Source organism: Amaricoccus sp., assembly GCF_047602525.1.
Lineage (GTDB): Bacteria > Pseudomonadota > Alphaproteobacteria > Rhodobacterales > Rhodobacteraceae > Amaricoccus.
Map to the genome: position 1 here is coordinate 3,107,034 of NZ_JASGHB010000001.1, position 52,967 is coordinate 3,160,000.

General features: G+C 69.3%; 56 protein-coding genes and 5 pseudogenes (2 of these 61 cut by a window edge). 37 read left to right on the top strand and 24 right to left on the bottom strand.

The genetic code is table 11. The features are described from left to right. Positions 1 to 181, top strand: partial view of a LysR family transcriptional regulator gene (locus tag QM699_RS15875; RefSeq protein WP_415012033.1) — the 3' portion only. It extends 734 nt beyond the left edge of the window; only the last 181 of its 915 coding nucleotides appear in the window; the start codon falls outside the window, past its left edge; the stop codon is at positions 179 to 181. 31 nt (positions 182 to 212) lie between these two features. On the opposite strand, the gene QM699_RS15880 is transcribed toward QM699_RS15875, so the two are convergent. Genes QM699_RS15880 through rsmD form a run of 4 tightly spaced genes read right to left on the bottom strand, consistent with a single transcriptional unit; the run spans position 213 to position 3,493 of the window. Further along, a complete protein-coding gene (locus QM699_RS15880) occupies positions 213 to 533 on the bottom strand; it encodes a DUF86 domain-containing protein (protein ID WP_415012034.1) in 321 nt (106 codons plus the stop codon). Further along, positions 530 to 856 carry a nucleotidyltransferase family protein gene (locus QM699_RS15885; RefSeq protein ID WP_415012775.1) on the bottom strand — a complete coding sequence of 109 codons (327 nt, stop codon included), beginning with the start codon at positions 854 to 856 and terminating at the stop codon, positions 530 to 532. Before QM699_RS15885 ends, QM699_RS15880 begins: the two co-directional genes overlap by 4 nt. A gap of 16 nt (positions 857 to 872) precedes the next feature. Continuing rightward, complete coding sequence (gene recQ / locus QM699_RS15890) at positions 873 to 2,933, bottom strand: DNA helicase RecQ (protein WP_415012035.1); 2,061 nt, start codon at positions 2,931 to 2,933, stop codon at positions 873 to 875. Next, positions 2,930 to 3,493, bottom strand: a complete 564-nt coding sequence (gene rsmD / locus QM699_RS15895) for a 16S rRNA (guanine(966)-N(2))-methyltransferase RsmD (RefSeq protein WP_415012036.1) — start codon at positions 3,491 to 3,493, stop codon at positions 2,930 to 2,932. The genes recQ and rsmD overlap by 4 nt, the downstream gene beginning before the upstream one ends. A gap of 72 nt (positions 3,494 to 3,565) precedes the next feature. On the opposite strand from rsmD, the gene QM699_RS15900 reads away from it, so the two are divergent. The 3 genes and pseudogenes from QM699_RS15900 to QM699_RS15910 all read left to right on the top strand — a co-directional run bounded on the left by QM699_RS15900 (position 3,566) and on the right by QM699_RS15910 (position 5,422). Further along, complete coding sequence (locus tag QM699_RS15900) at positions 3,566 to 4,054, top strand: peroxiredoxin (RefSeq protein ID WP_415012037.1); 489 nt, start codon at positions 3,566 to 3,568, stop codon at positions 4,052 to 4,054. A gap of 4 nt (positions 4,055 to 4,058) precedes the next feature. Further along, a pseudogene (locus tag QM699_RS15905) lies at positions 4,059 to 4,383 on the top strand (YnfA family protein). A gap of 109 nt (positions 4,384 to 4,492) precedes the next feature. Next, complete coding sequence (locus tag QM699_RS15910; protein WP_415012038.1) at positions 4,493 to 5,422, top strand: DMT family transporter; 930 nt, start codon at positions 4,493 to 4,495, stop codon at positions 5,420 to 5,422. A 3-nt stretch (positions 5,423 to 5,425) separates the two neighbouring features. On the opposite strand, the gene map is transcribed toward QM699_RS15910, so the two are convergent. Further along, the gene (map, locus tag QM699_RS15915; RefSeq protein ID WP_415012776.1) at positions 5,426 to 6,241 is read right to left on the bottom strand and encodes a type I methionyl aminopeptidase; all 816 of its coding nucleotides are present in this window, start codon (positions 6,239 to 6,241) and stop codon (positions 5,426 to 5,428) included. Between the two features lie 77 nt (positions 6,242 to 6,318). Then, a complete protein-coding gene (gene sfsA / locus QM699_RS15920) occupies positions 6,319 to 7,023 on the bottom strand; it encodes a DNA/RNA nuclease SfsA (protein WP_415012039.1) in 705 nt (234 codons plus the stop codon). Positions 7,024 to 7,076: 53 nt separating this feature from the next. On the opposite strand from sfsA, the gene QM699_RS15925 reads away from it, so the two are divergent. From QM699_RS15925 to QM699_RS15950, 6 genes and pseudogenes are all read left to right on the top strand, one after another. Continuing rightward, positions 7,077 to 7,808, top strand: a complete 732-nt coding sequence (locus QM699_RS15925) for a competence/damage-inducible protein A (RefSeq protein ID WP_415012040.1) — start codon at positions 7,077 to 7,079, stop codon at positions 7,806 to 7,808. A gap of 118 nt (positions 7,809 to 7,926) precedes the next feature. After that, positions 7,927 to 8,898, top strand: a complete 972-nt coding sequence (locus tag QM699_RS15930; protein WP_415012041.1) for an ABC transporter substrate-binding protein — start codon at positions 7,927 to 7,929, stop codon at positions 8,896 to 8,898. Between the two features lie 9 nt (positions 8,899 to 8,907). Next, a complete protein-coding gene (locus QM699_RS15935; RefSeq protein ID WP_415012042.1) occupies positions 8,908 to 9,714 on the top strand; it encodes an ATP-binding cassette domain-containing protein in 807 nt (268 codons plus the stop codon). 160 nt (positions 9,715 to 9,874) lie between these two features. After that, positions 9,875 to 10,564, top strand: a pseudogene (locus tag QM699_RS15940) (ABC transporter permease); the annotation flags it as partial. 28 nt (positions 10,565 to 10,592) lie between these two features. Next, a complete protein-coding gene (locus tag QM699_RS15945) occupies positions 10,593 to 11,186 on the top strand; it encodes a Uma2 family endonuclease (protein ID WP_415012043.1) in 594 nt (197 codons plus the stop codon). Between the two features lie 11 nt (positions 11,187 to 11,197). Next, positions 11,198 to 11,749 (top strand): DUF1349 domain-containing protein, encoded by a 552-nt coding sequence (locus QM699_RS15950; protein WP_415012044.1) that lies wholly within the window; start codon positions 11,198 to 11,200, stop codon positions 11,747 to 11,749. 60 nt (positions 11,750 to 11,809) lie between these two features. Here the strand turns inward: QM699_RS15950 and minE are convergent, their stop codons facing one another. The 3 genes from minE to minC are packed head-to-tail and all read right to left on the bottom strand — an operon-like array spanning position 11,810 to position 13,715. Beyond that, positions 11,810 to 12,088, bottom strand: a complete 279-nt coding sequence (gene minE, locus QM699_RS15955; RefSeq protein ID WP_415012045.1) for a cell division topological specificity factor MinE — start codon at positions 12,086 to 12,088, stop codon at positions 11,810 to 11,812. Between the two features lie 8 nt (positions 12,089 to 12,096). Then, on the bottom strand, positions 12,097 to 12,909 hold the full coding sequence (gene minD / locus QM699_RS15960) for a septum site-determining protein MinD (protein WP_415012046.1): 813 nt from the start codon (positions 12,907 to 12,909) through the stop codon (positions 12,097 to 12,099). Positions 12,910 to 12,938: 29 nt separating this feature from the next. Then, the gene (minC, locus tag QM699_RS15965) at positions 12,939 to 13,715 is read right to left on the bottom strand and encodes a septum site-determining protein MinC (RefSeq protein WP_415012047.1); all 777 of its coding nucleotides are present in this window, start codon (positions 13,713 to 13,715) and stop codon (positions 12,939 to 12,941) included. 261 nt (positions 13,716 to 13,976) lie between these two features. On the opposite strand from minC, the gene rph reads away from it, so the two are divergent. The 4 genes from rph to hemW are packed head-to-tail and all read left to right on the top strand — an operon-like array spanning position 13,977 to position 16,885. Continuing rightward, positions 13,977 to 14,690 (top strand): ribonuclease PH, encoded by a 714-nt coding sequence (gene rph / locus QM699_RS15970; protein WP_415012048.1) that lies wholly within the window; start codon positions 13,977 to 13,979, stop codon positions 14,688 to 14,690. Beyond that, the gene (locus QM699_RS15975; protein WP_415012049.1) at positions 14,687 to 15,325 is read left to right on the top strand and encodes a non-canonical purine NTP pyrophosphatase; all 639 of its coding nucleotides are present in this window, start codon (positions 14,687 to 14,689) and stop codon (positions 15,323 to 15,325) included. The genes rph and QM699_RS15975 overlap by 4 nt, the downstream gene beginning before the upstream one ends. 13 nt (positions 15,326 to 15,338) lie before the next feature. Continuing rightward, the gene (locus QM699_RS15980) at positions 15,339 to 15,716 is read left to right on the top strand and encodes a RidA family protein (protein WP_415012050.1); all 378 of its coding nucleotides are present in this window, start codon (positions 15,339 to 15,341) and stop codon (positions 15,714 to 15,716) included. Then, complete coding sequence (gene hemW / locus QM699_RS15985; protein WP_415012051.1) at positions 15,713 to 16,885, top strand: radical SAM family heme chaperone HemW; 1,173 nt, start codon at positions 15,713 to 15,715, stop codon at positions 16,883 to 16,885. The genes QM699_RS15980 and hemW overlap by 4 nt, the downstream gene beginning before the upstream one ends. Positions 16,886 to 16,891: 6 nt before the next feature. Here the strand turns inward: hemW and QM699_RS15990 are convergent, their stop codons facing one another. The 7 genes and pseudogenes from QM699_RS15990 to hemJ form a co-directional block, all read right to left on the bottom strand. Beyond that, positions 16,892 to 17,779 (bottom strand): ParB/RepB/Spo0J family partition protein, encoded by an 888-nt coding sequence (locus tag QM699_RS15990; protein WP_415012052.1) that lies wholly within the window; start codon positions 17,777 to 17,779, stop codon positions 16,892 to 16,894. A gap of 14 nt (positions 17,780 to 17,793) precedes the next feature. Continuing rightward, complete coding sequence (locus QM699_RS15995) at positions 17,794 to 18,603, bottom strand: ParA family protein (RefSeq protein ID WP_415012053.1); 810 nt, start codon at positions 18,601 to 18,603, stop codon at positions 17,794 to 17,796. Continuing rightward, a complete protein-coding gene (rsmG, locus tag QM699_RS16000; protein ID WP_415012054.1) occupies positions 18,596 to 19,219 on the bottom strand; it encodes a 16S rRNA (guanine(527)-N(7))-methyltransferase RsmG in 624 nt (207 codons plus the stop codon). The genes QM699_RS15995 and rsmG overlap by 8 nt, the downstream gene beginning before the upstream one ends. Beyond that, positions 19,216 to 21,069 carry a tRNA uridine-5-carboxymethylaminomethyl(34) synthesis enzyme MnmG gene (gene mnmG, locus QM699_RS16005; protein ID WP_415012055.1) on the bottom strand — a complete coding sequence of 618 codons (1,854 nt, stop codon included), beginning with the start codon at positions 21,067 to 21,069 and terminating at the stop codon, positions 19,216 to 19,218. The genes rsmG and mnmG overlap by 4 nt, the downstream gene beginning before the upstream one ends. An 11-nt stretch (positions 21,070 to 21,080) precedes the next feature. Continuing rightward, a pseudogene (gene mnmE, locus QM699_RS16010) lies at positions 21,081 to 22,368 on the bottom strand (tRNA uridine-5-carboxymethylaminomethyl(34) synthesis GTPase MnmE). Positions 22,369 to 22,393: 25 nt separating this feature from the next. Beyond that, complete coding sequence (rho, locus tag QM699_RS16015) at positions 22,394 to 23,677, bottom strand: transcription termination factor Rho (RefSeq protein WP_415012056.1); 1,284 nt, start codon at positions 23,675 to 23,677, stop codon at positions 22,394 to 22,396. Between the two features lie 131 nt (positions 23,678 to 23,808). Further along, the gene (gene hemJ / locus QM699_RS16020) at positions 23,809 to 24,264 is read right to left on the bottom strand and encodes a protoporphyrinogen oxidase HemJ (protein WP_415012057.1); all 456 of its coding nucleotides are present in this window, start codon (positions 24,262 to 24,264) and stop codon (positions 23,809 to 23,811) included. A 559-nt stretch (positions 24,265 to 24,823) separates the two neighbouring features. Between hemJ and QM699_RS16025 the strand changes: the two genes are divergently transcribed. Genes QM699_RS16025 through dnaQ form a run of 4 tightly spaced genes read left to right on the top strand, consistent with a single transcriptional unit; the run spans position 24,824 to position 27,558 of the window. Beyond that, positions 24,824 to 25,450, top strand: coding sequence for a Maf family protein (locus tag QM699_RS16025; RefSeq protein WP_415012058.1), 627 nt, complete (start codon positions 24,824 to 24,826; stop codon positions 25,448 to 25,450). After that, positions 25,447 to 26,277, top strand: a complete 831-nt coding sequence (locus tag QM699_RS16030) for a shikimate dehydrogenase (protein ID WP_415012059.1) — start codon at positions 25,447 to 25,449, stop codon at positions 26,275 to 26,277. The genes QM699_RS16025 and QM699_RS16030 overlap by 4 nt, the downstream gene beginning before the upstream one ends. Further along, positions 26,274 to 26,879, top strand: coding sequence for a dephospho-CoA kinase (gene coaE, locus QM699_RS16035; RefSeq protein ID WP_415012060.1), 606 nt, complete (start codon positions 26,274 to 26,276; stop codon positions 26,877 to 26,879). The genes QM699_RS16030 and coaE overlap by 4 nt, the downstream gene beginning before the upstream one ends. After that, on the top strand, positions 26,872 to 27,558 hold the full coding sequence (dnaQ, locus tag QM699_RS16040) for a DNA polymerase III subunit epsilon (RefSeq protein ID WP_415012061.1): 687 nt from the start codon (positions 26,872 to 26,874) through the stop codon (positions 27,556 to 27,558). The genes coaE and dnaQ overlap by 8 nt, the downstream gene beginning before the upstream one ends. Before the next feature lies 1 nt (position 27,559). On the opposite strand, the gene secB is transcribed toward dnaQ, so the two are convergent. Next, complete coding sequence (secB, locus tag QM699_RS16045) at positions 27,560 to 28,042, bottom strand: protein-export chaperone SecB (protein ID WP_415012062.1); 483 nt, start codon at positions 28,040 to 28,042, stop codon at positions 27,560 to 27,562. Between the two features lie 66 nt (positions 28,043 to 28,108). Beyond that, positions 28,109 to 28,591: an FxsA family protein gene (locus tag QM699_RS16050; protein WP_415012063.1), complete on the bottom strand. Its 483-nt coding sequence runs from the start codon at positions 28,589 to 28,591 to the stop codon at positions 28,109 to 28,111. Positions 28,592 to 28,716: 125 nt separating this feature from the next. Between QM699_RS16050 and QM699_RS16055 the strand changes: the two genes are divergently transcribed. The 3 genes from QM699_RS16055 (at position 28,717) to QM699_RS16065 (ending at position 31,801) form a co-directional block, all read left to right on the top strand. Further along, complete coding sequence (locus QM699_RS16055) at positions 28,717 to 29,382, top strand: Tim44/TimA family putative adaptor protein (RefSeq protein WP_415012064.1); 666 nt, start codon at positions 28,717 to 28,719, stop codon at positions 29,380 to 29,382. A gap of 285 nt (positions 29,383 to 29,667) precedes the next feature. Further along, positions 29,668 to 30,006, top strand: a complete 339-nt coding sequence (locus tag QM699_RS16060) for a Smr/MutS family protein (RefSeq protein WP_415012065.1) — start codon at positions 29,668 to 29,670, stop codon at positions 30,004 to 30,006. 148 nt (positions 30,007 to 30,154) lie between these two features. Further along, complete coding sequence (locus QM699_RS16065; RefSeq protein WP_415012066.1) at positions 30,155 to 31,801, top strand: sensor histidine kinase; 1,647 nt, start codon at positions 30,155 to 30,157, stop codon at positions 31,799 to 31,801. A gap of 4 nt (positions 31,802 to 31,805) precedes the next feature. On the opposite strand, the gene QM699_RS16070 is transcribed toward QM699_RS16065, so the two are convergent. The 3 genes from QM699_RS16070 to QM699_RS16080 all read right to left on the bottom strand — a co-directional run bounded on the left by QM699_RS16070 (position 31,806) and on the right by QM699_RS16080 (position 33,092). Then, the gene (locus QM699_RS16070) at positions 31,806 to 32,105 is read right to left on the bottom strand and encodes a DUF2934 domain-containing protein (protein ID WP_415012067.1); all 300 of its coding nucleotides are present in this window, start codon (positions 32,103 to 32,105) and stop codon (positions 31,806 to 31,808) included. A 67-nt stretch (positions 32,106 to 32,172) separates the two neighbouring features. Next, positions 32,173 to 32,418 (bottom strand): hypothetical protein, encoded by a 246-nt coding sequence (locus QM699_RS16075; RefSeq protein ID WP_415012068.1) that lies wholly within the window; start codon positions 32,416 to 32,418, stop codon positions 32,173 to 32,175. An 80-nt stretch (positions 32,419 to 32,498) separates the two neighbouring features. Then, complete coding sequence (locus QM699_RS16080) at positions 32,499 to 33,092, bottom strand: UvrD-helicase domain-containing protein (RefSeq protein ID WP_415012069.1); 594 nt, start codon at positions 33,090 to 33,092, stop codon at positions 32,499 to 32,501. Between the two features lie 138 nt (positions 33,093 to 33,230). Between QM699_RS16080 and QM699_RS16085 the strand changes: the two genes are divergently transcribed. The 7 genes from QM699_RS16085 (at position 33,231) to QM699_RS16115 (ending at position 39,468) form a co-directional block, all read left to right on the top strand. Next, positions 33,231 to 34,103 carry a S1C family serine protease gene (locus QM699_RS16085; RefSeq protein WP_415012070.1) on the top strand — a complete coding sequence of 291 codons (873 nt, stop codon included), beginning with the start codon at positions 33,231 to 33,233 and terminating at the stop codon, positions 34,101 to 34,103. A gap of 18 nt (positions 34,104 to 34,121) precedes the next feature. After that, a complete protein-coding gene (locus tag QM699_RS16090; RefSeq protein WP_415012071.1) occupies positions 34,122 to 34,619 on the top strand; it encodes a helix-turn-helix domain-containing protein in 498 nt (165 codons plus the stop codon). A gap of 193 nt (positions 34,620 to 34,812) precedes the next feature. Further along, positions 34,813 to 35,919 (top strand): ABC transporter substrate-binding protein, encoded by a 1,107-nt coding sequence (locus QM699_RS16095; protein WP_415012072.1) that lies wholly within the window; start codon positions 34,813 to 34,815, stop codon positions 35,917 to 35,919. 18 nt (positions 35,920 to 35,937) lie between these two features. Beyond that, the gene (locus QM699_RS16100) at positions 35,938 to 36,801 is read left to right on the top strand and encodes an ABC transporter permease (protein WP_415012073.1); all 864 of its coding nucleotides are present in this window, start codon (positions 35,938 to 35,940) and stop codon (positions 36,799 to 36,801) included. Then, a complete protein-coding gene (locus tag QM699_RS16105; RefSeq protein ID WP_415012074.1) occupies positions 36,798 to 37,586 on the top strand; it encodes an ABC transporter permease in 789 nt (262 codons plus the stop codon). The genes QM699_RS16100 and QM699_RS16105 overlap by 4 nt, the downstream gene beginning before the upstream one ends. A 3-nt stretch (positions 37,587 to 37,589) precedes the next feature. Next, positions 37,590 to 38,648, top strand: coding sequence for an ABC transporter ATP-binding protein (locus QM699_RS16110; protein WP_415012075.1), 1,059 nt, complete (start codon positions 37,590 to 37,592; stop codon positions 38,646 to 38,648). Between the two features lie 31 nt (positions 38,649 to 38,679). Beyond that, positions 38,680 to 39,468: an HpcH/HpaI aldolase family protein gene (locus QM699_RS16115; RefSeq protein WP_415012076.1), complete on the top strand. Its 789-nt coding sequence runs from the start codon at positions 38,680 to 38,682 to the stop codon at positions 39,466 to 39,468. A 39-nt stretch (positions 39,469 to 39,507) separates the two neighbouring features. Here the strand turns inward: QM699_RS16115 and QM699_RS16120 are convergent, their stop codons facing one another. Next, complete coding sequence (locus QM699_RS16120) at positions 39,508 to 40,833, bottom strand: aspartate aminotransferase family protein (protein ID WP_415012077.1); 1,326 nt, start codon at positions 40,831 to 40,833, stop codon at positions 39,508 to 39,510. 105 nt (positions 40,834 to 40,938) lie between these two features. Here QM699_RS16120 and xsc point away from each other — a divergent pair, with 105 nt between their 5' ends. The 8 genes from xsc to QM699_RS16160 all read left to right on the top strand — a co-directional run bounded on the left by xsc (position 40,939) and on the right by QM699_RS16160 (position 48,058). Beyond that, positions 40,939 to 42,708, top strand: a complete 1,770-nt coding sequence (gene xsc / locus QM699_RS16125; protein WP_415012078.1) for a sulfoacetaldehyde acetyltransferase — start codon at positions 40,939 to 40,941, stop codon at positions 42,706 to 42,708. Then, the gene (locus QM699_RS16130) at positions 42,705 to 43,499 is read left to right on the top strand and encodes an SDR family oxidoreductase (RefSeq protein ID WP_415012079.1); all 795 of its coding nucleotides are present in this window, start codon (positions 42,705 to 42,707) and stop codon (positions 43,497 to 43,499) included. The genes xsc and QM699_RS16130 overlap by 4 nt, the downstream gene beginning before the upstream one ends. A gap of 305 nt (positions 43,500 to 43,804) precedes the next feature. Further along, positions 43,805 to 45,706, top strand: coding sequence for an excinuclease ABC subunit UvrC (gene uvrC / locus QM699_RS16135; RefSeq protein ID WP_415012080.1), 1,902 nt, complete (start codon positions 43,805 to 43,807; stop codon positions 45,704 to 45,706). 43 nt (positions 45,707 to 45,749) lie between these two features. Continuing rightward, positions 45,750 to 46,367: a CDP-diacylglycerol--glycerol-3-phosphate 3-phosphatidyltransferase gene (gene pgsA / locus QM699_RS16140; protein ID WP_415012081.1), complete on the top strand. Its 618-nt coding sequence runs from the start codon at positions 45,750 to 45,752 to the stop codon at positions 46,365 to 46,367. A gap of 5 nt (positions 46,368 to 46,372) precedes the next feature. Further along, positions 46,373 to 46,618 (top strand): molybdopterin converting factor subunit 1, encoded by a 246-nt coding sequence (moaD, locus tag QM699_RS16145; protein ID WP_415012777.1) that lies wholly within the window; start codon positions 46,373 to 46,375, stop codon positions 46,616 to 46,618. Next, the gene (locus tag QM699_RS16150; RefSeq protein ID WP_415012082.1) at positions 46,618 to 47,058 is read left to right on the top strand and encodes a molybdenum cofactor biosynthesis protein MoaE; all 441 of its coding nucleotides are present in this window, start codon (positions 46,618 to 46,620) and stop codon (positions 47,056 to 47,058) included. The genes moaD and QM699_RS16150 overlap by 1 nt, the downstream gene beginning before the upstream one ends. 18 nt (positions 47,059 to 47,076) lie before the next feature. Beyond that, positions 47,077 to 47,580, top strand: a complete 504-nt coding sequence (locus tag QM699_RS16155) for a hypothetical protein (RefSeq protein ID WP_415012083.1) — start codon at positions 47,077 to 47,079, stop codon at positions 47,578 to 47,580. Position 47,581: 1 nt separating this feature from the next. Continuing rightward, complete coding sequence (locus QM699_RS16160; RefSeq protein WP_415012778.1) at positions 47,582 to 48,058, top strand: SMP-30/gluconolactonase/LRE family protein; 477 nt, start codon at positions 47,582 to 47,584, stop codon at positions 48,056 to 48,058. Positions 48,059 to 48,173: 115 nt separating this feature from the next. On the opposite strand, the pseudogene topA reads toward QM699_RS16160, so the two are convergent. Beyond that, positions 48,174 to 50,814 (bottom strand): annotated as a pseudogene (gene topA, locus QM699_RS16165) (type I DNA topoisomerase). 94 nt (positions 50,815 to 50,908) lie between these two features. Beyond that, positions 50,909 to 52,085: pseudogene (gene dprA / locus QM699_RS16170) on the bottom strand (DNA-processing protein DprA). 116 nt (positions 52,086 to 52,201) lie between these two features. Here dprA and QM699_RS16175 point away from each other — a divergent pair. Further along, positions 52,202 to 52,967: the 5' portion of a M48 family metalloprotease gene (locus tag QM699_RS16175; RefSeq protein WP_415012084.1), read on the top strand. 29 nt of this gene lie beyond the right edge of the window; 766 of the gene's 795 nt are visible here — the first part of the coding sequence; its start codon is at positions 52,202 to 52,204; its stop codon lies beyond the right edge, outside the window.

The following is a 52,967-nucleotide window of genomic DNA, read 5'->3' on the forward strand; positions in this document are numbered from 1 at the left end:
CGTCCGGGCCGGCAGCGAGCGCGCCCTCGACGGCACGCCGCTCTGCCGCGTCCCGCTGGCCGGCCCCCACCGGGCGATGGCAATGGGCACCGCCACCATGCGCGCGGAGCACAAGACCCGGCTCGTCGCCGCCTTCGAGGCCCACTGCCGCGATCGCCTGCCGGCGATGGAGTGGGGTTAGAGCGATGCGAGCGCGCGTTCGGCCGCTCGCCTCACCATGGGGAGATCCGACCTGATCGTGCACCAGACGACAGCGAGATGATCGCGAAATAGGCGTGCGTGAGCACGTTGCGCATTTCCTTGGCCGACCGCAGCGGCAGATCCGGGTGGCGCATCGCAAACTCTCGATCCGCACGCTCGATGTTTCCGGCCGCCTCGCCGATGATTTCGAGATTGCGGATCACGGCATCCTGAATCAGTTCGCTCGCCACGAAACCCTCGAAAGCGAGAGCTGCCGTGTAGCGGTCGATCCGCATCACGGCGTCGATGATGTGGGTCAGCCAGTCCCCGATGCGGGAGCTTCGCTGCGTCACAGGGGTCTGGCTTGCTGAAGCACCGTGCCGCGGACCTGCTCGGGGAGAGCGTGGGGGGTGAGCACGTCGACCGGGAGGCCGAGCAGCTCCTCAAGCTCCGCCTTTATCGCTCCGGGATCGAAGAGCGTCGTCTCCGCCGTCGGATCGACGAGAAGGTCAAAGTCGCTTCCTTCCGAATCCTCGCCGCGCACCACCGAGCCGAAGACACGGGCGTTCCTTGCCCGGTGCGAGGCGACAATTCGCCGTATGGCATCGCGGTGGCGTCGGAGGATTTCATTGCCGCCCGCTCGCGTTTGCGTCGTCGGCGAAGTATCTGCGGCAATGCGCGCGCGTGCAACCTCACGCCGCCGGGTGGAGGATGGCGAGGAAGGCCGCGCCGAAGCGTTCGGCCTTCTGCGGCCCCATGCCGGAGATCTCCTCCAGCTCGGCCAGGGTGCGGGGGCGGCGCTCTGCGATCCTTGCCAGCGTCGCGGTCGCGCAGGTCAGCGGCTTGTCGAGGCCGCCGGCCCCGCGGGACAGCGCGACCTGCGCGGCGTGCAGCCGGTCGATGAGCGCACCCTCGGCCTGGCCCGCGACGCGGAGGCGGGCAGGATGCAGCGGGCGCGGCGCCGCGCCGGTCACGACCGCGAGGAAGTCCGCGCCGAAGCGTTCGAGCTTGACGGCGCCGACGCCGGTGATGCCGGCCATCTCGTCCAGCGTCTGCGGCCGGCGGGTCGCCATCTCGATCAGCGTCCGGTCGGGGAAGATCACGTAGGCCGGCACGCCCTGCTCGTCGGCGAGCGCCCGTCGCCGGGCCTTCAGCGCCGCAAGCAGCCCCTCGTCCTCCTCGGAGACCAGCGCCACCGGCTCCGGCCGGGCCGACTTGGCGGCGCGGGCGATGCTGTCGGCGCGCAGCTCCAGGCCCTGCTCGCCGCGCAGGATCGGTCGCGCGGCTTCGGTCAGCCGCAGGGCGCCGTGGCGCTCCGGGTCCGGCCGCACGAGGTCGAGGCCCATCAGCTGCCGGAAGATCGCCTGCCATTCGGATTTCGAGTGGTCCCGCCCGACACCGAAGGTGGGCAGGCGGTCGTGGCCGCGCTGGCGCACCTTGTCCGTCGCCTCGCCGCGCAGGATATCGACGAGGTGGCCGGCGCCGAAACTCTCGCCGGTCCGCAGGATCGCCGAGAACGCCTTGCGCGCGGCTTCGGTGCCGTCGAACAGCTTCGGCGGGGTGCGGCAGAGATCGCAGGTATCGCAGGGCGGGTCGTAGCGCTCGCCAAAATAGGCGAGCAGCGTCTGCCGGCGGCAGCGATGCGCCTCCGCCAGGCCGAGCAGCGCGTTCAGCCGGGCATGGTCGGCCTGCTTGCGCTCCATCGGCGCCGCGCTCTCGTCGATCTGGGTCCGGCGCAGGCGGATGTCGTCGGGGCCGTAGAGCGTCAGGGTGTCGGCCGGCGCGCCGTCACGCCCGGCACGGCCGATCTCCTGATAGTAGGCTTCGATCGACTTCGGCAGGTCGGCGTGGGCGACATAGCGGATGTCCGGCTTGTCGACGCCCATGCCGAAGGCGATCGTGGCGCAGACGATCAGCCCGTCCTCGCGCTGGAAGCGGGTCTCGGCGAGGCGCCGCGAGTCGGGATCGAGGCCGGCGTGGTAGGCGAGAGCGGTGTGGCCGGCGTCGTTCAGCGCGGCGGCGAGGGTTTCCGTGCGGGCGCGGCTGGCACAGTAGACGATGCCCGACTGGCCCTTGCGCGCGGCGACGTAGGCGAGGATCTGCCGGCGCGGCTCGTCCTTGGGCGCGAAGGCAAGCGCGAGGTTCGGGCGGTCGAAACCGCGCAGGAAGCTCGCGGGCGCCTCGCCGTCGAACAGGCGCCGGACGATCTCGGCGCGCGTCTCCTCGTCGGCGGTGGCGGTGAGCGCGACGGTCTGGATGCCACCGAGCGCCCGGCGCAGCTCGCCGATGCGCAGGTAGTCGGGGCGGAAGTCGTGGCCCCACTGGCTGACGCAGTGCGCCTCGTCGACGGCGAGGAGGGCGGGGCGGATCCGCCGGAGCAGCTGTCCGGTGCCGGCGGCGGCCAACCGCTCCGGCGCCATGTAGAGCAGCTTCAGCCGCCCGGCATCGAGCGCGGCGAAGGTCTCCTCCGCCTCCTCGGGCGTCGACTGCGAGGTGAGCGCCCCGGCGGCGACGCCGGCGGCGGTCAGCGCGCGCACCTGGTCGCGCATCAGCGCGATCAAGGGCGAGACCACGAGGGTGACGCCGGGGCGGGTGAGCGCCGGCAGCTGGTAGCAGAGCGACTTCCCGCCGCCGGTCGGCATGATCGCGAGTACGTTGCGGCCTGCCTCGACGGCCGCGACGATTTCCTCCTGACCGGGGCGGAAGTCGGGGAAACCGAAGACGGAGCCGAGGAGGCGGCGGGCCTCGGTCATGGGGCGGTAAGCTCGTAGAGGAAGACCATGCTGTCCCCATACTGGCGGTGGTCGCGCAGGGTCAAGCCGGGCAGAGCCGCGGGGTGAACCCCCTCCTCCCACGCGATCGTCGCCCCCGGCGCGATCCAGCCGCCGGCGAGCGCCGAAGCGATCGCCTGCTCTCCGAGGCCCCGGCCATAGGGTGGGTCGAGAAAGACCATCGTCGCGGGCGCGCCCGGATTCACCCCGAGCCGGGTGGCGTCGCGGGGCAGGACATGGGCCGCGTCACCGGCCTTCACCCGCGCGAGGTTCGCGCCGAGCAGCTTCAGCGCCGGGCGGCCCTGCTCGACGAACGTCGCCGAGGCCGCGCCGCGCGACAGCGCCTCGAGCCCGAGCGCGCCGGTACCGGCGAAGAGGTCCAGGACGCGGGCGCCGTCGATCGGAGCGTGGCCACCGTGGGCGAGCAGGTTGAACAGGCTCTCCCGCACCCGGTCGGTGGTCGGACGCAGGCGCGCGGCCTCGTCGCCGGCACCGACCGGTACGAGAGCGGTGCCGCGCCAGCGGCCGGAGATGATGCGCATCGGCTTTCCCGAGTTGATCGCTCCGTCTATATGTCGCGCCCAGGGATCCGGCAAACCGGGAAGGAAGGCGCGATGACGATTGCGGTTGGAGACAAGCTGCCCGAGGCGACACTGATCGAGAAGACCGACGCGGGGCTCGCGCCGGTGACGGTCGGCGCGCTGACCAAGGGGCGGAAGGTGGTGATCTTCGGCCTGCCCGGCGCCTATACCGGCACCTGCTCGACCCGGCACCTGCCGAGCTTCATCGGCGTCGCCGACAAGCTCCGGGCCAAGGGCGTGGACGAGATCGTCTGCGTGGCGGTGAACGATCCGTTCGTGATGGGCGCCTGGGGCGAGGGCGCCGGGGCCGGCAAGGCGGGGGTCCGCATGCTCTCCGACGCGGGCTCGGAGCTGACCGGCGCGCTCGGGCTGCGCTTTACCCGGGCCGAGGCGGGGCTCTACGACCGCTCGAAGCGGTACGCGATGTACGTGGAAGACGGCGTGGTGCGGGTGCTGAACCTCGAGGCGAACCCGGGCGAGTGCGACATCTCCGGCGGCGAGACGATGCTCGCCGCGATCTGAGCCGGTGCGGGCGCTGGCGATCTACGCCGCGGCGGCGCTGGCGGAGATCGCCGGTTGCTTCGCGGTGTGGATGTGGCTGCGGCAGGGGCGCTCGATGCTCTGGCTCGCCCCCGGCGCGGCCGCGCTCGTCGCCTTCGCGGCCCTGCTCGCGGCCAGCCCGGCGGAACAGGCCGGCCGGGCCTATGCGGCCTGCGGCGGGGTTCTACGTCGCCGCCTCGCTCGCCTGGTTCTGGGCGATCGAGGGCGCCCGGCCGGACCGATGGGATCTCACGGGCGGCGGGGTCGTGCTGCTCGGCGCGGCGGTGATCCTGTGGGGACCGCGGGCGTAAGATAGACGATAACTCCTTGATCTAAAAAGATCCGGGAAGACAAACTTCGCCGGGAGCCGCGCCGCGAGGCGGCGGGCGGCAGCCCGGCGGTCTGGAGGATCGCGGCATCATGGGCATCGGCGTGGCGGCAGAGGCTCCGCGCGCTCCGGCGCGGACGCTCGGCATCGGCGTCGCGCTGATGGCCGGCGGCTATTTCGTCTTCGCGATGAACGACGCGCTGGGGAAATACCTCGTGGCTTCCTTCGGCGTGGCGCAGCTGGTCGCGATCCGCTCGATCGGCAGCTTCCTGATCCTCGGCCCCATGCTGCTCCGCAAGGGCGAGAACCCGTTCCGCCGCGTCGAGCGCCCGGGGCTGCAGCTCGCCCGGGTGGCGATCACCACGCTCGACACCGGGCTGTTCTATGCCGCCTGCGTCTGGATGCCGCTGGCGGACGTGATGACGTTCTACATGGCCGGGCCGATCTACACGCTGCTCGCGGCGCGACTGCTGCTGGGCGAGCGGATCGGCTGGCGCCGGTGGGCGGCGATCGCCGCGGGCTTCGTCGGCGTGCTGGTCGCGCTCAATCCGTCCGTGGCGACGCTGACCGGACCGGCGCTGATCGCGCTCGTCGGCAGCGTCTGCTATTCGCTGGCGCTGGTGCTGAACCGGATGCTGGCGGGCACCAGCGGCACGGCGCTCGGCACCTTCCAGACCATCGGCACGCTGGTCGCCGCGGCGGCGTTTGCGGTCTTCGACTGGCGGCCGCTGACCGGCGCGGGGGTGTTCTGGATGATGTTGCTCGGCGTGGTCGCCATCACCGCCCACCTGATGATCATTCAGGCGCTGAAGCTCGCGCCCGTCTCCGTGCTCGCGCCGTTCCAGTATTCGCTGCTGCTCTGGGGCATCGTGATGGGCTGGGCGATCTTCGGCGACGTGCCGGAGTGGAACGTCCTCGTGGGCGCGGCGGTGATCGTCGCGGCCGGGCTGTTCATCTTCCGTCGCGAGCAGGCGGTGAAGCCGGAGGTGACGGCGGCGGAGCTGACGGCGAATTCGCCCTGAGGCTCAGCCGTCCGCGCGGTCCCAGGTCGGATGGAAGCGACCCGTGGGCGACAACGTGAAGATCTCGCAGCCGGTCTCGGTGACGCCGACGGCGTGCTCGAACTGCGCCGAGAGCGAGCGGTCCTTGGTGACGGCGGTCCAGTCGTCATCGAGGATCTTGGTCTCGGGACGGCCGAGATTGATCATCGGCTCGATCGTGAAGAACATCCCCGGCTCGAGAACCGGCCCGGTGCCCCAGCGGCCGTAGTGCAGCACGTTCGGCGCGGCATGGAACACCCGGCCGATGCCGTGACCGCAGAAGTCGCGCACCACGGAGCAGCGATGGCCCTCGGCAAAGCGCTGGATCGCCGCGCCGATGTCGCCGAAGGTGTTGCCCGGCGCGACCTGGGCAATGCCCTCCATCAGCGCCTCGTGGGTGATGTCGATCAGCCGCTCGGCCTTCCGCGGCGGCTGGCCCGCCACGTACATCCGGCTCGAATCGCCGAACCAGCCGCCGACGATCACGGTCACGTCGATATTGAGGATATCCCCGTCGCGCAGCCGCTTGTCCGACGGAATGCCGTGGCAAACGACGTGGTTGATCGAGATGCAGCTGGCGTGGCGGTAGCCCTTGTAGCCGACGGTGGCCGACGTGGCGCCAGCGGCGCGGATCATGTCGTGGATCTGCGTGTCGAGTTCGAGCGTACTGACACCGGGGACGACCGCCACGGCGATGCGGTCGAGGATGTCCGCCACCAGATGCCCGGCGACGCGCATTCCGGCAAAGTCCTCCGGACTGTGCAGGCGGATGCCATCCTTGTTCAGGCGGCCGGTCAACATCTGATCCAACGCGGGCTCTCCGGGCATGATCCCCGGATGTAGATCCGTGGTCGTCGATTTGCAAATGACAGTGCGGCTTAGGGTGCCACCGGCAAAGGGCCGCCGAGGATAATCCCCTGCCTGTCCATTCGGGTGGCATGGGCCAGCACTTCCACGCCTGCGGCCCTCGCCGCGGCGCAGGCGGCGGCATAGGCGGGGTCGAGATCGGCAGCGACGGCGAATCGGTCACAGTCGCTGCGCTGGACCACGTAGAGCAGGACGGCGCGGTGGCCGGCGGCGACCATCGCGGCGAGATCCGCGAGGTGGCGGGCGCCGCGGGCCGTCACGCTGTCGGGAAACTCGGCGAGCCGGCCGGTGCGGCGGAGGTGGACGTTCTTCACCTCGAGGTAGGTGTCCGGCCGCCCCGTCCCGGTGAGCAGGAAATCGACCCGGCTCTTCGCGGCGTAGCGGACCTCCGGCCGGACCCGCTCGTAGCCGGCGAGCGCGGGGATGCGCCCCTCGGCCAGCGCCTCGGCGACCACGCGGTTGGGCACGCTCGTGTCGATGCCGGCCAGCGCGCCGTCCGAAAGCTCCGCCAGCCGCCAGGAAAACGCCAGCGCGCGCCGCGGGTCGGCGACGGGCTCCAGCCAGACGGTGAGGCCCGGCTCCTTCAGGCCCAGCATGGCGCCGGGGTTGGCGCAATGCGCGGTGACGGCGCGGCCGTCGTCGAGGATGACGTCGGCGAGAAACCGTCTATACCGCTGGATCAGGCGGCCGCGGACGAGGGGCGTGGCGAAGCGCATGGCGCTTCCCTTGGCCGAAGGCGGGCCGAAGGACAAGCGCGAGGACCCCTGCGATGACAATCCCCACCGCCGCGATGCTGACGATCGGCGACGAGATCCTCTCCGGCCGCACCCGCGACGCCAACATGCCGCTGCTGGCGCTGGCCCTCGGCGAGAAGGGCATTTCGCTGCGCGAGGCCCGGGTGGTTCCCGACGTGGCGGAAGAGATCGTCGCGGCGGTGAACGCGCTCAGGGCGCGCTACGATCACGTCTTCACCTCGGGCGGCATCGGGCCGACCCACGACGACATCACCGCGGACTGCATCGCCGCGGCGTTCGGCGTCGGAATCGACGTGCGGGAGGACGCACGGGCCATCCTCGCGACCAACTACGCCAATCCGGCGGTGGACCTGAACGCGGCGCGGCTCCGGATGGCGCGCATTCCCGACGGCGCGACGCTGATCGACAACCCGGTGTCGAAGGCCCCGGGCTTCACCATCGGCAACGTGCACGTCATGGCCGGGGTGCCGGCGGTCTTCGAGGCCATGGTCGCGGGTCTCCTGCCGAAGCTGACGGGCGGGCAGCCGCTGCTGAGCGGCACGGTGCAGGTGCTGCGGGGAGAGGGGATCATCGCCGGCCCGCTGGGCGAGATCGCCCGGGAGCACCCGGAGGTGTCGATCGGCTGCTATCCGTTCAATCGCGGCGGGGTCTTCGGTGCCAACCTCGTGGCGAGAAGCGTGGATGCCGCGGCGCTCGCAGACGCCCTCGCCGCGCTCGAGAGCTTGAAAGTCAGCGTCGGGGGTTGACCGCGGGACGCAATGTCGGCGTTGCCGCGCGGCGGGAAAACCATTTGAATGGCCGCTTGCGCCGGTGGGTGGGACTGGCGGCGCGGCCGGCGACGGCCCCACAGCAGGAGAGCGACGAATGATCGGACGGACAGGGATTCTCGGCCTTCTCGCGGCCAGCGCCATCGCCGGTGCCGCGTCGGCGGCAGACAAGGTGACGGTCGCCTATTTCCTCGAGTGGCCGACGGCGAACCAGGTCGCCCAGGTCGACAAGACCTATGACAAGGAAATGGGCGTCGAGGTCGACTGGCGGGCCTTCGGCAACGGCAACGAGATGACCCAGGCGATGGTCTCGGGCGACGTCGATATCGCCTACAGCCAGGGCTTCGTGCCGTTCGTGGTCGGCGTGACCAACGGCGCGCCGCTGAAGCTCGTGGGGATCGCGGTGACGTATGCGGAGAACGATCTCTGCATCGTGCGCGACGACGCCGGGATCACCAAGGACAACGCCAAGGAGCTGGAAGGCAAGAAGGTGGCGACGCCGACCGGCAACGTCACGCACTACAAGCTGCTCCGCACGCTGACCCATCTCGGCGTCGATCCGGCGAAGGTCGACATCGTGCAGATGAACGGCGCGGATGCGGCGGTGGCGCTGGTGCGCGGCGATGTGGTGATGGCCTGCGCCTTCGGCGGGCCGCTCGACCGGATGCGCACGGTCGGCAAGCCGCTGATGACCGGGGCCGAGCAGGAGGCGATCGGGATCAACACCTTCGACGTGATCTCGGCGACCGACAGCTTCGCGGAGAAGCACCCGGACCTGCTGAAGAAGTTCCTCGCGGTCACGGACGCGGCGAATGCGGCCTACAAGAAGGATCCGGGCGCAGCCTACGAGATCGTTGCGGGCGCCGCGGGGATGGATCTCGACGCGACCAAGGCGATGATGGCCAACTTCGGCTTCCCGACCAACGAGGAACAGCTCGGGCCGAACTGGCTCGGCGGCGGGGTGCAGGAAGCGGCGAAGGGCGTCGCGGACGTGATGGCGTCGACCGGCAACCTCGACAAGCCGCTCGACGACTACGCGAAGTTCGTCGATCCGAGCTTCCTGAAGTAAGGCGGAGCGTTGTCCGGCATCCGCATCGACGACGTGTCCATGATCTACACGCTGCCGGACGGCGGCAGCGTGAAGGCGCTCGACCGGGTGGCGCTCGACATTCCCGAGGGCCAGATGGTGGCGATCCTCGGTCCCTCCGGCTGTGGCAAGACCACGCTGCTCAACATCGTCGCCGGGTTCCTGAAGCCGACGGCCGGCGCCGTGGTGGCGGGCGGCCGCACGGTGACGGGGCCGGACGCCGACCGCGGCATGGTGTTCCAGCAGGGTGCGCTCTTCGAGTGGATGTCGGTGGCCGAGAACGTCGGCTTCGGCCCACGCATGGCTGGGCGGCCGCGGCGGGAGATCGCGGCACTGGTTGCCGACCTGCTCGGCCGCGTGGGGCTCGCCGGATTTGCCGACACGCCGGTCTATCGCCTGTCGGGCGGGATGCAGCAGCGGGTGGCGCTCGCCCGCTGCCTCGCCAACGACCCGGGCGTGATCCTGATGGACGAGCCGCTCGGCGCGCTCGACGCGCTGACGCGCGAGAAGATGCAGGGGCTGGTGCTGCGGCTCTGGAAGGAGACGGGCAAGACCATCGTGCTCATCACGCATTCGGTCGAGGAGGCGCTGTTCCTCGGCGAGCGGCTGATCGTCATGGCACCGCGACCCGGGCGCGTGGTGCGCGACATGGCCCTGCCCTTTGCCGAGATGGCGCTGGTCGAGCAGGCGCGGTCGGTGAAGGCATCGGCAGAGTTCGTGCGGGTGCGCGAAGAGGTGCTGTCGATGATCTGGAGCATGGAGGAGGAGATCATGGGCGGGGCACACGATGGCGCGTGAGCCGGGGCGCCTCGCGATCTGGCTCGGGCTGGCCGACGGGCCGCTGACGCGGGCGAAGACGGTGCGTTTCGGCGACGCGAGCGCGATCCGCTCGGGGCGGATCTGGTCGATCGTCATCGTCGTGGCGCTGGTCGGCCTCTGGGCCGTCGCCTCCCGCTACGGCTGGATCCCGGCGTTCTACTGGCCGCCGATCGGCGCGACGTGGGACCGGCTGGTAAAGCTCGCGACCGAGGGTTTCCGCAACGTCCCGTTGTGGCAGCACATCGGCATCAGCGTGTTCCGCGTCCTCTCGGGCGTGTTCTTCGGCGCACTGGTCGGGATCCCGCTCGGCTTCGCCATGGGGCTGTCGTCGGTGGCGCGCGGCCTCTTCGACCCGTTGGTCGAGTTCATGCGGCCGATCCCGCCGCTGGCGCTGATCCCGCTCATCATCCTGTGGTTCGGCATCGGCGAGCTGGCGAAGATCGTGCTCCTGTTCCTCGCCGCGCTCTTCATCATGACGCTGGCGGCGCGGGCCGGCGTTTCGGGCGTGGCGATCACCAAGGTGCATGCCGCCTACTCTCTCGGTGCCTCGCGGACGCAGATCCTGCGCCACGTGATCCTGCCGAACGCGCTGCCGGAAATCTTCACCGGGCTGCGCACGTCGATGGGCGTCTGCTGGAGCACGGTGGTGGCCGCCGAGCTGGTGGCCGCCGACAAGGGGCTCGGCTCGATGATCATGATCGCGAAGAACTTCCTGCAGACCGACACGGTGGTGATCGGCATCGTCATCATCGGCCTGATCGGCTACGCGATCGAGCTGCTGATGCGCTGGGCCGAGCGGCGGCTCGTGCCGTGGAAGAGCGGCGCGTGATGCGCTATGCTCGCGGCCGGAGGAGCCGATGAACGAGCGACCGACGATCGTCCGCCAGCCTGCGACGTACCAGGACGTGCTGGATGCGCCGGAGAACATGGTGGCAGAGCTGATCGACGGGACGCTTTATCTGCAGCCGAGGCCGGCGTCGCCGCATGCCCGAATGGCGTCCGGGCTCGGCGGCGAGCTTTACGGTCCGTATGACCGTGGAAGCTCGGGGCCGGGAGGATGGTGGATCCTCGACGAGCCCGAGCTTCACTTCGGCGCCGACGTTCTCGTTCCCGATCTGGCCGGATGGCGCCGCGAGCGGATGCCGAGGATGCACTCCGTTGCCTCCTTCGATCTCGCGCCCGACTGGGTGTGCGAGGTTGCGAGTCCGTCCACCCGCAGGTTGGACCGGAGCAGAAAGCGGGACATCTATGCGGCAGCGGGTGTGCGATACCTCTGGTTGGTCGAGCCGGTCGCACGCACGCTCGAAGTCTTCGAGTTGCGCGATGGTCTCTGGTCCTTGCTCGCGACCATCGTCGACGAGGGCGAGCATCGGATTCCGCCGTTCGAGACGGTGCCCATCGACCTGACCGGCCTCTGGGCCGAGGACGATCAGGGCGAACCGGAAGCCTGAGGGAGAGCCGGTTGCATTGGTTGAACGAGCCGCCCGCGTGGCGGGAAGAGGCGGGCGTCCTGCATGTCGTGACCGGGGACAGGACGGATTTCTGGCGGCGCACGCACTATGGCTTCATCCGGGACGACGGGCACGCGCGTCTCTCGGCGGTCGAGGGCAATTTTGCCGCGGAGGTGGCGTTTCGCGGCGACTATGAAGCGCTCTACGATCAGGCGGGGCTGATGCTGCGGGCCGATCCGGCCAACTGGATCAAGGCGGGGATCGAATTCGTCGCCGGGCAGCGGATGCTGAGCGTCGTGGTCACGCGCGAAGTGTCGGACTGGTCGACGATGCCCTGCCCGACGGACGCCGAGTGGATCCGCCTGCGGCTGACCCGGATCGGATCTGCGCTGCATGTCCATTGGGCCGGGGATCGCGGCGCGTGGCGGATGCTGCGGCTCGCGTATTTCCCCGAAGGCGCGGCGGCGGTCGGGCCGATGTGCTGCTCGCCGCAGCGGGCGGGCTTCGAGGCGGCGTTTCGCGGTTTCACGATCGGCGCGCCGGAGACACCGGGCGAGGGGTGACGGATCCGGCGCCCGGCGGGGGATCCCGTCGGGCGCTGGGAGACGCGAGGGCCGCTCAGGTCAGGCCGCGCCGCGGGCGTGGTTGCGCTGGCCCGGCAGCTCGATGTTGATCTCGAGCGTCGACAGCTCGTCACCGCGCTCGAGCTTGATGTCGACACCCTCGTCACCGACACGCATGTAGCGCTGGATCACCTCGAGGATGTCGCGCTGGAGCATCGGCAGATACTCCGGGCTCGAACGGTCGGTGCGTTCGTGCGACAGCAGGATTTGCAGCCGCTCCTTGGCGGAATCGGCCGAGGTGACCTGGCGGGGGCGGCGGAAGAAGTTGAGCATGCTCATGCCCTCCCTCACGCCGTCCGCCGCAGCAGCCGCTGGAACAGGCCCTGCTTCTCCGGCTGGATCTTCATCTCCAGCTGCTCGCCGATCAGTCGCGACACCGCGTCCTCGTACGCCTTGCCGGCGTTCGACTTGGTGTCGAAGGTGACGGGCGTGCCGACGTTCGACGCCTTCAGCACCGCGGTGCTCTCGGGGATGATGCCGAGCAGCGGGATCGACAGGATCTCGAGGATGTCCTCGACCTTCATCATCTCGCCGCGGGTGACGCGCGCCGGGTCGTAGCGCGTGAGCAGCAGATGCGCCTTGACCCCGCCCTCGCCCTTTTCGGCGTGGTGGGTCTTCGACGACAGCAGCCCGAGCACGCGGTCGCTGTCCCGCACCGAGGAGACCTCGGGGTTGGTGACGACGATCGCCTCGTCGGCGTAGTACATCGCGAGGTGCGCGCCGCGCTCGATGCCCGCCGGGCTGTCGCAGATGATGTAGTCGAACTGGTCGCGCAGCTCGTTCAGCACCTTCTCGACGCCCTCCTTGGTCAGCGCATCCTTGTCGCGCGTCTGGGAGGTCGGCAGGATCGACAGGTTTTCCAGCCGGCGGTCGGTGATGAGCGCCTGCTTGATCTTGGCGTCACCCTGGATGACGTTGATGAAGTCGAACACCACCCGGCGCTCGCACCCCATGATCATGTCGAGGTTGCGCAGGCCGACGTCGAAGTCGATGACGACGGTCTTCTTGCCGCGCATCGCGAGGCCCGCGCCGATGGCGGCCGTGGAGGTCGTCTTGCCGACGCCGCCCTTGCCGGAGGTGACTACGATGATCTTGGCCAAGCGATGCTCCCTTGTTTCGATGCTGCGGTTTACTTGAGGGGTTCGACGCAGAGGGTGTCGTCCTTGAGAAACGCCTGCACGCGGCCACGGCGGACGGCGGGGCCGAGGTCGTCGCTGGTCCGATAGAGGCCGGCGATGGCGATCAGCTCGGCCTCGAGGCTCTGGCAGAAGATCCGCGCGCTCCGGTCGCCGTTGACGCCGGCCAGCGCCCGGCCACGCAGCGGGCCGTAGACGTGGACGTTGCCGTGGGCGATCAGCTCGGCACCGGAGCTGACGGGCGCCATCACGATCAGGTCGCCGCGGTCGGCGAAGATGCGCTGGCCCGAGCGGACGGGCTCGGTGATGAGCAGCGACGGGCCGGGCTCGGGCGCCGGCGGCGCGGCTTTCGCCTCCGCCCGTGTTGCGGTCTCGGCCTTGACCTCGGCGGGCGCGGAACGCGCGGCGCCGCGCTCCAGCGAGGCTTCCCTGCCGCCCTGCAACGTGATGAGGCCCGCGCCGAACGCGGCCACGCCCTGGTCGGGCGTCGCGCCCTGGATGCCGACGGCGAAGAGCTTGCGAGCACGAAGCTGGTGGACGAGCTTCACGAACTCGGCCTTTTCCGCGAGATCGGTGGCGTGCTCGACGTCGAGAACCAGCGGGGCGTTGACGAAGAAGTGCGGCGCCTGCCGCATCAGGGTGTCGAGCGCCGTGAAGAATCCGGCATCCGGCGCGCCCGCAAGACGCAGGACGACGGCCGTGAACGAGCGGCCGCGAACCTGCAGCGGAGTTGCCGCGACGCTAACTTGAGCCCCTGGCTTGGGATTCACGGATTGCACTGGCGCGCCTGCTTCACTGCTGCGACATCTCGGGGGGATGCTTCTTGAAACCCATCATATTGTGTTTCTGCCAGCCTGCAACCTCAAGATCGCAGTCTCTATAGATGATTCTCGGGGGTAGATTCAATCATTGGTTGAATTTTGATGAAACCTTGCGCTCTGACGTGGGACTCGGGCGGTGGCCGTCGGCTGGACGCCGGGCGCCCCACGCGATATGGACCCGGACCACGAAGGCCCGAAGGAGTTTTCCGCATGCGTCCATCCGGCCGCGCCACCGATGCGCTCCGCCCCGTCACGATCGAAACCGGGGTTGCCCGCCATGCCGAGGGATCCTGCCTGATCCGCATGGGCGATACGCATGTGCTCTGCACCGCCAGCGTCGAGGAATCCGTGCCGCCGTTCCTGCGCAAATCCGGACTCGGCTGGGTGACGGCGGAGTACGGCATGTTGCCGCGGGCGACCACCACCCGCGGCCGCCGTGAGGCGGCGGCGGGCAAGCAATCCGGGCGGACCCAGGAGATCCAGCGGCTGATCGGGCGGTCGCTGCGGGCGGCGGTCGACCGGCCGGCGCTGGGGGAACGGCAGATCACTGTCGACTGCGACGTGCTACAGGCCGATGGCGGCACGCGCTGCGCCTCGATCACCGGCGGCTGGGTGGCGCTGCGCCTCGCGGTCAACGGGCTTCTGAAGGCCGGCACGATCAAGAGCGACCCGCTGTCCGGCCACGTCGCCGCGGTCAGCTGCGGCATCTACGGTGGCCAGCCGGTGCTCGACCTCGACTATGCCGAGGACAGCGTGGCAGGCACGGATGCGAACTTCGTCATGACCGGCGCCGGTGGCCTGATCGAGGTGCAGGGCAGCGCAGAGGGCGCGACCTTCAGCCGGGCCGAGCTGAACGCGCTGATGGATCTGGCCGAGAAGGGCGTCGCCGAACTGGTCGCGGCGCAAGCAGCGGCCATCGGATGACGGGGCGACCGGTGGATCACCCGGGCGCGACCCGAAGGCTCCAGCCCGGGCGGCTGGTGGTTGCCACGCACAACCTCGGCAAGCTCGAAGAGTTTCGCAAGCTGCTCGCCGGCCATGACGTCGAGCTGGTCTCCGCCGGCGAGCTTGGGCTCGCCGAGCCGGCCGAGACCGAGACCAGCTTTCTCGGCAACGCCCGGATCAAGGCACACGCCGCGTCGAGCGCGAGCGGCCTGCCGGCACTGGCCGACGACTCGGGAATCGAGGTCGATGCGCTCGACGGAGCGCCGGGCGTCTATACCGCGGATTGGGCCGAAGGGCCGGGCGGTCGCGATTTCGCCCGGGCGATGACCCGGACCCACGACGCCCTGCTGGCGAGCGGCCGGCCGGAGCCCTGGACCGCGCGGTTTCGCTGCACGCTGGTGCTGGCGTGGCCGGACGGACACGACGAGGTGTTCGAGGGACGGATCGAGGGCCGCTGTGTCTGGCCGAGGCGCGGGGCCGAGGGCCATGGCTACGACCCGATGTTCCAGCCGGACGGCACCGCGGTCACGCTGGGTGAGATGACGCTGGCAGAGAAGAACCGGATCAGCCACCGCGCCGACGCCGTGCGCCGGTTCGCTGCCGCCTGCCTGTGAGGAGGGCTCCCGAGTGCGCACGCTGATTTCGAGCGGATCGCCCTACGAGGCGCGGCTCGGCTATTCCCGGGCCGTGGTGGCGGGCGACTGGTGCTTCGTGTCGGGCTGCACCGGGCTCGATCCGGCGACCGGCGAGATCCCGGCAGACGTCGGCGCGCAGGCGGCCATTGCGTTCCGCACGATCGAGACGGCCCTCGGCGAGGCCGGGTTCACGCTCGGCCAGGTGGTTCGCGTGCAGTACACCGTCACCGATCGCAGCCATGTCGCGGCGCTGGAGCCGGTACTCGGCAACGCCTTCGGCGCGATCCGACCGGCGGCCACCATGGTCTTCGCCGGCCTGATCCATCCCGACATGAAGGTCGAGATCGAGGTCACGGCACTCCGGGGATGAGCACTCCGGTCGCCGACTGGCAGAACGGCGGCTTCGGGATCTATGTCCACTGGCCGTTCTGTGCCGCCAAATGCCCGTACTGCGATTTCAACAGTCACGTCCGGATGAGCGTCGACACCGGCCGATGGACCCGGGCGCTGGTCGCCGAGATCGGACGCGCCGCCGCGGAGACGCCCGGGCGCCGGGTCGAGAGCGTGTTCTTCGGCGGCGGCACCCCGAGCCTGATGCCGCCCGATACGGTGGCCGCCGTGATCGCGGCCATTCGGCAGGGCTGGGATCTCGGCCCGGACGGCGCGGTGGAGATCACGCTGGAAGCGAACCCGACGTCCGTCGAGGCACATCGGTTCCGCGGTTATCGCGACGCGGGGGTCAACCGGCTGTCGATGGGCATCCAGTCGCTCGACGACAACGACCTGCGCGCGCTCGGCCGCCGGCACACGGTCGGCGAGGCGCTGGCCGCCTTCGACGTCGCCCGCTCGATCTTTGCCCGCGTGAGCTTTGACCTGATCTATGCGCGGCAGGGCCAGACGGTGGCCGCGTGGGAGCGTGAGCTTGCGACAGCGCTCGGCCTCGCCATCGACCACCTGTCGCTTTACCAGCTCACCATCGAACCCGGCACCCGCTTCGGGGATCTCGCGGCACGCGGTCGGCTCCGCGACCTGCCGACCGACGGGATCGCCGCGGAGATGTATGCGGTGACGCAGACGCTCTGCGATGCAGCGGGAATGCCGGCCTACGAGGTGTCGAACCACGCCCGTGCCGGCGCCGGCAGCCGGCACAATCTGGTGTACTGGCGCTACGGCGATTACGTCGGGGTCGGCCCGGGCGCGCATGGGCGCATCACCCGCGACGGCACCCGCTGGGCAAGCGAAACGATCCGTGCGCCGGAGGCCTGGATCGAGGCCGTCGAGCGCGAGGGCACCGGACAGTCGCTGCGCGAGCCGGTGGCGCCTGCGGATCAGGCGATCGAGATGCTGATGATGGGCCTGCGGCTGACCGAGGGGATAGACGCCGGCCGCTACGCGGCGCTCGCCGGCCGGCCGCTCGCCGCCGAACGCGTCGCCGAACTCGATGCGCTCGGCCTCCTGCGCGCAACCGGGGATCGTCTCGTCGCCACGGCGGACGGTCGGCGCGTGCTCGACGCCGTTCTCCGCCGCCTGCTCATCTGACGACCGTCAGCGCGAAAGCAGCTGGCAGAGGCCGTCGAGTTCTTCCAGGTTGCCATAGCGGATCCGCAGCTCGCCGGAACGGCCGCCGGCACGATGCTCGATCGTCACCTTGAGCCGGAGCGCTGCGGTCAGGTCTTCCTCGAGCGCCCGCGTATCCGCGTCTTTTGTGACGGTCGGGCGCTGGACCGGCGCCGGTCCAGCGGACGGCGGCGTCGCCACTGCGGCGCGGGCGAGCTGCTCCGCCTGCCGCACCGACAGCCCCTTTTCGACGATCTGCCGCGCCAGCGGCTCCGGCGACGGCACCGTCACGAGCGCGCGGGCGTGACCCGCCGTGAGCTTGCCCTCGCGCAGCAATTCAAGCACCGGCTCCGGCAGGGTCAGCAGGCGGAGCAGGTTGGCGATGTGGCTGCGGCTCTTGCCGAGTGCCTCGCCGAGACGCTCCTGGGTGTGGCCGAAGCGATCCATCAGCTGCCGATAACCCATCGCTTCCTCGAGCGCGTTGAGATCGGCACGCTGGATGTTTTCGATGATCGCCAGTTCCAGCACCTCGGTATCGTCGAGCGCGCGGATGACCGCCGGCAGGGCATGGATACCGGCACGCTGCGCCGCCCGCCAGCGCCGCTCGCCCGCGACGATTTCCCAGGTCTCCGGCTCCACCGGATGCGGCCGCAGGATCAGCGGCTGGATCACGCCCTTCTCGCGGATCGACGCCGCCAGCTCCTCAAGCTCGCGCTCGTCGAAGTCCCGGCGCGGCTGTCCGGGATTTGGCCGGATCCGGTCGATCGGGATGCTCGAGTCCGGCACCACCCGGCGCGGGGCCTCTTCAGTCGGTGCCGATGCCACGTCGGCAAGCAGGGCAGAAAGGCCGCGGCCGAGTCCCTTGCGCGGTTCCATGACGGTGGTGCTCCTCACACGACTTCGGCGACGGGGTTGCGGCCCATGCGGGCGAGCAGCTCTCCGGCGAGTTGCTGATAGGCGACGCTTCCCGCGCTGGTCCGGTCGTAGATCAGCGCCGGGACCGCGTGGGACGGCGCCTCGCTCAGCCGGACGTTGCGCGGGATGACGGTATCGTAGACCAGCGTCCCGAGATTGGCGCGAACGTCCGTCGCAACCTGCCCGGAGAGATTGTTGCGGCGATCGTACATCGTGAGCACGATGCCCTGAATCCGCAGCCGCGGATTGGACGACTGCCGCACCGACTGGACCGTGCGCATCAGCTGCGAGAGACCTTCGAGGGCAAAGAACTCGCATTGCAGGGGGACGAGCACGGAGTCGGCGGCAACAAGGGCGTTGATCGTCAGCAGGTTGAGCGACGGGGGGCAGTCGATCAGGATGTAGTCTTGGCCGAGAACAGTGTCGCTTTCGGTCGACAGGGCCCTCTGCATCTTGTGGAGGCGCGCCGGGTCCGTCACCATATCTACGTCTGCCGAACTCAGGTCCGGCGTCGCAGGGATGATGGTGAGGCCGGGAATCATCGTCGGATAGACTTGAATCCCGACGCTTTCGCTGAACAGCAAATCATAGGACGTGAAATCACGCTGCGCGGCAGGAATGCCGAATCCGGTGGACGCGTTGCCCTGTGCATCGAGGTCGATCACCAGAACCCGGTTGCCCAGGGCGGCCAGCGCCGTTCCGAGATTGATCGCCGTGGTTGTCTTTCCAACCCCGCCCTTCTGGTTGGCAATGGCGAGGATATGGGGCTCGCGCAACTCAGACACGGTCGAGAACTCCGATTTCAACGATGCCCGCGGTGGGGTCCGTCAGGCTCGGGTATACGCGAGGGTCGAAGCGCCAGAGGGTCCGGGCTTCCTCGATCTCCTTATGCACCGCCCGACCCTTGGGAAACAAGCCGATACCGCCGGGTCGACGGTGCTTTTGCACCATGCCGAGCAGAGCCGAGAGGGGTGCGAGAGCGCGGGCCGAAACGACGTCGGCAGATTGCGCCGGCAGGCGCTCGATGCGGGTGGTGACGATCTCTGCGGGAAGGCTTGCTTCCCGGATGACGGTATGCAGGAAGGCCGACTTGCGCTCGTCCGATTCCACCAGGCGGAAGGTCACCGACGGACTGTCCGCCGCGAGGGCCGCGGCAACAAGACCCGGGAAGCCCGCGCCCGATCCGAGGTCGAGCCAGTGCGATGCGTTGGCGGGGCGAAGGCGCCAGAGCTGCGCCGAGTCAGCGATGTGTCGGTGCCAGACGTCGCCCAGACTCTCTCGCGACACCAGATTGATTGTCGGTGACCATTTCTGGAGCAGGGCGACGTAGACGTCCAATCGCTCCATGGTTTCACGTGAAACATCAAACTGCTGCTGGAAGCTCTCACGCGTAAAGTTCATCTGCGGCCGGCTCTCAGGTGAAGCAGGATCTGATTGAGGGCAACGGGAGTCATCCCCTCGATCCGACCGGCCTGGCCCAGGCTGGTTGGTCGGACACGATCCAGCTTCGCACGCAGTTCGGAAGATAGCCCCCCGAGATCCGCATACGCCAGCTGCTCGGGAATGGCGACGGCCTCGTCGCGCTGTAGCCGCTCGGCGTCCGCCGCCTGCCGCGCCAGATACGGCGCATAGCGCGCTTCGATCGCGAGTTGGGCCAGAATCTCGTTCCCCTCTTGCTGAAGCCCCGCCAAAGCGAAAACCGTTGCCTGATCGACATCCGGCAGGGCGAGGATCTCCAGCAGCGATCGCCGGATTCCGTCCTGATTTACCCGGAAACCGTGTTCAGCAGCTTCGGGTGGCGTCAGCATCGTCGCAACCGCGCAGCCACGAGCGGCAGCAAGGCGCGCAGCCTTCCTCTCATAGCAAACCCGCCGGTCCTCGGTGACGCAACCAAGATCGATTCCCTTTGGCGTCAGCCGCTGATCCGCGTTGTCGGCTCGGAGATGCAGCCGGAATTCGGCTCGGGACGTGAACATGCGATAGGGTTCCGTTACCCCGCGCGTGACAAGATCGTCGATCATCACGCCCAAGTAGGAGTCACTCCGCGCGAACTGCGCCGACGCCAGATCGCTGGCATGGGCGGCCGCGTTCAATCCGGCAACCACGCCCTGACCTGCGGCCTCTTCATACCCAGTGGTTCCGTTGATCTGCCCCGCGAGGAACAGTCCGGACCAGTTACGGACCCCGAGCGTGTGCCTCAGCCCACGGGGATCCACGTAGTCGTACTCAATCGCGTACCCGGGTCGAAGAATCCGGCAGGTCTCCAAGCCCTCGATGCTTCGAACCATTGCCTCCTGCACATCCGCGGGCATGGAGGTCGAAATTCCATTCGGATACACGGTTGCGTCGTCCAGACCTTCCGGCTCGAGGAAGATCTGGTGCGCGGCCTTGTCCGCAAACCGCACCACCTTGTCCTCGATCGACGGACAGTATCGCGGCCCGACGCCGCTGATGTGTCCACCGAACAGCGCCGATCTGCTGAGATTGGCGCCGATCAGGTCGTGCGTCCGCGCATTTGTCGTGGTGACGCCGCAGGCGATCTGGCGGCAGGCGACCTGTGACGTGAGGAACGACAGAAACACCGGCTCGCTGTCTGCCGCCTGCGAGCCGATCCGATCCCAGGCAATGGTCCGTCCATCCAGTCTCGGAGGCGTGCCGGTCTTCAGTCGGCCAAACTCGACACCGCGATCCGTCAGCCGCTCCGCCAATCGTACGGAAGCCGGATCGCCGCTGCGGCCCGCGGGCGTCTGCTGGTCGCCCAAATGGATAATGCCACGCAGAAACGTACCCGTCGTCAGGACAACGGCCCCGGCAGCGATGGTGCTGCCATCCGCCAGGACGCAGCCCGCGACGTCACCGCGCTCTTCCAGAACGTCGATGGCCTCGCCTTCGATGACCCGAAGATTGCGCTGCGCTCCAATAGCCGCCTGAATCGCAGCGCGGTAGAGCTTCCGATCGGACTGTGCCCGCGGTCCTTGCACCGCCGGGCCTTTGCTCCGGTTGAGCAGCCGGTACTGAATCGCGGCGGCGTCCGCCGCCGTCCCCATCACGCCATCGAGCGCGTCGATCTCCCGGACAATGTGACCCTTTCCCAGGCCACCGATCGCCGGATTGCACGACATCTCGCCGAGACGATCGAAGCGATGCGTTACGAGGATTGTCGTTGCACCGCGTCGCGCCGCTGCCAGAGCCGCCTCAGTTCCGGCGTGCCCGCCACCGATGACGATGACATCGCAGTCCCGATGTTTCACGTGAAACAGCCCTACTTGCCGATGCAGAAGCTCGAAAAGATCACGTCGAGCACAGCCTCTACATCCACGCGTCCGACGAGAAAATCAAGCGATCGCACCGCCCCACGCAGCTCCTCCGCTGCGAACTCGACATCCGTTCCCGAGAGTTTGGCGCTCGCCCGGTCCAGCGCCCCGGCCGCCGCTTCGACCGCCGACCGCTGCCGAAAGTGCGAAATCGCCCCACGACCCGCGACACGCTGCGCCAGAACCCCTCGGATCTGATCCAGCAAGGCATCGACGCCGTTTCCGGTCAGACCCGATACGCCACGCTGACCCTCTCGGTCGGCCTTCGCCTGAACCACGATGTCATCCGATCCCCGACCAAGTTCCAGCCCCTCCAGATCTGCAACCGATTCCACCAGAAACACCCGCAGATCCGCAGCCGCCGCCCGCGCCCGCGCCCGCTCGACTCCGGCGGCCTCCACACCAACCGCAGCGCGCAGACCCGCCATGTCGAGCACCGTCACCGGCAGTCCGTCGAGGTCCAGTCGAACTTCAAGAATGTCCCGAGTTCGTGCCGGCCACCTCCGACACCAACGCCACATCGCGGTGCGCCAGCCGGTTCAGCAGCGTCGACTTCCCCGCATTCGGACGCCCGACCAGCGCGACCTCGAACCCTTCCCGAAGCCGCTCACCCGCCGACGCGTCATCCAGCTCTCGCTGCATCGCTGCCCGCAATCGACCGACATCCGACAGCACGCTGTCCGCCAGATCCGCCGGCAGTTCCTCGTCGGAAAAGTCGATTGTCGCCTCGACGAGCGCCAGCGCGCGCACAAGGCTACCGCGCCACTCGGCCACCAGCGCCGACAGACCGCCGTCCATCAGCTCGAGCGCTTGGCGTCGCTGCGCCGCCGTCTCTGCTGCGAGAAGATCGCCCAGCCCCTCGACCTGCGCCAGATCCAGACGATCGTTCAGCAGGGCCCGACGGGAGAACTCGCCAGGCGCTGCAACGCGCAGGCCACCGATTCGCTCCAGGGCTGAGAGAACGGCCGAGACGACCGCCGCGCTGCCGTGAGTCTGCAGCTCAACACAGTCCTCGCCGGTAAAGCTACCCGGTCCGGGAAAGGTCAGTATGACTGCCTGATCCAGTCGCTCGCCCGTCCCGGGATCACACACCCAGCGCACCGCCGCCCGTCGCGCAGGCAGCGGACCGCCGGTCAACCGTTCGGCAGCTGCGATCGCTTCCGGCCCGGAAATCCGCACGATCGCGACTGCCGATCGTCCAGCGACCGTTGCCGGCGCAAAGATGGTATCCGACATCGACCCACGAGACGGCAGTGCCGCCTCAGCTGTTCATCGAATCGAAGAACTCCGAGTTCGACTTGGTCTGCTTCAGCTTGCCGAGCAGGAACTCGATCGCATCCGTCGTGCCCATCGGATTGAGAATCCGCCGCAGGACGAACATCTTGGTGAGATCGGACTTCTCGACCAGCAGCTCTTCCTTCCGGGTGCCCGACTTGAGAATGTCGATGGCCGGGAAGACCCGCTTGTCGGCGATCTTGCGATCCAACACGATCTCGGAGTTGCCGGTGCCCTTGAACTCCTCGAAGATCACTTCGTCCATGCGGCTGCCGGTGTCGATCAGCGCGGTGGCGATGATGGTGAGCGATCCGCCCTCCTCGATGTTGCGGGCCGCACCGAAGAACCTCTTCGGCCGCTGCAGCGCGTTGGCATCGACACCGCCGGTCAGCACCTTGCCCGAACTCGGCACCACGGTGTTGTAGGCGCGGCCCAGTCGCGTAATCGAATCAAGCAGGATCACCACGTCCCGCTTGTGCTCGACCAGCCGCTTCGCCTTCTCGATGACCATCTCGGCCACCGCCACGTGCCGGGTCGCCGGTTCGTCGAACGTCGAGGAAATCACCTCACCCTTCACGGAACGCTGCATGTCCGTGACCTCTTCGGGCCGCTCGTCGACGAGCAGCACGATGAGATAGCATTCCGGATGGTTCTTCTCGATCGACGCGGCAATGTTCTGCAGGATCACCGTCTTGCCGGACCGCGGCGGCGCCACGATCAGGCCGCGCTGGCCCTTGCCGATCGGCGACACCAGGTCGATCACCCGCGTCGTCTTGTCCTTGATCGTCGGATCCTCGATCTCGAGCTTCAGCCGCTCGTCGGGATAGAGCGGCGTCAGATTGTCGAAGTGGACCTTGTGCCGGGCCTGCTCGGGGTCGGCGAAGTTGATCTTCGAGACCTTTACCAGCCCGAAATACCGCTCGCCTTCCTTCGGCGCCCGGATCACACCCTCCACCGTATCGCCGGTGCGAAGGGCAAACTTCCGGATCTGGTTCGGGCTCACATAGATGTCGTCGGGGCCAGCGAGATAGTTTGCCTCAGGAGAGCGCAGGAAGCCAAACCCGTCCTGCAGCACCTCGAGAACTCCGTCCCCGGAGATCTCGACGCCCTCTTCCGCCATGTCCTTCAGGATGGCGAACATCATGTCGCCCTTGCGCATCGTCGACGCGTTGTCGATCTCCAGCTCCTCGGCGAGCCGCAGCAGGTCTGCTGGGCTCTTGGCTTTCAGGTCAGCCAGCGAGAGCTGTTCAAAATCAGTCGATAAATCCATCGGGATACTCAATCCGCCTCAAGGTGGGGGATATTCGGGGGAGGGGAAGCTGCCGGATGCTGTTGGATCGGCGGGGGATGCGATTCCCTTGTCACAAGTGGGAACGCTTGTCAAATGGCGCAAGCCCTTCTTCAGAATGGCCGGACGATCACCATCACGAGAATGACCGCCAGCGCGACCGCCGGAATCTCGTTCAGCAGGCGCCATCGTCGTGCCGGGATCCGGTTCTCGCCGCGAAGAAAGTCCTTCCGTCGCCGGCCCAGCCAGTGGTGAAACCAGGTCAGCCCGCTGACCATCGCCAGCTTGACGTAAATCCAGCCGTCGCTCGTCCAGCTGACGAGGCCGGGTGTCAGCGCCAGCGTCACGCCGAACACCCAGGTTGCGGTCATGGCCGGATTCATGATTCCCCGGAAAAGCCGGCGTTCCATCGTGTCGAAGACCCGGGCCATCTCTGACCCCGCCGGCCCGCTCTCGGCGTGATAGACGAACAGGCGCGGCAGGTAGAGCAGGCCCGCCATCCAGCTCACCACGGAAAACACATGCAGGACCTTGGTCCAAGGATAGAGGCTGCTCAGGAAATCCCACACGTGTTTTGGTCCTTCGGGAACGCTCGTCCCGACCGTCGCTAGCACGCGACCAGCGTCCGCAAAAGCCGGCCCCTCTTATCTTATCTCGATAAGGAATCTTGGATCTTTGGTAGGAAAAGGCAGGGGTGGGAATCCTGGGGATTACCGTTCCCTCGGGATTGCCCACAAGGTTTTCCACAGATCATGGATTCTTCGGCCGGTTCGGCGAATTCAATCAAAGGTTGATCCGAGGAAAAATTAGCGAAGCTATTTCATAATCTTACATTTTGACGTTAGGGCAATCCACAGGTTCCAGCTCACCCGCACGGATCGATTTTCGGCCCTTAGTCACAAGTTATCCCGGACGCGGGATCTTCCGGGAGTATCGCGGGATCCCCTGTGGGTGGGATCCGGGCGAACGGGATCCCACGTGATCCGTCCTCGATATCCGACCCGTTCGCCGGGTGTGATACCGAGGTTATCCACGGATCCATCCAGAGGAATCTTCGCCCCGGAAGCGGCCCGCGGGATCCCGCCGGGCTTGCACCGGGTCAGCCGCCACGGCAAAAGTTGGCCGGCCATGCCCATAGACGTCGTCCCAGACATCTCGTCCGCTCCACTGATTCTCGCCTCTCGCTCCGAGGCGCGGGCGCGCGTGCTGCGGGAGGCGGGGGTTGCCGTGGAAGTGATGCCCGCCGCGATCGACGAGGATGCGGTCAAGGCCAGCCTGCGCGCCGAGGGGGCGCCGCCGCGGGACATCGCCGACCTGCTGGCCGACCTGAAGGCCCAGCGCGTAGCCGGGCGCCGGCCCGATCGGCTGGTGCTCGGCGCCGATCAGGTTCTGGTCCTCGATGGCGAGATCTTCGACAAGCCGCCCGACCGTGCCGCGGCGCGGGCGCAACTCCAGGCGCTGCGGGGGCGTCGGCACGAGTTGCTGTCGGCCGCAGTGGTGTTCGAGGCAGGTGCCCCCGTCTGGCGGCACATCGGGCGGGCCCAGCTGACGATGCGGCCCTTCAGCGACGCCTTTATCGAGAGCTATCTCGATGCGGAGGGCGCCGCTGTCCTGGATTGCGTCGGCGCCTATCGCATCGAGGGCCGCGGTGCGCAGCTGTTCGCGCGGGTCGATGGCGACATCTTCAGCATCATGGGGCTGCCCCTGCTCGAATGCCTGGGCTTTCTCCGAACCCGGGGGATCTGCATCGAATGACCGACGAGCCTCGCCTCGCTGCCGTGACCGGCTGGCCCGTCGCGCACTCCCGCTCGCCGCTGGTGCATGGGCACTGGCTGCGGCGCTACGGTATCCGCGGCTACTATGTCCCGATTGCGCTGTCGCCCGATGCCTTTGCCGAGGGCTTTCTCGCCCTGCCGAAGCTCGGGTTTCGTGGCACGAACGTGACGATCCCCTACAAGGAGATGGCGCTCGCGCTCGCGACCGACGTGTCGGACGCGGCGCGGGCAATCGGTGCGGCGAATACCATCACGTTCGGCACCGACGGCTCGATCCACGCCGACAATACCGACGGTTACGGCTTCCTCGCCAACCTGCGTGATGCCGCGCCGGCATGGGACGCGGGATCGGGCCCCGCCCTTGTGCTTGGCGCCGGTGGCGCGTCGCGTGCGATCGTTCATGCGCTGCGCAGCGCCGGCGCGCCGGAAGTCTGGATCGCCAACCGTACCGCCGCACGGGCCGAGGCCGTTGCCGGGCACTTCGGCAGCGGCGTGCGCGTCCTCGACTGGGCCGAGGCCGAGGCCGCCGCCAGCGCCGCGGCGACCATCGTCAACACCACCTCCCTCGGCATGAAGCCCGGCGAGCCGATGCCGGTGGCGCTCGAGCGGCTGTCGCCGGCCGCGCTCGTCACCGACGTGGTTTATGGCGCGGAGCCAACGGCCTTCGTCGCCGCGGCGCGCCGGCGCGGATTGATGGCGGTCGACGGGCTCGGGATGCTGCTGCATCAGGCCGTCCCGGGTTTCGAGCGCTGGTTCGGGGTGCGGCCACAGGTCGATGCCGAGTTGCGGGCCGCCGCGCTGGCATGACACGACCGTGGCGCCTTGGCCTCACCGGCTCGATCGGCATGGGAAAATCCACCACCGCCGGCCTGTTCCGCGAGCAGGGTGTGCCGGTCTGGGACGCCGACGCGTCGGTCCATGCGCTCTATGCCCGTGGGGGCGCCGCCGTCCCGGCGATCGCAGCCCTGGTGCCCGCCGCGATCGAGGACGGAGCGGTTCGGCGTGACCGGCTGCGGGCGGCGATCGTCGCCGATCCCGGCCTGCTCGGCCGCATCGAAGCCGTGGTTCATCCGCTCGTCGCCGCCGACCGGGCGGCCTTTCTTGCAGCGCATCGGGATGCGGCGCTCGTCCTGCTCGACATTCCGTTGTTGTTCGAGACGGGCGGGGCCGGGCTCGTCGACGAGATCCTCGTGGTCAGCGCGCCGGCCGAGGTTCAGCGCGCGCGGGTGCTCGAGCGGCCGGGGATGGATGCGGCCGCCCTCGAGCACATTCTCGCGCGTCAGCTTTCCGACGCGGACAAGCGGGCGCGGGCGCACCACGTCCTCGACACCAGCCGCGGCATGGCCGTCGCCCGGGCCGACGTGGCGGCGCTGCTCGCCCGGATCAGGCAGGAGAGACACGATGCGTGAGGTCGTCCTCGACACGGAAACCACCGGGCTCGACCCGTTCTCCGGCGACCGCATCGTCGAGCTCGGCGCCGTCGAGCTGCTGAACCACATGCCGACCGGCCGCACCTTCCACGCCTACCTGAACCCGCAGCGCGAGGTTCCGGCCGAGGCCGTGGCAGTCCATGGGCTCACCGCGCAGTTCCTCGCGGACAAGCCGCTCTTCGGGGCGGTGGCGGCGGACTTCATGGCATTCCTCGGCGAGGCGCGGCTGGTGATCCACAACGCCGCCTTCGACATGAAATTCCTGAACGCAGAGTTCGGCTGGGCCGGCCAGCCGACGCTGCCGGCCGCCCGCGCGCTCGATACGCTCGATCTGGCGCGGCGGCGCTTCCCGGGCGCGAACAACACCCTCGACGCCCTGTGCCGGCGCTTCGGCATCGACAATTCCAGCCGCGAGAAGCACGGCGCGCTGCTCGACTCCGAGCTGCTCGCCGAGGTCTATCTCGAGCTGATGGGCGGGCGGCAGCCCGATTTCGCGCTCAGCGTCGTGGCGACCGGCGGCGCCGGGACCGTGGCCGCAACCTGGGCTCCTCCGGCCCGGCCACGCCCGCTCGCTCCGCGCGTGACGGCGGCAGAGGCCGAGGCCCACGCCGCTTTCGTCGCGGAGCTCGGCGCCGCCGCGCTCTGGAACCTGCCGTAGCTCAGGCCTGCGCCGTGGCCGGCGCCGCCTCGGCCTGCCGGCGCATCGCCTCGGCGCGGTAGAGCGCGAGAAAATCCACCTGGTCGAGGTTCATCGGCGGGTAGCCGCCATCCCGGGTGACGTCGCTGACGATCCGGCGGACGAACGGGAACATCAGCCGCGGGCACTCGATCATCAGCAGCGGATGGATCTGCTCCTGCGGCACGTTCTGCACCTGGAAGATGCCGCCATAGTCCAGCTCGAGGATGAAGATCGGCGTCTTGGCCAGCTCGGACTCGACCTTGACCTTCAGCGACACCTCGTAGTGCTCGGCGGCCTTCTGCTGCGCGTCGATGCCGAACTGCACCTTGATGTCGGGCTTGCCCTCGGACGCGACAAATCCCTTCTGGGCCGCGATGTTCTCGAACGAGAGATCGCGCACGTACTGCGTCAGGTTCTGCATCCGGGGCGTGGCGGCGGCTGCGCCGGTCTGTTCGTCGGCCATGGTTCAAAATCCTCTCCGGTCGGGCCGCGGTCTAGCACGCTGCCGACGGTCCGACAACGACGCCGCTCAGTGCGGCCGGGTCCACCCGGACGGCGGCTGATGGCGGTGGACCAGCCCTTCGTCGTCGAGGATCTCGTACTCCGCGTCGATCGGCTCCGCCCAGGCCTGCTGCGGCCGGCGCCGCATCACTCCTGTTGCCCGCACCGTCACCTTCGACGCGCCCCAGCGGATGAGGAGCGCGCGGATCGGCGGCACCAGCAGCAGCAGCGCGAGCGCGTCGGTGAAGAACCCCGGGATGATGAGCAGGATGCCCGCCACCACCTTCAGCGCGCTGTGCGCCAGCCGGTCGCCGTCACCGCGTCCGTTCTCGATGTCGCGGCTCAGCTGGTCGAGGGTGTTGAGGCCCTGCTGGCGGATCAGTGCGAGTCCGGCAACGAGGGCCAGCATCACGAGCGCAAGGGTCGGAAACACGCCGATCCATCCGCCCACCTGGATGAACACTGCGATCTCTATGATCGGCAGCAGGAGAAAAATCAGGACGAGCCACATCTTCCAGCGTTCCGCTTGCCAGCTTTCCGGGGTCGGAACATGGACTCCGACCCCCCCAGTCCCTACATAGGTGAGGCACCCATCGGACGCCATCTCCGGGGTCGGAAAAGTGGGAAGGTCGGTCGATGGGCTCGCAGATGATCCAGATCATAATCCTCGCTGCCATTGCGCTCTTCCTGATCCTGCGCCTGCGGAGCGTCCTGGGCACGCGCGAGGGCTTCGAGAAACCGCAGGAAACCGCCGCGCCGCTGCCGCAGCGGCGGGCCGAGCGGCCGTTCGAGGTGATCGAGGGCGGCTCGGTCGATCCCGACATCGCCGATGTGGTCGATCCCGCCAGCCCGACCGGCCAGGCGCTGGCCGAGATGAAGCGCGTCGACCGCTCGTTCTCGGTGTCGGATTTCTCGCACGGCGCCCGTGCCGCCTATGAAATGATCGTGATGGCGTATGAGAATGGCGATCTCGACACGCTCCGCCGGTTCCTGTCTCCCGAGGTCTACCAGCCGTTCGAGGCGGCGATCGCGGCGCGCAATGCCAAGGGCTACTCCGTCGAGGCGAGCTTTGCCGGCGTGCGCGAGGTCAAGCTCATCGAGGCTCGGTATGACGCGGCGAGCCACGAGGGCGACGTGACCATGCGCTTCACCGGCGAGCTGTCGTCCGTGGTCCGCGACCCGGAGGGCCGCATCGTCGAGGGGGCGCCGGGCGAGCTGAAGCAGCAGCGCGACGTCTGGACGTTCTCCCGGGACATGACGTCGGACAATCCGAACTGGCAACTGAGCGGGACCGGCGGCTGACCGTTTCCGGCCGGCTCCCCGGTGGCACGGCGTCGGCGCCTGTCGAGCGAAGACCGCGCGCTCTGGGAGCGGGTCGCGGCCTCGGCCGTGCCGCTGCATCCCGATCGCTCTCCCACGGCGGCAGCCGAGGTGGAGCCGGCGCCGCCTGAATTCGTTGCCGGCCTCGCGCCGATGCCTGAGCCACGGGCAATTGCGCCGTTGGTGCGGCGGCCAGCGCCAGAGCCCGCCATCCGGCTCGATCTCGCACCCGACCCGCGGATCGCACTCGGTGCCGGGGCGCCGCGCATGGATCGGCGGCGGTTCGACAAGCTGCGCCGCGGCCGGCTGGAGCCCGAGGAGCGCCTCGATCTTCACGGCATGACGCTGGAGCGGGCGCACTCGGCGCTGACCGGCTTCGTGCTCGGGGCGCATGTGCGCGATCTGCGTCTGGTCCTCGTCATCACCGGCAAGGGCCGCGGTGACGAGTCCGGCATGACGCCGCATCGCCACGGCATCCTGCGCCACAGCGTGCCGCACTGGCTGTCGGCCCCGCCGCTCGTCGGTTGCGTGCTCGACGTCGTGCCGGCGCACCAGCGGCACGGCGGCGGCGGGGCCTACTATGTCTACCTGCGCCGGCGCCGCTGAACCCCTCAGCCGATGTGTTCGGGACTGGCACGCCGCCCGCCCCGGTTGTAAGCGGATATAACACGGCGCGTGAGGAGCCCGACGGACACCGATGTTGGGATTCAGGCCTAATCTTTCCCTGACTCAACGGCTTCTTGCGCTGGTGGCGGTGGCGGCCATTCCCGCCCTCGCCGGCCTCGTCTATTTCATCGTCACGATCCATCAGGAGCGCGAGCGCGAGGTCCGCGGCCAGGCGCTGCGCGCCAGCCAGATCACCAGTCTCGAGGTTGAGCGGATCGTCACCGGCACGCAGGGCATCCTGCAGGCGGCGGCGCTGGCTTCGGACGTGACCGGAGAGAGTCCGGCGGCCTGCTCGGCCTATCTCGACGCGCTCGCCGCCCGTCTCCGGCAGTTCCGCGGCTTCGACGTGATCGGGCCGGACGGACTGGTGATCTGCGGCAGCTCCGGACTGCCGCTGATCCGCGATCAGGTCCTGCGATCGTCGTGGTATCGCGATGCGCGGGCGACGGGCGCCTTCTCCGTCGGCGTCTATTCCGGGGCGCAGCCCGGCGAAGTCGGCTATCTGCCTCTCGCCTTGCCGGTGGCGGGCGACGGCCGGCAGACCCTCATCCTGCTCGCCGGCATTGATCTGGGCTGGCTCGCTGCGCGGCTGAACGAGCGCCAGACCTCCGACGGCGGGGCCGTGGCGATCGCCGACCGCAACGGCGTGATTCTCGCCCGCCAGCCCGACCACGAGCAATATGTCGGTCGCCCGATGGAGGAGCCGTTTCCGAGTCTGCTCCACCTCGGCAGCCCCGGCGTCGTCGAGACGACGGGCGTCGACGGAGTGCGACGCATCGTCGGCTTCCAGCCTCCGGCGGCTACCGCGACCGGGCTCTACGTCGGCACCGGCATCTCGACGAAGGCGGTATTCGGCCCGATCTATGCCTCGACCTGGCGCAGCATCGCCATCGCCGGCATAGGCGTGCTCGCGGCGGCCGGCATCGTCTGGTCGCTCGGCAACCGGCTGCTCCGCACCCCGCTGCTGCGCATCCTCGCCACCGTCGACAGCTGGCGGGCCGGAGACGAGGCGGCGCGCACGGGGATCAGCCGGGACGGCAGCGAGATCTCGTTTCTCGCGGCCGCGACCGACGAATACATGGATGCCGTCCTCGCCGACCGGGCGGCGCGCCGGGTGGCCGAAGAACATCGCTCGCTGCTGCTGCGCGAGATGAGCCACCGCATCAAGAATGTGCTCGCGACCGTTCAGGCAATCGCGAACCAGACATTCCGGGCCGGCGCCGGCCCGGACAGCCTGCGGACCTTCAGCCAGCGCCTGAGCGCCATGGCCGCGACGCACGATCTGCTCGTCTCATCGCATTGGCAGAGCACCGACCTGCGCGCCACGGTCGACGCCGCCGTCCGCCCGTTCGGCAACGAGACCGGGGACGCCCGCTTCGAGATCGTGGGGCCGCAACTCGAGATCACGGCGCGGGGCGCGTTCTCGCTGTCGATGGCGCTGCACGAACTCTGCACCAATGCCGCGAAGTACGGTGCCTTGTCCGCGCCGGGCGGCATCGTCCGGATCACATGGGGCCTCCACAACACCGACGCCGGGCGGCGACTGTTGCTGACGTGGGAAGAGCGCGGCGGGCCGCCGTGCGTCGAGCCGACGCGAAGGGGGTTCGGCACGCGCCTCGTCCGCGCGGCATTCACCTCGGAATTCGATGCTCACACGTCGCTCGAATTCCCATCGTCCGGTCTCCGTTTCGAGCTTGATGCCGACGCCCGCCAGATCGTCGCCGCCGGTTCCTGACGGATCAGGCCTCCGGCGCGGCGACCTTGCGGCGACGCGTCGCCTTGGGCTTCTCCGCTGCCGCCGGGTCCGCTCCTTCGGCCGGTTTCGCCGCGCGTGCGCGGGTCGTCCGCCGCTTGGGCGCGGTCTCGACCGGCGCTTCCGCCGCGGGGGCGTCGGGAACAGGGTCGATCACCGGCTCCGCGACGTCGCGCTCGGCCTGATGCCAGTGGGCGACGTCGCGCCCTTCCGGACGCCCCTCCGCTTCCCACAGCTCATAGGCCTTCCGCGCGATGTCCGGCTCGGTCGGTGTCTTCGGGTTCATCGTGGCCTCACCAGAATGTGCTCGTCCCCCACGTTCGCGCAAAACCGCGTCAGAGCCAAGCGCGGCGTCACGCGCGTAGCTCCTCCGCCGTCGCACCCACCGACCACTCGACCCGCCCGTCCGCGCCGGTTCCCTCGGAGACGATCACAAAGCTGCCGAGTGAATTGAACGCTGCCGCCTGGTCGGCCGGATCGGGCCGCCGCGGCTGCCACAGCACGGCGAGAATGCGGGCGCCCTCCGCGCTCAGTTCGTCCAGGCGCACGCGCAGGGCTTCGTGGTCGTCCGGGCACGTCTCGATCGAATGGCGCAGCATGAAGTCCTCCGTCCTGCCGGTTCGGAGTGTAGAACGCCGCCAGCGCCGCTCCAGTTGCGTCCGTCGCCGGCGCGGGGCCGTCACCCGCCGACCTGGACCTTTCTGCCGGCTTGAGCGTTGGAAACGCGTCGCGCAGCACCCCGTCGAGCGGCGCGCGCGTTCACCGCGCGGGAATAGATCGCGAGGCAGGTGGCTTTCGCCGGAAAGCGCCGCGGCCCGTCGGCCACCCCGAGCCGGTGCCGCGCCAGCGCCATCAGGTCGGCCGAGTCCTCCCGGTCGTGGATGGTGAAGCCCGGATCGAGGCCGATCGCCGGCGCATACTCGCGCAGCAGCCGCGCGCCGATGGCGTGAAACGTCCCGGCCCAGGTCAGGCCTTGCGCCAGAACCTCGCCCTGCCGCCCCATGTCGCTTGCGGCCAACCGCTCGGCCCGGCGCACCATCTCTGCGGCCGCGCGTCGCGAGAAGGTCATCAGCAGCACCCGTCGCGGATCGGCGCCGCGGCGCACCAGATGCGCAAGGCGATGCACCAGCGTGTGCGTCTTTCCGGTGCCCGCCCCGGCGATGACGAGCAGCGGCCCCGCGACCGCGCCGTCGCCATGCAGCACCGCCGCCCGTTGCGCCGGATTGAGCCGGGTGAGGGGGTCGGGAGCGGTGCGGAGCGCGGCGGCGGTCATGGCGGCATCAAGCCCCGTTTGCGATTCGTTCGCAAGCCCCGACAGATGCGGCGCGCGCCGGCCCCTGCCCGTGCGGCCAGCTTTTGCCGCGCGGCCGGCGCTGCGACACTGGCCGCCAGCAACCCTGTGAGGCGCCCCATGCCCGAGTCCAGCCTGTTCGCCGATCTCTCCCGCGCCACCACCGCGGCGGTGGCCGCCGCCGCCGCCCGCGTCGTCGCCGTCCGCGACGGCCAGGGCCGCCGGCTGAGCGGCATCGTCTGGGGTGGCGATCGCGTCGTCACCGCCGAGGAATGCCTCTCGGGAGACGATGGCGTGACGGTGGTCCTGCCCGATGGCCGGTCGGTGCCCGCCGGGGTTGCGGGCCGCGATCCGACCACCGACGTGGTGGTCCTGAAGGTCGAGACCGGCGAGGTGCCGCCCGTGACTTTCGCGGCTTCGGCCGACGTCGGCGCGCTGGCGCTCGTCGCCGGTCGTGGAGAGGAGGGCCCGCTCGCGGCACTCGCCATGGTGGCTGCGAGCGGTCCGGCGTGGACCTCGGCGGCGGGCGGGCGGATCGACGCGATGCTCCGCCTCGGGCTCCTGCTGCCGCACGCGCTGGAGGGCGGCGCGGTGGTGGATGCCGAGGGCCGTCTGCTCGGCCTCGCGGTCGCCGATCCCCGGCGCCGGGCGCTGGTGATTCCCGCCGCCACCGTGGCGCGGTCGGTCGAGGCGATCGCCACGCGGGGGCACGTCGGCCGTGGCTACCTCGGTCTCGGGCTGCGTCCGCTGGGCGGCACACCGGGCCTGATGGTGATCGAGGTGACGCCGGCCGGGCCGGCCGCCGACGCCAGCCTTCTTCTCGGCGATATCGTCACCACATGGGAGGGCGAGCCGGTCGGCAGCATGCGGGCGGTCTCGCGCCGGCTCGGGCCCGAGTCCGTCGGCCGCGAGGTGCGCCTCGGGGTGATCCGGGCCGGCGAGGCGCGCGAGATCCGGCTGTCGATCGGCGAGCGGCGGCACGACCGCGGATGACGGCGAGGGGGAGCGGCGATGTGGGGCGGATCGGCGGTCAGGCGCTATGCGGTACGGCTCGATCTGGCCGACGCCGATCTTGCGGATGCGCTGGCAGAGGGGCTGGCGGTGTCGCCCGTGCTCACTGCCGTGGCGTCCGATGACCGCCCCGATGTGACCGTGACCGATCGCCGCGCGGCCGGAGCGGCGCCGCCGGTGCTGCGCCTCGTCGACGGCCCGTTGCCCGAGGATGCGCCGGTGGAGCTGGTGCTCGCCGCCGCGCACCTGATGGCGGCTGGCCTGCGGGTGGAGGCCGGGCAGCCGCGCGACGCGCCGCCGCCGCACCTCAGTCCGCGCGAGCGCGAGGTGCTGGCGCTGCTCTCCGACGGCGCGTCGAACAAGACGATCGCCCGCGCCCTCGGCATCACCGAGCGCACCGCGAAGTTCCATGTCGCCGCCGTGCTGGCGCGGCTCGGGGCACGGAATCGATCCGAAGCGGTCAGCCTCGGCCTGCGCGAGGGGCTGGTCGCGCTCTGACGTAGCGTCACCTCGCCGCGGGCGCGAGCGGCCGTGTCGGCAAACCCGTGCCGGCTGCACCTGAAGCGGGTTTCATCCCGGCCCTGCGCTATTTTGTTGCTCTACTGACAAGAAATCCCTGTAACATCCGCCCGGACGCCGGGCCGCCGCCCTTGGAACGGGTGGCCGGCGACGACGCCAACAGGGGGTAAGAATGTTGAATCCGACACCCGCATCCGTGCTGGCCGTGCTGGCGCTCGCCACCACCGCCGTGGTGCTGCCCGCCCGGGCCGAGATCCCGCAGTCGCTGATCGACGCCGCGAAGAAGGAAGGCACGCTGACCACGATCGCCCTGCCGCACGACTGGTGCAACTACGGCGGCGTCATCGAGGGCTTCAAGGCGAAGTACGGCTTGGCCGTCAACGAACTGAACCCGGATGCCGGCTCCGCCGACGAGCTGGAGGCGATCCGCGCCAACAAGGACAACAAGGGCCCGCAGGCGCCCGACGTGATCGACGTCGGCTTCTCCTTCGGTCCGGCGGCGGTCAAGGACGGCCTGCTGCAGCCCTACAAGGTCTCGACGTGGGACGAGATCCCGGACAACGTCAAGGATCCGGAGGGCATGTGGTACGGCGACTACTACGGCGTGCTCTCCTTCGCCGTGAACACCGACATCATCACCGACCCGCCGAAGGACTGGGCCGACCTGCAGAAGCCGGAGTTCGCCAACTCCGTCGCGCTCGCCGGTGATCCGCGCGCCTCCAACCAAGCGATCCTCGGCGTCTATGCCGCCGGCCTCGCCGCTGGCGGCGCCGCGGGCAAGGAAGGCGGCGAGAAGGGGCTCGAGTTCTTCTCCGAGCTGAACAAGGCCGGCAACTTCGTACCCGTGATCGGCAAGTCCGGCACGCTCGCGCAGGGCGCCACGCCCGTCGTCGTGTGGTGGGACTACAACGCCCTCTCGGGCCGCGACGCCCTCAAGGGCAACCCGCCGGTCGAGGTCGTCGTGCCGGCCTCCGGCGTCGTTGCCGGCGTCTACGCGCAGGGCATCTCGGCCTTCGCGCCGCACCCGAACGCCGCGAAGCTCTGGATGGAATACCTCTACTCCGACGAGGGCCAGCTGAAGTGGCTCGAGGGCTACTGCCACCCGATCCGCTTTGGCGCGATGGTGAAGGCCGGCTCCGTCCCGCAGGCGCTGCTCGACAAGCTGCCGCCCGCCGCCGCCTATGAGAAGGCCGTGTTCCCGACGCTGGAGGAGCAGGAGGCGATGAAAGCCGCGATCACCTCCGGCTGGGACAAGGTCGTCGGCGCGAACGTCCAGTAACCGCGCCGGTTGACAGCCATGGCAGCACCCGCCCCCACCCCGCGCTCCTGGGCCTGGCTCGGGATGCTGCCCTTCACGCTCTTTGCGCTGATGTTCCTGCTCGTGCCGACCGCGTTCGTCGTGGTCGGCGCCTTCCGCGCCGAGGGCGGCGGCTTCACCCTCGACCACATCGCCAACCTCTTCACCCCGTCGATCCTCGCCGCCTTCTCGATCTCGATCCGTATCAGCCTCGCCTCGGCGCTGCTCGGCTGTCTCGTCGGCTTCGCCGTCGCCTGCGCGCTGACCGTCGGCGACCTGCCCCGCTGGATCCGCGGGCCGATGCTCACCTTTTCCGGCGTCGCCTCGAATTTCGCCGGCGTGCCCCTCGCCTTCGCCTTCCTCGCCACGCTCGGCCGCCTCGGCCTGGTGACGGTATTCCTGCGCGAATGGTTCGGCATCAACATCTATGCGCTCGGCTTCAACCTGCTCTCGTTCTGGGGCCTGACGCTCACCTACCTGTTCTTCCAGATCCCGCTGATGATCCTCATCGTCACTCCCGCGCTCGATGGACTGCGCCGCGAGTGGCGCGAGGCGGCGGAGGTTCTCGGCGCCACCCGGGCGCAGTACTGGCGGATGGTGGCCTTCCCGATCCTCTGGCCCACGCTGCTCGGCACGCTGGCGCTGCTCTTCGCCAACGCCTTCGGCGCCGTCGCCACCGCCTATGCGCTGACCGGCTCGTCGCTCTCGATCGTGCCGATCGTGCTCTTCGCCCAGATCCGTGGCGACGTGCTGCAGGATCCGCACATCGGCTACGCCCTCGCGTTCGGCATGATCGTCGTCACCGGGATCGGCAATGCCTTCTACATCTGGATGCGCGGGCGCGCGGAAAGGTGGATCAAGTGAAGACCAACCGCTTCTGGGCGTGGCTCGCGCTGGCCGTCGGCGTGCTCTACTTCGCCCTGCCGCTGATCGGCACCATCGAGTTCTCGCTCCGAATGCGGCGCGGCGTCTACAGCTTCGACGCGTACCGCGCCGTGCTCGGCGACCCGCAGTTCCGCGCCACCTTCTCGTTCTCCGTCCTCATGGCGCTGATGACCATCGTCCTCGGCATCCTCGTCGTTGCCCCGACTGCCTACTGGGTGCGCCTGAAGCTGCCGCGGTGGCGCCCGGTGGTCGAGTTCGTCACGCTGCTGCCGCTGGTGGTGCCGCCGATCGTGCTCGTCTTCGGCTACATCCGCCTCTACAACACTTCGTCCTGGCTGCCACTCACCGGCACCGCGGGCGGCACGAACGTGCTGCTCCTCGCCGGCTATACCGTCCTCGCCTTGCCCTACATGTACCGCGCCGTCGACACCGGCCTGCGCGCCATCGACGTCGCGACGCTCACCGAGGCCGCCCAGAGCCTCGGCGCCGGCTGGATCACCATCATGGCGCGCGTGATCCTGCCAAACATCATGGTGGCGATCCTTTCCGGCGCATTCCTGACCTTCGCCATCGTCATCGGCGAGTTCGTCCTCGCGGCGCTGCTGAACCGCCCGGCCTTCGGCCCGTACCTGCAGGTGCTGGGCGCCAATCGCGCCTACGAGCCCGCGGCGCTCGCCGTCATCACCTTCGCGATCACCTGGGCGTGCATGGGGCTGATCCAGCTCGTGACCCGCCTGCAGAAGCACACACAGGTCCCCCGGTAGCCCATGGCGTTCCTCGACATCGCGAACCTCGAAAAGTTCTACGGCACCACCCACGTGGTGAAGGACTTCAATCTCGCCGTGGAAAAGGGCGAGTTCATCTCGTTCCTCGGCCCCTCCGGCTGCGGCAAGACGACCACGCTCCGAATGGTCGCGGGCTTCGAGACGCCCACCTCCGGCTCGATCCGCATCGCCGGCAAGGACGTGGTGAACCTCCGGCCGAACCAGCGCAACATCGGCATGGTCTTCCAGGCCTACGCCCTGTTCCCGAACCTGACCGTGGCGCAGAACATCGGCTTCGGCCTCAAGGTCGCCGGCCGCCCGCGCGCCGAGATCGACGAGCGGGTCCGGGAGATGCTCGGCATCATCCACCTGCCCGAGCTCGGCGGCCGCTATCCGTTCCAGCTCTCCGGCGGCCAGCAGCAGCGCGTGGCGCTCGCCCGCGCGCTCGCGGTCCGGCCGCAGCTCCTGCTTCTCGATGAGCCGCTGTCGGCGCTCGACGCGAAGATCCGCATCTCGCTGCGGCAGGAAATCCGCGCGATCCAGCAGAAGCTCGGGATCACCACGATCTACGTCACGCACGATCAGGAAGAAGCCCTGTCAATGTCCGACCGTATCGTGGTGATGAACGCCGGCATCGCCGAGCAGATCGGCGATCCCTTCACCATCTACAACCGCCCGGCGACCCGCTTCGTCGCCGGCTTCGTCGGCACGCTCAACGCGCTGGAGGCGGTCGTCACCGACACGGCCACCGGCGCTCTCACCCTCGACGGCCAGCCGCTCGTGCTGAACCGGCCGATCGCCGCGGCCGCCGGCGCCACGGTTGGCGTCGCCCTGCGGCCGGAAACCCTCTCGCTGGGCCCGCGTCCGGAAACCGACGGCACGCTGCGCGGCACCGTGCGCGCCGTGCAGTTCCTCGGGTCGGTGCTGCGCGTCCGGGTCGCGCTCGCCGATCAGGTGATCGCGCTCGACTCGTTCAACACCGCCGCGCTCCGCCCGCCGGCGGTGGGCGATACCGTCGAGGTCAGTTTCGCCATGGCTGACGTGCTCGTCTCGGACAGCTAAGGTCGCTCCCGAACAGGGAGGAGGCCCGGGGATGATCGGGAACAGGCTCAGGACGCTCTGGGCTGCGGGGCGGCCGACGGTGAACGGCTGGCTCTCCATCGGCAACGGCTTTTCCGCCGAGATCATGGCGGCACAGGGCTACGACAGCCTGACCATCGACATGCAGCATGGCGCGCTCGACTATGCCGACGTGCTGCCGATGCTGCAGGCGATCCGGGCTTCAGGCGTCGTGCCGCTGGTGCGGGTGCCGTGGCTCGACCCGGCCGCGACGATGAAGGCGCTCGACGCCGGGGCCTATGGCATCATCTGCCCGATGGTGAACACCGCCGACGAGGCGGCGGCACTGGTGAGCTACGTCCGCTATCCGCCGCTTGGCCAGCGCAGCTATGGGCCGACGCGGGCGGTCTATGCCGCCGGCGGCGACTACGCGGCCGAGGCGAACGGTCAGATCCTCGCCTTCGCCATGGTCGAGACCGCCGAGGCGCTGGCGAACGTCGAGGCCATCGCCGCGACGCCGGGCCTCGATGGCATCTACGTCGGCCCGTCGGACCTGTCGTTCAGCATGTCGGCCGGCCGGCTGCTGCCCGCGTTCGACCGCGAGGAGCCGGAGGTGATCGGCGCCTTCCACCGCATCGTCGCCGCGTGCCGTCGCGCGGGCATCCGCGCCGGCCTGCACTGCATGACCGCGGACTACGCCGCCCGCGCCGTCGGCTGGGGCTTCGACATGACCACGATCTCGGGCGACACGCGCCTGCTCGCCCTCGCCGCGGCCGAGAGCGTCACGGCCTTCCGCGCCCTCACCGCCCCCGGTCTCTCCTGATCCGCGCGACTTCCGCGGCGCCTGTGACGTCCGCCGACGTCACAGGCTTTCCAGCGTCTCGCGCAGGCGCCCGACGATCTCGTCCACGTCTGCCCGTGTCGCGACGAACGCCGGCGCCACGATTGCCGTGTCCCCGGTCCACTTCACGTGGCAGCCGTTCCAGAACAGCCGCTTCTGCAACTCGTTGCCGCGCAGCCCCGGCTTGCCCGGCTCCGGGTGGATCTCCACGCCCGCCATCAGTCCGAAGCCGCGCAGATCCCGGACCACCTCCAGATCCTTTAGCGACCAGATCGCATCGAGGAAATACGGCGACAGCTCCGCCGCCTTCTCGAACAGCGCCTCCCGCTCATAGATTTCCAGCGTCGCGAGCCCCGCCGCGCAGGCCGCCGGGTGGCCGGAGTAGGTGTAGCCGTGGAAGAACTCGATGGCGTTCTCCGGCGCCGCCCCCGTCACGGTCTCGTAGATCGAGTCCCGCACGGCGACCGCTCCCATCGGGATCGCGCCGTTGGTGATCGCCTTCGCCATGGTGAGGATGTCCGGCGTCACGCCGAAGGTCTGCGCCGCGAACGGCTTGCCCGTCCGCCCGAACCCGGTGATGACCTCGTCGAACACCAGCAGGATCCCGTGCCGGTCGCAGATCGCGCGGAGCCGCTCGAGATAGCCTTTCGGCGGCACCAGCACGCCGGTGGAGCCGGCGATCGGCTCGACGAACACCGCCGCGATGGTCGAGGCTCCATAGGTTTCGCAGAACCGCTGCAGGTCGTCGGCAAGCTCCGCCCCCCGCTCCGGCTGGCCGCGGGTGAACGCCTGCGCCTCGTCCCAGGTGTGCCGCATCATCACCACGTTCGGCATCACCACCGGAAACGTCTCGCGGTTCCGCACCATGCCGGCGAGCGAGGTGCCGCCCATGTTGACCCCGTGATACGCCCGCTCCCGGCTGACGAAGCGCAGCCGCTGGCTCTCGCCCCGCGCGCGGTGGTAGGCCATCGCCACCTTGAGCGCGGTGTCGATCGCCTCGGACCCGGAATTCACGAAGAAGACGTGGTTCATCGGCTCCGGCAGCAGCTCCGCCACCTTGTCGGCCAGCGCGAACGCGCCCGGGTGCCCCATCTGGAACGGGGGCGTATAGTCGTTCTCCAGCATCTGGGCGTGGACCGCCTCGGCGATCTCCTTGCGCCCGTGGCCCGCCGCGACATTGAAGAGGCCCGAAGAGCCGTCGATCAGCTCGCCACCATTCTGGTCCCAGAGCCTGACGCCCTCGGACCTCTGGATCAGCCGAGGCGATGCCTTGAACTCCCGGTTGGCCGAGAACGGCATCCACTGCGCCTCGTATGCCTGGTTGGAAAGCGGCTTCACCACGTTCATCGCGTTGTCCTCCGGGAATCGGTCTGCACCTTAGCGCAATGGGCGGCAGGTTGAAGGGGGCTGGGCCGGGCGCTAGGCTCCGCGCAGAACGCCGGGAGCCCGACCATGCGCATGACGACCGAGGAAGCTTTTGTGAAGGTGCTGCAGAGGCATGGCATCGCCCATGCCTTCGGGATCATCGGCTCGGCGATGATGCCGATCTCCGACCTGTTTCCCGCCGGGGGCATCACCTTCTGGGACTGTGCCCACGAGGGCAGCGCCGGCATGATGGCCGATGGCTTCACCCGCGCCTCCGGGCGGATGTGCATGGCCGTCGCGCAGAACGGCCCCGGCATCACCAATTTCGTCACGGCGATGAAGACCGCCTACTGGAACCACACCCCGCTGCTGCTGGTCACGCCGCAGGCGGCGAACCGCACCATCGGTCAGGGCGGGTTTCAGGAAGTGGAGCAGATGGCGCTGTTCCGCGACATGGTGGCCTATCAGGAGGAAGTGCGCGACCCGGTGCGCATCGCGGAGGTGCTGAACCGGGTCATCGAGCAGGCCCGCCGCCGCTCGGGTCCGGCGCAGATCAACGTGCCCCGCGACTTCTGGACCCGCGAGATCGACATCGAGCTGCCCGAGACGATCCGGATCGAGCGGCCCCGCGGCGGTTCGGAGGCGATCGCGCAGGCGGCCCGCCTGCTGAGCGAGGCGAGGTTTCCGGTGATCCTGAACGGTGCCGGCGTGGTGCTGGCCGGGGCGATCCCGGCCACCGTCGCCCTGGCCGAGGCGCTGGGCGCCCCGGTCTGCTGTGGCTACCAGCATAACGACGCCTTCCCGGGCAGCCATCCGCTGTCCGTCGGCCCGCTCGGCTACAACGGGTCGAAGGCGGCGATGGAGCTGATCGCGAGGGCCGACGTGGTGCTGGCGCTCGGGACGCGGCTCAATCCGTTCTCCACCCTGCCCGGCTACGGCATCGACTACTGGCCGACGGCGGCGAAGGTGGTCCAGGTCGACATCAATGCCGACCGCATCGGTCTGACGAAAGCCGTCAGCGTCGCGATCCAGGGCGATGCGCGGCTGGTGGCCGAGCAGCTTCTCGGGCTCGTCGGCCCGGGCAGCGGCCGCGCCGAGCGCGCGGCATTGGTGGCGCAGACCAAATCCGCCTGGCTGCAGCAGCTTTCGTCGATGGATCACGAGGACGACGACCCGGGCACCAGCTGGAACGAGCGGGCCCGCGCCGCCCACCCGGAGCGCATGAGCCCGCGCATGGCCTGGCGGGCGATCCAGTCGGCGTTGCCGAGAGACGCGATCATCTCGTCGGACATCGGCAACAACTGCGCGATCGGCAACGCCTATCCGACGTTCGAGACCGGGCGGAAGTACCTCGCGCCCGGCCTGTTCGGCCCCTGCGGCTACGGCCTGCCGGCGATCGTCGGGGCGAAGATCGCCTGTCCCGACGTGCCGGTGGTGGGCTTTGCCGGCGACGGGGCGTTCGGCATCGCGGTGAACGAGCTGACCGCCATCGGTCGCAGCGAGTGGCCGGCGATCACGATGATCGTCTTCCGCAACTATCAGTGGGGCGCCGAGAAGCGGAACTCGACGCTCTGGTTCGACGACAATTTCGTCGGCACCGAGCTTGATCTCGACGTCACCTATGCCGGCATCGCGCGTGCCTGTGGCCTGCGGGGCGTGCAAGCCACCAGCATGGGCGAGCTGACCGCGCTGCTCACCGAGGCGGTCGAGGCGCAGATGCGGCGCGGCGAGACAACCCTGATCGAGGTGATCCTGAACCAGGAGCTTGGCGAGCCGTTCCGGCGCGACGCGATGAAAAAGCCCGTCTATGTCGCCGGCATCCGGGCGGAGGACATGCGCGCGCAGGAAACCGCATGACAACGACGGAGCCCGGTGCAGCCCTCGTCACCGGCGGTGCGCAGCGGATCGGCGCGGCGCTCTGTCGCAAGCTGGCGGCGCGGGGCACCGATGTGGCGATCCACTGCCACGCGAGCCGCGACGCCGCCGAGGCGCTGGCCGGCGAGCTGCGGCAGGCGGGGGTGCGGGCGGAGGTGGTGGCGGCCGACCTGCTCGACCGCACGGCGACGGCGGGTCTGGTGTCCGCCGCGGCGGCGGCGCTGGGCCGGCCGCTGACGATCCTCGTCAACAACGCGTCGATCTTCGAGCACGACACCATCGCGACGGCGACCTGGGAGAGCTGGGACCGCCACATCGGCTCGAACCTGCGGGCACCCTTCGAGCTGATCCAGTCCTTTGCCGCGCAGGCACCCCGGGCGAGTGTCGATGCGGAGGGCCGTCCGATCGCCCGGGCCTGCGTCGTCAACATGGTGGACCAGCGCGTCCGCAAGCTGACGCCGGAGTTCGCAACTTATACGATCGCGAAGATGGGTCTGTGGGCGCTGACCCGCACGGCGGCGCAGGGCCTTGCGCCGCATGTCCGGGTGAATGCGATCGGTCCCGGGCCGACGCTGCGGGGGGTGCGGCAGAGCGCCGGGCACTTCGCCGACCAGCAGGCCGCGACCCTGCTCGGGCGCGGCTCGGACCCGGGCGAGGTTGCGGCGACGCTCGCCTACCTGCTTGACGCACCGGGGGTGACGGGCCAACTCATCTGTGTCGATGGGGGCCAGCATCTCGCGTGGCAGACGCCGGACGTGCTTGGGGTCGAGTAGCGGCGGCGCCTTTTGGCGGGAATACAACCGGCCTCGCCTTGACTTTTCCACCCCCGAGCAGGGCGTCATGGATTCGTGTTGATTCTGTCAACAATTCCATAATTTTACCTTTTGTTAGGAAAAAAACATCCTGAAGTCAGTGGGTTACAAAGATGACTAAAAAATAGGCAAACCGAAAAACGCTCTTGTATCGTTGGGGAAATGGCGAATGGCGGAAAGTTTTCCTCTGAGTTATCCACACAGATGGTGGACAGGATTCCTCTTGAATCCGCCGGTCGATCTCGGCAGCCGAGGGAGATTCGCCCATGGGTGAGGCAGAGGACGGGGCGCCGCTGTTCGACGAGGACGGCGCCGCGCCGGCGGATGTGCGCACCGGCCATCTGGTCATCCGCGACTATCTGAAGCGGCTCGACGACAAGCCGGGCGTCTATCGCATGCTCGATCGCAAGGGCGAGGTGCTCTATGTCGGCAAGGCGCGGAACCTGAAGAAGCGGGTGGCGTCGTATGCCAAGCCGACAGGGCACGACTCGCGCATAGCGCGAATGATCGCGTCCACCGCGTCGATGATGTTCCTGACCACCGGGAGCGAGATCGAGGCGCTGCTGCTGGAGCAGAATCTCATCAAGCAGCTGAAGCCGCGCTATAACGTGTTGCTGCGCGACGACAAGAGCTTTCCCAACATCCTCGTCACCGGGGACCACCCGTTTCCGCAGATCAAGAAGCACCGCGGCCTGCGCAAGGACGCCGGGCGGTACTTCGGGCCGTTCGCCTCGGCGGGCAGCGTGAACCGGACGCTGAACCAGCTGCAGAAGGCGTTCCTGCTGCGCTCCTGCACCGATTCGATGTTCGACGGACGGACGCGCCCCTGCCTTCTGCACCAGATCAAGCGGTGCAGCGGCCCGTGCGTCGGGCTGGTCGGCGAGGCGGACTATCGCGCGCTGGTGGAAGACGCGGTGCTGTTTCTCTCGGGCAAGTCGACCCGGGTGCAGGAGCAGCTGGCCGAGGCGATGCGCGAGGCGAGCGCCGCCATGGAGTTCGAGCGGGCCGCGGCGATCCGCGACCGGATCCGGGCGCTGACCACGGTGCAGGCGAGCCAGGGCATCAATCCCGAGACGGTGGAGGAGGCCGACGTGATCGCGCTGCACCAGGAGGGCGGGCACGCCTGCGTCCAGGTGTTCTTCATCCGCGCGCATCAGAACTGGGGCAATCGGGCCTATTTTCCGCGAACCGGGTCCGGGGCGGAGCCGGGCGAGATCCTCGAGGCCTTCATCGGGCAGTTCTACGGCAACAAGACCCCGGCGCGGAGCATTCTCGCCAGCCACCTGCCGGACAACGGCGACCTGCTGGCCGATGCGCTCGGCGCCGAGCTGGGACGAAAGGTCACGATCGTCGTGCCACAGCGGGGAGAGAAGGCGCAGCTCGTCGAGCACGCGGCGCGAAATGCGCGCGAGGCGCTGGCACGGCGGATGGCCGAGAGCGCGAGCCAGCTGTCGCTGCTCGACGGGCTGTCCGAGGCGTTTGTGCTGGACGGACCGCCGGAGCGGATCGAGGTCTACGACAACAGCCACATCATGGGCACGAACGCGGTGGGCGCGATGATCGTCGCGGGACCGGACGGGTTCATGAAGTCGCAGTACCGCAAGTTCAACATCAAGAGTGCGCTCACGCCGGGCGACGACTTCGGGATGATGCGCGAGGTCCTGACGCGGCGCTTTTCCCGGCTCGCGAAGGAGGATCCGGATCGGCAGTCCGACGCCTGGCCCGACCTGGTGCTGATCGACGGCGGAGCGGGGCAGGTGGCGGCGGCCTGTGCGGCGCTGCAGGAGCTCGGCATCGACGAGGTGGCGGTGATCGGCGTGGCGAAGGGCGTGGATCGCGACGCCGGCAAGGAAGAGTTCCATCGGCCGGGAAAGCCGGCGATGGCATTGGCGCACCGGGATCCGGTGCTCTATTTCATTCAGCGCCTGCGGGACGAGGCGCACCGCTTCGCCATCGGCGCGCATCGCACCAAGCGGGCGGCACAGACCCGGGCGACACCGCTCGACGAGGTGCCGGGCGTCGGGGCGACGCGCAAGCGGGCGCTGCTCCAGCACTTCGGCTCGGCGAAGGCGGTGGCGCGGGCCGGGCTCGCGGATCTGAAGGCGGCGCCGGGAATTTCCGATGCGCTCGCCGAGGTGATCTACGGCTTCTTCCATGGCGAGAGGTAGCGCGGTATATCGACGGGGAAGAATGCAGGATCGACCGCCGGGCATGCGCTGGACCGTACCCAATATCTTGACGGTGATGCGCCTCGCGGCAGCGCCGGGAGTGGCGCTGGCCTTTGCCATCTTTGACCGTCCCTATGCCGACTGGATCGCCTTCGGGCTGTTCATCGTCGCCGCGCTGACGGATTGGGTGGACGGCAAGATCGCCCGGGCGTGGAAGCAGGAATCGAATTTCGGGCGGATGATGGACCCGATCGCCGACAAGGCGATGGTGGTGATCGCGCTCGCCGTCATCGTCGGCCTCTGGGGCATGAAGGCGCTGATCCTCGTGCCGGTCGCCTTCATCCTCCTGCGCGAAATCTTCGTCTCGGGCCTGCGTGAGTTTCTCGGCTCCAAGGCGGGCAAGCTCCCCGTGACCTATCTCGCGAAGTGGAAGACCACGGCGCAGATGGTGGCGATCCCGGTGCTGCTGCTCGCGGGCGTGTTCGAGTGGGACCGGCGGCACAACAGCCCGTGGGTCAGCGACTGGTTCCACGACTGGGCGGAGTTCATCCTGTCGAACGGCGGGCTGGTGCTGATCTGGATCGCCGGGCTGCTGACGCTGATGACGGGCTACGACTACCTGATGAAGGCGATGCCGTTCCTGAGGGACCGCAAGCGATGAGCGCCGTGCGGGTGCGCTATTTCGCATGGCTGCGCGAGCGCGTGGGCGAATCGTCGGAGACCGTCCAGACCGACGCGGCGACGGTGCGAGAGCTGGTCGACGACCTGTCCGGGCGCGAGGAGCGCTATGCGCTGGCCTTTGCCGATCTGTCGGCGGTGCGGGTCGCGGTGGACGAGGAGCTGGCCGACCTGGCCGCGCCGCTCTCCGGTGTGCGCGAGGTCGCGTTCTTTCCCCCGATGACGGGCGGCTGATGGCCGTCCGCGTCCAGCGCGAGGACTTCGACCTGGGCGCGGAGGTGGCGGCGCTCACGTCCGGGCGGTTGGAGATCGGCGCCGTCGTCACCTTCTCGGGGCTGGTGCGCGATACCGGCGGGCTCGTGGCGATGGAGCTCGAGCACTATCCCGGCATGGCCGAGACGGCGCTCGCGGCGCTGGAGGCCGAGGCGGTGGCGCGCTGGGAGCTGCAGGCGAGCCTCGTCATCCACCGCTTCGGGCGGCTGGAGCCCGGCGAGCGGATCATGATGGTCGCGACCGCCTCGCGGCACCGGCAGGCGGCATTCGAGGCGGCGGAGTTCCTGATGGACTACCTGAAGTCGCGTGCGCCGTTCTGGAAGAAAGAGGCCGGGCCGGACGGCGACCGCTGGGTCGACGCGCGCGACGGCGACGAGGCGGCGCTGGCGCGCTGGAAGTAGTCAGATCGGAGAGTGAAGATGTATCGGGTGAAGATGGCGGTCTCGATCGCCGCGGCGCTGTCCATCGGGCTCGCCACCGCGGCGGCGGCGCAGGAGGATGCGGCGAAGGGGTCGCTCACCGGGTTCGTTGCCGAGGACGGGACGACGACGCCGTTGTCGGACAACGTGCGGGTCTTCCCGGTGACGAAGAACGCCGAGAGCTGCGTCTACGATGCCGGGCGCGGCGTGATCCTGGCGCTGAACCGCGGCGCGCCGCCGCGGGAGAAGCTGAACGACGGCTTCGTCTCGTTCATCGGCCATGACGGCGCCGTGGTGACGGCGCAGTGGATCGGCGACAGCGGTGAGGCACCGCTGCTCAATCAGCCCTATGGCAGCGCGATCGCCGGAGGTGTGCTCTACGCTGCGGACAGGAACGGCGGCACGTCGAAGTCGGACCCGGCGCGCGCGGTGCTGCGGAAGTACGATCTCGCGACCGGGGCGGGGAAAGGCGACGTCGAGGTCGAACTCGCCGGGCCTGAATGACATCACCGTCGCCGCGGATGGCACGGTCTACGCCACGCAGACGAACGCGGGTGGCAAGAACAACGGGCCGGAGACCTGGAAGGTCTTCAGGATCGCGCCGGACGGCAACGTGTCGGTGCTGATCGAGGGGAAGCCGCTGAACCAGCCGAACGGCATCGAGATGGACGGCGAGGGCAACATCGTCGTGGTGAACCTCGGCGACGCCGGTGTCCTGACGTTCTCGCCGGCGGGCGAGCTGCTGAAGACCGAAGAGGCGGCGCAGCCGGGCAGCGATGGCCTCGTGATCCTGGCCGACGGCACCAAGTACGTGAACAGCCTGCGCAACGGTGGCGTGTCGCGGATCGCGCCGGGTGCCAAGGCCGAGCTGATCGCGGAAGGCATCTCGGGCTCCGCCTCGATGTGCTTCGACGCCGGGGCGAACCAGCTCGTCATTCCGATGGGGCAGAACGACGCGCTGGCCTTCGTGCCGCTGAACTAGAGCGGGATCCGTCCCGGCAGAGCCGGGCCGTCCGCTCCAGAGTCTTGGATTGACGCGATATTCGGATCGCCGGAGGATTCCGTCCGGTGGGATATTTCTCTGGCGGCGGCGGATCCTATTCCGCGTCCGGGTCCGCGGCCGGGGCGGCTGCCTTCTTCTTCTTCGCGGCCGATTTGGCGGCAGGCTTCTTCGCCGCGGCCTTCGCCTTGGGAGCCGCGGCCTTCTTCTTCGCGGGTGCCTTCTTCTTCGGCGCCTTCGTCGCGATCAGCTCGAGCGCCTGTTCCAGCGTCACCGCTTCCGGTTCGGTTTCCTTCGGGACGGTGGCGTTCACCTTCTCCCACTTCACGTAAGGCCCGTAGCGGCCTTCGTAGAGCGCGACCTCCCCGCCGTCGGGATGCTCGCCAAGGACACGCAGCGGCTTGACCGCGGCGCGGCCGCCGGAGCCGCGCGCGGCCTTCTGGGCGATCAGCTCCATTGCGCGGTTCATGCCGACGGTCAGGACCTCTTCGGGGTCCTTGAGGTTGGCGTAGGTCTTGCCGTGCTTCACGTAAGGCCCGAACCGGCCGATCGAGGCCTCGACGGGCTGGCCGTCCTCCGGGTGGATTCCGACCTCACGGGGGAGCGAGAGCAGGGCGAGCGCGCGCTCGAGGTTGAGCGTGTCCGGGTCCATGCCCTTGGGGATCGAGGTGCGCCGCGGCTTCGCGCCGTCCTTGCCCTCGCCGAGCTGGACGTAATAGCCGTAGGGACCCTTGCGGATCGTCACGTCCTGCGGCTCGGCGTCCTCCTCGAGGAGGTTGCCCTGGAGCGAGCCCTGGCCGAGCACCTTGCCGTCGAGGGCCGAGCCTTCGGCATCGCCGGCGAGCGGGCGGGTATAGCGGCATTCGGGGTAGTTCGAGCAGCCGACGAAGGCCGAGCCGTTGCGCGAGGTCTTGAGCGACAGGAGACCCGCGCCGCAGGCCTTGCAGCGGCGGGGCTCTGGATCTTCCGGCGTCTTCGGGAACAGGTGCGGCTCCAGCACCTCGTTGATCTTGTCGAGCACCTCGGTGATGCGCAGGCCCTCGGTCTCGCCGAGCGCCGCGGAGAAATCCTTCCAGAACCGGGCGAGCAGCGCCTTCCAGTCCTCGTCGCCGGTCGTCACCTTGTCGAGGTCGCTCTCGAGGTCGGCGGTGAAGTCGTAGTCGACGTAGCGCCCGAAATAGTTGGAGAGGAAGGCGGTGACGAGCCGGCCCTTGTCCTCGGGGAACAGCCGGTTCTTGTCCTTGCGGACGTATTCCCGCTCCTGGATCGTCGAGACGATCGAGGCATAGGTCGAGGGGCGGCCGATGCCGAGCTCTTCCATCCGCTTGACCAGGGTCGCCTCGGTGTAGCGCGGCGGCGGCTGGGTGAAGTGCTGCTCCGGCGTGACGGAGCGCTTGTCCGCCGGCTCGCCGTTGACGATCTGCGGCAGGCGGCCGCCGTCGTCATCGTCGGAGAGGTCGAACTCCGCGTCGTCGCGGCCCTCGGTGTAGACCTTGAGGAAGCCGTCGAAGGTGACGACCTGGCCGGTGGCGCGCAGGCCGACCTGCGCGTCGGCGCTGGCGATGTCGACGGTGGTGCGCTCGAAGCGGGCGGCCTCCATCTGCGAGGCGACGGAGCGCTTCCAGATCAGGTCATAGAGCTTCCACTGGTCGGGCTCGAGGCGAAGGGTGTCCGGGTGCGCGCGCATGTCGGTGGGGCGGATGCACTCGTGCGCTTCCTGGGCGTTCTTCGCCTTGTTCTTGTACATCCGCGGGCTATTGGGGACGTAGGCGTCGCCGTAGCGGGACTTGATGACCTCGCGGGCGGACATCACGGCCTCCGGGGCCATGTCGATGCCGTCGGTTCGCATGTAGGTGATGTGCCCGGCCTCATAGAGGCGCTGGGCGGCGTTCATCGTCTGGCGGGCGCCGAAGCCGAACTTGCGGCTCGCCTCCTGCTGCAGGGTGGAGGTCATGAACGGCGCGGAGGGATTGCGCGTCGCAGGCTTCGAATTCGACGGCCGCGACGGAAAGGTCACGCGCCTCGATCATCTGGACGGCGCGGGTGGCGGCGGCCTCGTCGGCGAGGTCGTAGCGGTCGAGCTTCTTCGCATCGAGGCTGAACAGGCGCGCCTCGAAGGTGTCGCCGCGCGGCGTGGCGAGCAGCGCCTTGACCGACCAGTACTCCCGGGCGCGGAACGCCTCGATCTCCATCTCGCGATCGACGATCAGCCGGAGCGTGACGGACTGGACGCGGCCGGCGGAGCGGGAGCCGGGCAGCTTGCGCCAGAGCACCGGCGAGAGCTTGAAGCCGACGAGGTAGTCGAGGGCGCGGCGCGCGAGATAGGCGTCGACCAGCTCCATGTCGATCTTGCGCGGGTTCTCCATCGCGCTCGTCACGGCGGATTTCGTGATGGCGTTGAAGACCACGCGCTCGACGTCGGTATCCTTCTTCACCGCCTTGCGGCCGGTGAGGGCCTCGAGCAGGTGCCAGCTGATCGCCTCGCCCTCGCGGTCGGGGTCGGTGGCGAGGATGAGCTTCTGGTCGTCCTTCAGCGCCTCGGCGATGGCGCGGATGTGCTTGGCGCTGTCGGAGGCGACCTCCCACTTCATCTCGAAGTCGTGGTCCGGGTCGACGGATCCGTCCTTCGGGGGCAGGTCGCGGACGTGGCCGTAGGAGGCGAGCACGGTGTATCCGGGCCCGAGGTACTTGTTGATGGTCTTGGCCTTGGCGGGGGATTCGACGACGACAACGGCCATGGGCAACTCCTGGCGCGGCCGACGGGGGCCGGGCGTTCGGCGGCCTAGATGGTTTGGGCGCCGGAGAATGTCAACGAATGCCGGTTCCGCCGGCTCAGGCGGGCAGGCTGACCTTGCCGCCGGGATGGCGCAGCACGAGGCCCTCGAGCTTCCAGTTCGAGCAGCGCGGCCGCGACCGTCGCCGCGGGGGCGGCAAGGTCGCGGGTGAGCGCGTCCTCCTCGACGGGGGCGGGCCCCAGCAGCTCGAGAAGGCGCGTGGGAAGGTCGTCGCCGCTGACGGGCGCCGGGGAGACGGGCGCCGGGGAGACGGGCGCCGGGGAGACGGGCGCCGGGGAGACGGGCGGTGGCGCGGGGGCGCGGAGAGGCGTGGCGAGGTGCGCGGCCAGCGCCTCGGCGACGTCCTCGGCGTGCCGCACGAGGGTGGCGCCGTCGCGGATCAGCGCGTTGCAGCCACCGGCCCGGGCATCGAGCGGATTGCCGGGGACGGCCATCACCTCTCGGCCCTGGTCCGCGGCATTGCGCGCGGTGATGAGGCTGCCGGAGCGCAGCGCGCCCTCGATCACGACGACACCGAGCGCGAGGCCGGAGATGATGCGGTTGCGCCGGGGGAAATCCTGGGCGCGCGGGGCGTGGCCCGGCGGCATCTCCGAGAGGCGCAGGCCGCGGGTGGCCATCTCGGCGGCGAGATCGGCATTCTCGGGCGGATAGATCACGTCGATGCCGCCGGCCTGGGCAGCGATGGTGCCCGTTTCGAGCGCGGCGCGGTGGGCGGCGGCGTCGATGCCGCGGGCGAGGCCGGAGGCGACGACGAAGCCGGCCGCGCCGAGGTCTCGCGCCAGCTGCGAGGCCATGCGGCGGCCGAGGGCCGACGCGTTGCGGGCGCCGACGAGCGCGACGGTCGGGCGCATGGCGAGGGCCGGGTCGCCGAGCGCCCAGAGCACGGGCGGCGCGTCGTCGATGAGCGCGAGCGACGGCGGATAGTCGGGCGCGCCGAGCAGCAGCAGGCGCGCGCCGGCCGCCGCGCCGGCGCTCACCTCGGCCTCCGCCTCGGCCCGGGACGCGGGACGGTAGTCGCGCACCCCGGCGTCGGAGGCGAGCGCCGGCAGCCGCTCGAGCGCGGCCGCCGGATCGCCGGTCTCGCGCAGCAGCCGGACGAAGGTGGCGGGTCCGACGCGCCGCGACCGGGCAAGGCGCAGCCAGTCGAGCCGGGCCGGCTCGGCCACGGGCAGCGCGCTGGCGGGAATCTTCGCGGAGGCGGGCGGCGGGGTCATGTCGCACGGTGCGCAAGCGGGAGTTAACGCGCGGTTGAGCGTGCCGCAGGAGGTGGCTTCAAAATCGTTGGGGAATTGCCCAAGCTGCCCGCCGAAACCGCGTCTCCGGAGCCGTCATGCGCCTGCCCCTCGCCCTCTGTCTCGCCCTCGCCGCCTGCGGCACGACCTATGCCGTGCCCGTCGCCGGCCCCGTCGCCGGCCCCGAGGCGGCCGTGTCGCCGCCGGCGGGGCCCGCCGCGCCCGCGGGTCCGGCGCGGACCCAGCGCGACTTCTACCGGGTGCTCGCGCGGGTCGAGCCGGCGGCGGAGCGGCTCTGCCGGCAGGAGAGCCCGGACGCGCCTGCCGCTTGGTGCGACTACCGCGTGACGCTGGTGCGCGACGCGAACGAGGCGCCGAACGCCTGGCAGTCGGAGGGCAGCGACGGCCGGCCGGACATCCACTTCGCGGCGACGCTCCTGCCGCTGATGGACGACGACGACGAGATCGCCTTCGTCCTGTCGCACGAGGCCGGTCACCACATTGCCGGCCACGTGGCGAAGCAGGGCCAGCAGCAGGCGCTGGGCGCGACGCTCGGCGGGCTCGCCGCCGCGGTGGGCAACGCCTACGGCATCCCGGTGTCGCAGGACGACGCGATGAGCATCGGCGCGAGCGTCGGGGGGCGGGCCTACAGCCAGACCTACGAGCTCGAGGCCGACACGATCGGCGCCTTCATCGCCGCACGGGCGGGCTACGACCCGGAGCGGGGCGCGGCGTTCTTCAACCAGCCGCAGATCGCGTCCGACGGCGGCCTGCCGATCCTCGTCAGCCATCCGGGCTCGGCGCAGCGCGAGGCCACCGTCGCACGCGCCGCGGCTGAAATCCGGCGCCAGCAGGCGCAGGGGC

What these genes read in the sequence shown, in the direction of transcription:
- QM699_RS16150 (WP_415012082.1), top strand. Translation starts at nt 46,618, where the DNA reads ATGGCCGTCCGCGTCCAGCGCGAGGACTTCGACCTGGGCGCGGAGGTG.
- QM699_RS16110 (WP_415012075.1), top strand. Translation starts at nt 37,590, where the DNA reads ATGGCGTTCCTCGACATCGCGAACCTCGAAAAGTTCTACGGCACCACC.
- recQ (WP_415012035.1), bottom strand. Translation starts at nt 2,933, where the DNA reads ATGACCGAGGCCCGCCGCCTCCTCGGCTCCGTCTTCGGTTTCCCCGAC.
- rsmG (WP_415012054.1), bottom strand. Translation starts at nt 19,219, where the DNA reads ATGAACTTTACGCGTGAGAGCTTCCAGCAGCAGTTTGATGTTTCACGT.
- QM699_RS16080 (WP_415012069.1), bottom strand. Translation starts at nt 33,092, where the DNA reads ATGACCGCCGCCGCGCTCCGCACCGCTCCCGACCCCCTCACCCGGCTC.
- QM699_RS16075 (WP_415012068.1), bottom strand. Translation starts at nt 32,418, where the DNA reads ATGCTGCGCCATTCGATCGAGACGTGCCCGGACGACCACGAAGCCCTG.
- rph (WP_415012048.1), top strand. Translation starts at nt 13,977, where the DNA reads ATGCGTCCATCCGGCCGCGCCACCGATGCGCTCCGCCCCGTCACGATC.
- QM699_RS15925 (WP_415012040.1), top strand. Translation starts at nt 7,077, where the DNA reads ATGACAATCCCCACCGCCGCGATGCTGACGATCGGCGACGAGATCCTC.
- xsc (WP_415012078.1), top strand. Translation starts at nt 40,939, where the DNA reads ATGCGCATGACGACCGAGGAAGCTTTTGTGAAGGTGCTGCAGAGGCAT.
- QM699_RS16070 (WP_415012067.1), bottom strand. Translation starts at nt 32,105, where the DNA reads ATGAACCCGAAGACACCGACCGAGCCGGACATCGCGCGGAAGGCCTAT.
- pgsA (WP_415012081.1), top strand. Translation starts at nt 45,750, where the DNA reads ATGCGCTGGACCGTACCCAATATCTTGACGGTGATGCGCCTCGCGGCA.
- secB (WP_415012062.1), bottom strand. Translation starts at nt 28,042, where the DNA reads ATGGCCGACGAACAGACCGGCGCAGCCGCCGCCACGCCCCGGATGCAG.
- QM699_RS16085 (WP_415012070.1), top strand. Translation starts at nt 33,231, where the DNA reads ATGCCCGAGTCCAGCCTGTTCGCCGATCTCTCCCGCGCCACCACCGCG.
- QM699_RS16025 (WP_415012058.1), top strand. Translation starts at nt 24,824, where the DNA reads ATGCCCATAGACGTCGTCCCAGACATCTCGTCCGCTCCACTGATTCTC.
- QM699_RS15910 (WP_415012038.1), top strand. Translation starts at nt 4,493, where the DNA reads ATGGGCATCGGCGTGGCGGCAGAGGCTCCGCGCGCTCCGGCGCGGACG.
- QM699_RS16055 (WP_415012064.1), top strand. Translation starts at nt 28,717, where the DNA reads ATGGGCTCGCAGATGATCCAGATCATAATCCTCGCTGCCATTGCGCTC.
- QM699_RS15900 (WP_415012037.1), top strand. Translation starts at nt 3,566, where the DNA reads ATGACGATTGCGGTTGGAGACAAGCTGCCCGAGGCGACACTGATCGAG.
- QM699_RS16050 (WP_415012063.1), bottom strand. Translation starts at nt 28,591, where the DNA reads ATGTGGCTCGTCCTGATTTTTCTCCTGCTGCCGATCATAGAGATCGCA.
- coaE (WP_415012060.1), top strand. Translation starts at nt 26,274, where the DNA reads ATGACACGACCGTGGCGCCTTGGCCTCACCGGCTCGATCGGCATGGGA.
- minE (WP_415012045.1), bottom strand. Translation starts at nt 12,088, where the DNA reads ATGAGCATGCTCAACTTCTTCCGCCGCCCCCGCCAGGTCACCTCGGCC.
- QM699_RS15990 (WP_415012052.1), bottom strand. Translation starts at nt 17,779, where the DNA reads ATGGAACCGCGCAAGGGACTCGGCCGCGGCCTTTCTGCCCTGCTTGCC.
- sfsA (WP_415012039.1), bottom strand. Translation starts at nt 7,023, where the DNA reads ATGCGCTTCGCCACGCCCCTCGTCCGCGGCCGCCTGATCCAGCGGTAT.
- QM699_RS16130 (WP_415012079.1), top strand. Translation starts at nt 42,705, where the DNA reads ATGACAACGACGGAGCCCGGTGCAGCCCTCGTCACCGGCGGTGCGCAG.
- dnaQ (WP_415012061.1), top strand. Translation starts at nt 26,872, where the DNA reads ATGCGTGAGGTCGTCCTCGACACGGAAACCACCGGGCTCGACCCGTTC.
- QM699_RS16100 (WP_415012073.1), top strand. Translation starts at nt 35,938, where the DNA reads ATGGCAGCACCCGCCCCCACCCCGCGCTCCTGGGCCTGGCTCGGGATG.
- QM699_RS16120 (WP_415012077.1), bottom strand. Translation starts at nt 40,833, where the DNA reads ATGAACGTGGTGAAGCCGCTTTCCAACCAGGCATACGAGGCGCAGTGG.
- uvrC (WP_415012080.1), top strand. Translation starts at nt 43,805, where the DNA reads ATGGGTGAGGCAGAGGACGGGGCGCCGCTGTTCGACGAGGACGGCGCC.
- rsmD (WP_415012036.1), bottom strand. Translation starts at nt 3,493, where the DNA reads ATGCGCATCATCTCCGGCCGCTGGCGCGGCACCGCTCTCGTACCGGTC.
- QM699_RS15930 (WP_415012041.1), top strand. Translation starts at nt 7,927, where the DNA reads ATGATCGGACGGACAGGGATTCTCGGCCTTCTCGCGGCCAGCGCCATC.
- rho (WP_415012056.1), bottom strand. Translation starts at nt 23,677, where the DNA reads ATGGATTTATCGACTGATTTTGAACAGCTCTCGCTGGCTGACCTGAAA.
- QM699_RS16155 (WP_415012083.1), top strand. Translation starts at nt 47,077, where the DNA reads ATGTATCGGGTGAAGATGGCGGTCTCGATCGCCGCGGCGCTGTCCATC.
- QM699_RS16030 (WP_415012059.1), top strand. Translation starts at nt 25,447, where the DNA reads ATGACCGACGAGCCTCGCCTCGCTGCCGTGACCGGCTGGCCCGTCGCG.
- QM699_RS16115 (WP_415012076.1), top strand. Translation starts at nt 38,680, where the DNA reads ATGATCGGGAACAGGCTCAGGACGCTCTGGGCTGCGGGGCGGCCGACG.
- hemW (WP_415012051.1), top strand. Translation starts at nt 15,713, where the DNA reads ATGAGCACTCCGGTCGCCGACTGGCAGAACGGCGGCTTCGGGATCTAT.
- map (WP_415012776.1), bottom strand. Translation starts at nt 6,241, where the DNA reads ATGTTGACCGGCCGCCTGAACAAGGATGGCATCCGCCTGCACAGTCCG.
- QM699_RS16060 (WP_415012065.1), top strand. Translation starts at nt 29,668, where the DNA reads ATGGATCGGCGGCGGTTCGACAAGCTGCGCCGCGGCCGGCTGGAGCCC.
- QM699_RS16095 (WP_415012072.1), top strand. Translation starts at nt 34,813, where the DNA reads ATGTTGAATCCGACACCCGCATCCGTGCTGGCCGTGCTGGCGCTCGCC.
- QM699_RS15975 (WP_415012049.1), top strand. Translation starts at nt 14,687, where the DNA reads ATGACGGGGCGACCGGTGGATCACCCGGGCGCGACCCGAAGGCTCCAG.
- QM699_RS16090 (WP_415012071.1), top strand. Translation starts at nt 34,122, where the DNA reads ATGTGGGGCGGATCGGCGGTCAGGCGCTATGCGGTACGGCTCGATCTG.
- QM699_RS15945 (WP_415012043.1), top strand. Translation starts at nt 10,593, where the DNA reads ATGAACGAGCGACCGACGATCGTCCGCCAGCCTGCGACGTACCAGGAC.